Below are 57155 nucleotides of genomic sequence, written 5' to 3'. Positions count from 1 at the left end.
GGGGAGAGGGCAGCCTGCGCGCGCGGATCGCGATCCGCGACCCGCGAGGTCACGGGCGAGCGGACGTCGAGACGACGCGGGCGCTCCGATGGTGAAGCGGCCGGGCTTTCAACCGCAAGGCCGCCGGGGTGAAGAGGCTTCGCATCCCCCGTCGGCCAAACCACCGAAGAACGTAGCCAGGTCGGTCAGCACCTCGGGGCGCAGTCGGTAGTAGGTGAAGCGCCCACAGGGCTCGGTCTCCACCACGCCCGCTTCCCGGAGCACCCGGAGATGGTTCGACAGGTTCGTCTGCCGCGCACCCGTCTCCTCCACGAGGTGAGTCGTACACAGCGACTCGCGGGCCAGCAGGCACACGACGCGAAGGCGCAGGGGGTCCGCCAGGGCCCTCAGCAGTTCCGCGTTCACCGACGTCAGCATGACCCGATCGTGACACACCGAGCACAACCGGTGTCAACCACCAGATTCCTGAACGTCTTTGCACCGCAACTCGTTTGAGGAGGCAGGGCCTGCGCGGTCTTCCCCGGTGAGCACCACCTCGACGGGAAGCTCGACGCCCCGGCCGGGCAGAGGAGGAGACGGTACGCACCATCCGCGACGCCATCAGGGGCCTCGTCGAACATCTCATCGTGGAGATGGGTGCGGCACAGGCGCGTTGAAACGGAGCGGTCAGAACGGCGAGCAGTCGATGCCTCGGGGGAAGGCGTGCTTCCTGAGCTCCTGAAGAGCGTCCCAGCGGATCGAGAACCAGGCCCAGGTTCCTCGTTGTTCGCGGCGCAGCAGCCCAGCCGCGGTGAGAATCTTCAGGTGACGGCTCACCGTGGGCTGCGCCAGGTCGAGCGAATCGGTCAGATCACAGACGCAGAGCTCCCCGGCCGGCGCCTGATCGATGAGGTGGACGATCTGCAGGCGGGTCTGGTCGGCCATCGCCTTCAACTGGATGGTCAGCGTCTCGACTTCTTCGCGGTCGATCAGCAGCCCAGGAGAGCAGGGCACACAGTGCTCCTCACTCACGTCCTCGATCGGTATGCCCGCCAACGGAGTTGCCATCCGGACACCATACGAGCCGACAAGATCGCATGGCGAGCCCGACGGTGGATATCCGCCAGGCGTTTACCTTTCGTTCACCCACCCAGCCTCATCGCAGGAGGGCGGCGATCGCTCGCGCGGCTTCACGGGCGGGACGGCCGACGCCGACGAGGGTGGCCGAGGCGGGCCCGGTCCAGTCGCCGTACCCGAGCAGATGAAGTCGGGGCTCTCCGACAGCCTCCGTTCCCCGGGTGGGGATGTGTCCGCGTGGACCGCGGAGCCCGAGCGGGGCGAGATGAGCGAGAGCGGGACGGAAGCCGGTGCACCAGATGATCACGTCGGCCTCGGTGCGCGTACCGTCAGACCACTCGACACCGGTCCCCGTCACACGTGCGAACATCGGCTGCGCCTTGAGGAGGCCCGCATCGCGGGCTTCGCGTACGGGCGGTACGGCGACGATGTCACCGAGTGAAGCGACTCCCCCGCCATCGGTGCGGCCTTCGTCGAGGGCCCGACGACGAGCGGTGGCGTGGTCGAAGAGGGCGCGGCCGTCGATGTCGTCGGGAAGGAACCGCGCGGGACGCTGCGTGACCCAGGTGAGGTCGGCGTCGTACGCGAGATCGGCGGCGATCTGTGCTCCGGAGTTACCTCCTCCGACGACGATGACGCGCATTCCGGCGAACTCGCCGGGGCCGCGGTACTCGACGGTGTGGAGCTGCCGCCCCTGGAACGCGTCACGGCCGGGGACGGCGGGGAGGAACGGCCGTGACCACGTTCCGGTGGCACTGACGACGGCGCGGGCGCGCCAGGTGCCGGAGTCGGTCTCGACGCGAAGGTGCCCGCCGTCGTGGCGGACCGCCTCGACGCGAACGGGCCGGTGGACGGGGAGCTCGTATCGCTGCTCGTAGTCGGTCAGGTAGTCGACGACGTGCGTTGCGTCGGGGTACGTCTCCCCCTGCTGCGGCGGCATGAGGCGACCGGGCAGGGACGAGTAGGCGGCCGGCGAGAAGAGGTGCAGTGATTCCCACGTGTGCTGCCAGGCCCCACCCGGCGCGGGCTGAGCGTCCAGGACGGCGAAGTCGAGGCCGCCGAGGCGGCGCAGGTGGTATCCGGCGGCGAGTCCCGCCTGTCCACCGCCGATCACGACGACGTCGAGTGAGCTGCTCATCTCTCCGGCTTCCCTTCGTACCACGTCGCCTCGCCCGGTCGGGGGGCGAGGCAACGAGGAGTGGCATGGCGGGGTCACCGCTGGGCAGGGGCGAACTTCTTGCGCCAAGCCAGCGAAACGTACACAAGCGCGACCAGGACAGGCACCTCGATGAGCGGGCCGACGACTCCGGAGAGCGCTTGGCCGGAGGTGACGCCGAAGGTGGCGATGGCGACGGCGATGGCGAGCTCGAAGTTGTTGCCCGCGGCGGTGAAAGCGAGCGTCGCGGTGCGATCGTAGGCGAGGCCGATGGCCTTGCCGAGGGCGAAGGTGCCGAACCACATGACCGCGAAGTAGACCAGGAGCGGCAGCGCGATCCGCGCGACGTCCAGCGGCTGCGAGGTGATGGTCTTCCCTTGGAGGGCGAAGAGGATGACGATCGTGAACAGCAACCCGTAGAGCGCCCACGGTCCGATCTTCGGCAGGAACGTCGTCTCGTACGACTCGCGGCCCATCTTCTCCTCGCCGATCCGGCGGGTGAGGAAGCCGGCCACCAGCGGAACGCCGAGGAAGATGACGACGTTCAGGGCGATCTTCCCCATGGAGATGTCGAGCGTCTCGCCCTCGCCGAGGCCCAGCCAGCCGGGCAGCAGGTCGAGGTAGAACCAGCCCAGGACGCCGAAGGCGATGACCTGGAAGACCGAGTTCAGGGCGACGAGGACTGCGGCGGCCTCACGGTCGCCGCAGGCGAGGTCGTTCCAGATGATCACCATGGCGATGCAGCGCGCCAAGCCGACGATGATCAGGCCTGTGCGGTACTCGGGCAGGTCGGGAAGGAAGATCCAGGCGAGGGCGAACATGAGTGCCGGGCCGAGGATCCAGTTGATGACGAGCGACGAGACCATGAGCTTCTTGTCGCCGGTGACGGCGTCGAGCCTGTCGTACCGGACCTTGGCGAGCACCGGGTACATCATGATCAGCAGGCCGACGGCGATGGGCAGCGAGATGCCGCCGATCTCGACCTTGGCCAGGGCGTCGTTCAGGCTCGGGATCAGCCGCCCGAGCCCGAGGCCGAGACCCATGGCGAGGAGGATCCAGACGGCGAGGAAACGGTCGAGCGTCGACAGCTTCGCGACGACTGAGGGATCCGCCGCCGGAGCGGGCGCTTGGGTGGGGGTCACGGACAGGCCCTCTTGTTCTCGGCGGCGGCACGGGCGGACTCGGCCAGGTCGGCGAACTGGCCGGCGAGCTGGGCGATGACGTCCGGCTTCAGGCGGTAGTAGGTGAAGCGACCGCAGGGCTCTGTCTCCACCACACCGGCCTCACGCAGCACGCGGAGGTGGTTGGAGAGGTTGGTCTGCTTGGCGCCCGTCTCCTCGACGAGGTGGGTGGTGCAGAGGGTCTCGCGGGCGAGCAGGGTCACGATCTGGAGCCTGAGGGGATCGGCCAGAACCCGGATCAGATCAGTATCGACTGACGTCATCATGGACTGATACTCTCACATCACTCGCCGCTGATACCAGCCGGGGCTGACCTCTTGCCAGCAAGGAAGAACCGATGACCACCGCTCCGCTCGCCTCCGTGCTCTTCGTCTGCGTCCACAACGCGGGCCGCTCCCAGATGGCCGCCGGATTCCTCGATCACCTGGCCGGCGACCGCGTCGAGGTCCGCTCCGCCGGTTCGATCCCGGGCGACCAGGTCAACCCGGCCGCCGTCGAGGCCATGGCCGAGGTCGGCGTCGACATCTCCGACCAGAAGCCGAAGGTGCTGACCACCGAGGCCGTCCAGGCATCCGACTACGTCATCACCATGGGCTGTGGCGACGCCTGCCCGATCTTCCCCGGCAAGACGTACCTCGACTGGGCCCTGGAGGACCCGGCAGGCCAGGGTGTCGAGGCAGTCCGCCCCATCCGTGACGAGATCAAGGTCCTCATCGAGGGGCTCGTCGCCGAGATCGACGCGAAGCAGGAGGCGTGACTCCCTTGACCGACTCGACTACAGCGACCGGGGGCGACGTCCGTGAGGTCATCGTCATAGGCTCCGGCCCCGCCGGATACACCGCCGCCCTCTACACCGCCCGAGCCCAGCTCAGGCCCCTGCTCTTCGGCAGTTCGATCTTCGTCGGCGGGTCCCTCACCACGACGACAGAGGTGGAGAACTTCCCCGGCTTCCCCACCGGCATCGAAGGCCCTGACCTCATGGACAACATGCGGGCCCAGGCCGAGCGGTTCGGCGCCGAGATGATCGACGACGACATCGTCTCCGTCGACCTGACCGGCGACATCAAGGAAGTCACCGACAGCGAGGGCACGGTCCACCGCGCCAAGGCCGTGATCATCGCGACCGGCTCCGGCTACCGCAAGCTCGGCCTGCCGAACGAGGACGACCTCTCGGGCCGCGGCGTCTCGTGGTGCGCCACCTGCGACGGCTTCTTCTTCCGCGACCGCGACGTCGTCGTGGTCGGCGGCGGAGACACCGCCATGGAGGAAGCCACCTTCCTCACCCGCTTCGCACGTTCGGTCACCGTCGTCCACCGACGCTCGACCCTGCGCGCCTCCCAAGTCATGCAGAACCGCGCCTTCGCCGACGACAAGATCTCGTTCGCCTTCGACAGCGAGATCGCCGAGATCAAGTCCGAGAACGGCATGCTCGCCGGAGTCGCCCTGCGCGACACCTTCACCGGCAGGACCCGCGACCTCGACGCCACCGGTCTGTTCATCGCCATCGGCCACGACCCGCGCACCGAGCTCTTCACCGGCCAGATCGACCTCGACGACGAGGGCTACATCACGGTGGAGGCACCCTCCACCCGCACGAACCTGCCTGGTGTCTTCGCCGCCGGCGACGTCGTCGACCACACCTACCGGCAGGCCATCACCGCGGCGGGCTCCGGCTGCCAGGCCGCACTCGACGCGGAGCGCTACCTCGCCGCCCTTGCCGACAGGAGCAAGACCGGGGCCGGCGTCGCTGTCACGGCCTGAGGCCACACCGCGGCCCAGCGGTGGAGCTCCCCATGAACACCAGCTCCTGCTCGTCACGTTGGCGGACCTGACGGGCAGGAGCTGGCTCTCTCCCAGGTCAGCATCGTGAGTCGTACTCCGGCCGGTCTTCCCACCAGCTCCACGGCCACGAGACAGCACAAGGAGCCGGCAACGAGACTCGTTGCCGGCTGATCTGCTCTCAGGGCAGCGGCCGCGAGGCCTTCAGCTGGATGCCGGCTCCTGGCAGGAGTGGAGCGGGGCGCCGATGAGGATGTCGGCAGCGCTGGGAAACTCGGTGATGCAGCGGGGGTTGATGGCGTACCGCATGCTGGCACCGGCACGGCGCCGGGTCAGGAAGCGGACGGCGTAAAGGATCTTCAGGTGGTGCGAGACGGTCGACTGGTTGAGTCGAAGATGGTCGACGATCTCCCCCACCGGCACGGGCTCCAGCCGACCGCTCAGAAACCGCATGATGCGGATGCGCGTGGGGTCTGCCAGGGCTCGGAACCAGCGGGCGTACTCCTCGACGGTCTCCCGGTCGAGCGATGTTTCGGACATGGGCATCCTTGGCGGACCACGACGAGAACCGCCGCCGCGCCGGCCGGGGCGAGCCGCAGACCGGCCGTGCAATCAGGAGCTGTCGGCTGCTGCGCGCGCCGGAATCGGCACACGGCGAGCACGAGGGTGCACAACGTGGCCAGGTGTCCGCGGCCTGAGCGTCGGCTCCGCCACGGACACCTGGCTACGGGCGACATGGTCAGCAGCAGGTGCCGCCGGGCTCGCACTCCTGCGCGGCGGCGGTGCTGTCGACCGGTTTGTGGGCGCGGATGATCGCGGCGTGGAGGCCGTCGGCCGCTTCCTGGGTGAAGACGACCTCCGCGTCCTTCAGGCCTACCGCGTCGAGGAGTTCCTTGTACTCGGCGACCGAGAGAGCGCCGGCGATGCACTGGCTGTGCCCGCCGCGTTCGGCTCGTTCCTCGGGGCTGAGCCGGTCCTCGGCGACGACGTCGCTGATGCCGAGACGTCCGCCGGGAGTGAGGACGCGCGCCATCTCGGCGAACACGGCGGGCTTGTTCAACGACAGGTTGATCACACAGTTGGAGATGATCACATCGACGGTGTCGGCCGGCAGCGGGATGGACTCGATCGTCCCCTTGAGGAGGACGACATTGTCGATCTCGGCGTCCTCGACGTTGCGGGCGGCGAGAGCGAGCATCTCCTCCAGGAAGTCCAGGCCGAAAACGCGGCCGTCAGGTCCGACGCGCCGGGCGCTGAGGATGACGTCCAGGCCGCCGCCGGAGCCGAGGTCCAGGACCGTCTCGCCCTCGCGCAGTTCGGCGACGGCGCTCGGGTTGCCGCAGCCGAGGCTGGCGAGGAGGGCGGCGTCCGGGGCGGTGCCGGGGCCGATCTCGTCGTACGCGGCGGGGCCGAAGGTCTGCGGGTCGGGCGAGCAGCAGGCTCCGCTCGTCTCGGCTTCGGCGGCCTTGGCCCGGTAGTACTCCCGGACCTCTTCCTGCAGGCTGCCGGCGGTGGTGGTGTCGCTCATGACAGGTGGTCCTTCTCGGTCAGGCGCCTGCGGGGGCGAGGCGGTGCACGGGGCGCGGGTAGGAGGGCTTGAACGACACCGGGGTGGTCGCCGAGGAGGTGACGGCGGTGGCCAGGTCGGCGGCCTTGACGGCCTCGGTGACGGCCGCGTCCAGGGCGTCGGGCTCGCAGGCGACCCGGGCGTTGACGACGGCCCGCCCGGCCGGCGCGTCCGCGGCGGCGGCGCGGTCGAGCGTGGGCTGTGCGCCGGACTCCGTGAGGCTGAGCTTGGCGAAGTCCCCGTCGGCCGTCTCCACGGTGATCTTGGCGTGGCCGATCACGGCGTCGTGCTCCGCGGCCCAGACGGACAGCTCCTGAAGAACGGTGCGGGCCCACGCGGTCGCGTCGAAGCCCTCGCCGACAGCGGTGAGGTCGAGCTCCTGGTTCATCCAGGCGAGCTGGGCCTCGGCGGCCGCGTAGCGGTCGTAGTCGATGTCGAGGACGACGTCCTCGTTCGTGGCCGGCGCCTGCCAGGCGTCGAGCAGCGTGTCCAGGTGGGCACCCGTGGTGGCCGAGTAGCCGACGACGGTCGCCTTCGGGTTGTTCGTACGGAGCGAGGCGAGGAGTTCCTCGGCCCGGTCCGGCTTGATGGTGTCCAGCTTGTTCACGGCGATGACGTCGGCCTCGGTGACCTGCTGGCGGAAGAGGTACGACAGGTCCGACTCCGGCTCGCCCCGCTCGGCGGCGCGGGCGAACGCCAGGTGCCGCAGGGGGTCGACCACGGTGGTCAGCGGGGCGACGACCATGTCGTCGCCGTAGTACTGGCGCAACGGTCGTACGACGGTGGCCTGGAGGTCCGTGCAGCTGCCGACGGCCTCGGCGATCACGGTGTCGACGCTGTCGGAGGCGACCAGCGCGACGATGGCCTCGACGAGGTCCTCGAACTTGCAGCAGAAACAGCCGCCGGTGACCTCGGCGACGCTGTCGAGCTTGCTGCGCACCAGCTTGGTGTCGACCAGTTCGACGCCCTGGTCGTTGGTGATGACGGCGACCTTGCGGCCCTGCTCCTGGAGCGCGAGGGCGGCGGCGGTCATGGTGGTGGTCTTGCCCGCCCCGAGGAATCCGGTCAGGGGGATGAAGGTGATCATGTGGTCCTTCTCGTCCTTGTCGTGGAGTCGGGCGGGGTCAGCCGCAGCAGCTGTCGCCGGAGCCGCCCAGGAGGGGCAGGTTCGCGGGCTGGGCCGGGGCGGGGGACGCGGCACCGAACGCGACGCGTCTGCTGTTGCCGAAGGCGTCGAGCCAGGCGCTCGCCTGCGGCCGCAGCGCCGGGTCGGAGAGCAGCATCGACGTACGGACTTCGCGCGGGGTGCAGCCGCGCAGGGCCTTCGCCTGGTGGGCTCCGGCGCCGAACTCGACGGTGCGAAGCCCCTCGGCGTAGGCGTCGCGGACGGGCGCGTCCAGGACGAGGGCGAAGTAGATGCCGCTGCGCTCGCCGATCGCGGCGTAGTCGAAGCCGGCCCACTTCGGGAAGAGGCGGTGGTTCTTGCGGATGGTGACGCAGGTGGCGACCAGCCCGCCGTCCTTGTAGCCGAGGTAGGCGCGGACGTCCGCTCCCTCGTCGATGAGCGCGGAGAGGATGCCGATGATGTGCTCGGGCTCCTCGCCGGCCCCGTTCTTCTCCCTGTTGAGGCAGGTGAGTTCGGCGATGCGGGCGACGTAGGGCCGGATGTCGGTGCCGTCGACACGCTCGATGGTCACGCCGGCGGCCTCGGCACGGCGGACATCGCCCTTGATGCGCTGACGCTTCTTCAGCGGCAGGGCGGCGAGGTGCCCTTCCCAGTTCGGCGCGTCGAGGCTCATGAAGTCCTCGTAGCCCCAGAAGGTGGTGGACGCGCCGGCGGCGTCGAGCCCGTCGACGAGGGCGTCGTTGCCGCGGCGGCTGGGTATCCAGGGGGCGACGATGCAGCGGATGCCCGCCTCGAACGCGGCGGGCACGAGCTTCTCGACGATGGACCCCATCAGGGTGGGAGTCCAGAAGTTGTAGGCGACCTCGGTGCGGTAGCCCAGCGGGGAGCCGAGCAGGAGCGTCGGGAAGAACGGCTCGGTCCCCAGGGCGTCGACCTCGGCGCTGCGCGCGGCGTCGGTCTCGGCGCCGCAGCACACCTCTTCACCGGAGGGCGCCTGCCATCCGAGGTAGGTGCGCGGCTCGTGGTCGACGACCGGCGGGGCGGTGAGGATGTAGCCGGGGAGGAGGGCCAGCTCGCCGCGGGCGCGGTGGGCGAGGGTGTGCCAGGGCTGGACGTCGGGGAGTACCTTCTCCGTGGCGCGGAGCCAGGTGGGTCCGAGGTACGGCCACGAGTCGGTGAGGCCGGCGAGCTCGCCGGTCCAGTCCATGTCCGGGAGGGCCTGGCCGGTGGAGATGACGACGCGGGGTGATCCACCCATGTCAGTGTCCTTTTCTTGTGAGCGGGTGGGTCAGCACTTCACGCAGCAACGGATCTTGCCCGCGTCCTCGGCGTCGGTGCGGCGCTCCTGCCAGAGTTCCTCGACGCGCTTGTCGGGGTGGGTCCACTCCACCCAGAAGCCGCGGTCGACGGTGGCGATGTCCTCCATCCAGGGCGAGGAGAGCAGTGGGGAGCCCTTGAACAGCAGCAGTCGGGTCTGCAGGGCGGTGGGGTCGGTGACCCGGGCGAGGCCCGTCTCGACCAGCCAGTCCTCGAAGCCGAGGAGCTCCTCGTACTCGATCCACGGGGTGAACGGGATGAACGTCGGGTAGAGCTCGAAGCCGATCCGCTCGGCCTCGTCGACCGCCTCGCGCATGTGGTCGACGTCGATGTGCTTGTCGAAGATGCGCAGGATGCGGTTGGAGGGGAACTCGAGGGCGCAGGTGACGCGGCGCAGCCCGAGCGAGACGAGCTTCTCCAGTTCCTTGGTGTAGTCGAGGACGTGGTCGACGCGGGTGGTGAACTCGAACGTGATGGGGCCGATGGCCTCGACGAGCCGCTCGACCACACCGATGCCGATGGTGCGGGAGTTGAAGAACTCGGCGTCGATGAAGCAGAAGTGCCGGACTCCCTCTTCGGCCAGCTGCAGGGCGTCGGCAAGGACGCTGTCGGCGTCGTAGGCGGCGACACCGCCGTCGTACGCGCCGTAGACGGAGCAGTACGTGCACTTGTGGTGGCAGCCGCGGGACGCCTCGATGTTGCCCATCAGGCCGAACGGCGAGTGATGCGCCGGGTAGTGCACGAGGGAGGGGAAGAGGTCCCGGGCGGGCTTGGTGACCGAGATGCGCCGGCGCGGGGGCTTGGGCCGCATGCCCGTGCGGGTCATCAGGGCGGGCACAGCGTCGAGCGCGATGGTGCCGGCGGCGAGCTGGGCCAGCTCCTCGCTGATGAGTTCGGGCTCCTCCATGATGATGCCGTCGGCGACATCGAGGAACTCGCGGTGGTTCATCTGGGCGTACTGGCCGAAGGTCACGACCGTGGTGCCGTACGCCGCCTTCACCCTGCGCGCCAGGGCGATCCCCCGCTCGAGACCCTCGAACTGCTGGACCGAGACGAGCGTGAGGTCGAAGGGGCCTTCCGGAATGGCGTCGGGAAGCAGGTGCGCGTCCCAGCCGACGACGTCGGCGCCGTGCTGCTGTAGAGCGGCGGCCGCACAAGCGGACGTCAGGGGCTGGAGCTCCGCTTCGAACGCGGAGGCAACCAGAACACGGGGACTACTCACACTTCCCCCCAGGGAGTGATCAAGGAGCGTGACGAATCGAGTGGGGGCCGGGTCAGAGCCCAGATCGGTAACGACGCTGTCGACCGACGGCCGGAACCCTGCCAGCGTTGAGCGATGTATGTCAATAGATCGATGAATGACTGAAAGACCATCTCTCCGACCCCCCGTGGCCACAGAGCACCGCTGCCCCGATTCGCCCTCGTCTGTAGCTGGTTGCGAAGAGAGGTCACGCGCTTGAATCCGGTTGTTCACACAGCTTGAAGCTGCACGGAGCGAGAGTGTCGACCAGCAGCCCAAGCGCCTTCGGAATTCGCGGCCGACCTCCGGCAGCTCACCCGCCGCCCCGGCGGGTGACTCAAATTCAATCGCTGATCATCGATGATTTAGCCCCTCAAGATCTCGCCAGGGCGACTCGGAGGCGGTAGCGTTCGCCCACGGCATCGCGGTCCGCACCCGGGGTCAGCGGGTGAACGGGTACCGATGTCTTGATGCTTCAGCCCTGTCAATGGGGAGTGGGCCGAGCATCATCGCTCAGGTCGCCGGCGTCCTACGGCAGCCCAAGGGGCCTGAGCGAGTTCAACGGGGAACGCGGTAGGGACCGCAAGGACACCCCACTGCGTGTCACCGGCGTCACCGGCAGCCATCACTCGCATCCTCGGCGTCCCGTGCCGCACCTGCGGAGCACCTGCAGGCTCGCCTGGTGCCCGCCCGCCTCGTCCACGCGGCGGCATGCCACCGGCAGTCACGGCTGCGCCCCTTCTACGTCCCAACCCCAGACCTGCCTGTTCCGTGGGGCCCTGGCCGAGGCGATCCGCCGACGACTTGCCCCCACTTCCACTCCTTCCATCACCGCAAAGGCACCGCCATGTCTTTCACGTCCACCGACATCCGCAGCAGAGCATTGCGCCTCACCGGACTGCATGTCCGCCAGAGCGCCTCTGCCGCTTCCGCCGCCCTCCTCCTCTCAGCCGCCCTGACCGGCTGCGCCGGTTCAGCGAAGGCCGACTCGGACGCCATCCAGGCCAGCGGCTCCACCACCGTGGCTCCGGTCGCCTCCGACGCCGCCGAGGCCCTGAAGACCAAGGGCCTGAACATCACCGTCGCCACCCAGGGCGGCTCCGCCGGCGGCATCTCCCAGCTCGGGACCGGCCAGATCAACATCGCCCTCAGCTCCAAGCCCTTGTCCGAGAAGGACCAGAAGGCTTATCCCGACACGGACTTCGTCACCACACAGATCGGCGCGGACGCCGTCGGCGTCATCATCACGAAGGAAGTGGCCGACGGCGGGGTCAAGGGCCTGTCCAAGGCGCAGGTGGCGGGCCTGTTCGAGGGGAAGATCACCAACTGGAAGGAGGTCGGCGGTCCCGACCTCCAGGTCTTCGTGTACGACAAGGAGCCCGGCCGCGGCACCCGTGAGGTGCTCGACAAGTTCATCTACGGCAAGGACGAGCCGCCGGCCCCGCCCAAGTCCGCGAACTACGCCATCGTCGGCGGCAACCTGGAGACCCGCAACAAGCTGAAGTCCACCCGCGGTTCCGTCGCCCCGCTGTCGACCGGGTTCATCGACGGTCACCCCGAACTGGTCGCCGTGCCTCTGGAGGGCGTCGCCCCCACACTGGCGAACGTGGCGTCCGGCACGTACCCGATGACCCGTCCGCTGTACATGATCACCAACGGCAAGCCGAAGGGCACCGTCAAGCAGTACATCGACTACATCCTCTCGCCCGAGGGCCAGAAGCTGCTGCCCAAGCACGGCTACCTCACGCGCGAGCAGATGGGCCTCTGACCATGGGTCTCACTCTGGAGCGCCCAACCCAGGCGCCCGGACCCACCCTGCCGCGGCCCTCCTCCGGGAGCGGCCGCGGCAGCCGGGCGAGATGGGTCTGGGGCTGGGCGTACAGCGGCATACTGTCCGTGCTGCTCACCCTCGCGGTCCTGCTCGGCTACCTGGTCACGGGCATCGCAAGCGGTACCGTCGACTGGGCGGCCCTGTTCACCTCGTCCACCTGGAATCCGGGGACCCTCGCCTTCGGCGGCCTGGCCATGATCTACGGCTCGGCGGCCGTATGCGTCCTGGCACTGGTGCTCGCCGTCCCGATCGGCTGGTCGGCGGCCGTGGCCCTGTCCGAGTACCTGCCGCCCCGTCTCGCCAAGCCGCTGCGCCTGAGCATCGAACTCCTGGCAGCGGTCCCCTCCATCGTCTACGGCCTGATCGGCATCATGGTGATCCGGCCGTTCGTGGCAGACCTCGGTGACGTGCCGGGTGGCGACAGCCTCCTCGCCGCCGGCATCGTCCTCGCCGTGATGATCATGCCGACGATCGTGGCCGTCAGCGTCGACGCACTGGCCGCCGTGCCCGGCCGGTACCGGGAAGCGGCGTACTCCCTCGGCCTGACCCGCCGCGAGGTCGTCCGGTCCGCCATCCTGCCCCAGGCCCGTTCGGGCATGCGCGCCGGCGTCCTCCTCGGCCTGGCCCGCGCACTGGGTGAGGCCATCGCGGTCTTCATGGTCATCGGCCGCGCCGACGGTCGGTTGCCGGAGTCGCCGGCGGACATCTTCTCCTCCCTCGTACGCCCCGGCCAGACACTCACCACCAAGCTGGCAGGCCCCGAGCCGATGCTGGCGGGCACCTCCGGCCCATACTTCGCAGCACTGTGCGGACTGGGCGTCATCCTGCTGGCCCTGGTCGCCGTCGCCACCGTGTGGGGGACCCGCGGCTCCACGGGACGGACCGCGCGCGCCCCGCGCGCCCGTCGGTCCTCCGCATGGCTGCGCACTCCGAAGGACCGGGTCACCACGGTCGTCCGTCTCGGGGCCCTGTTGCTGCCCGGGGCCCTGCTCGTCGGCATGCTCGGCATCCTGTTGGCCCGCGGCGGCGCCGCACTCAATCCGGTCTTCTGGTTCTCACCTTCCGAGGGCGCGGCAGGTGGCGGCATCCGCGACCAGATCCTCGGTACGCTCCTGCTCCTCGCGACGACGGCGCTGATCGCCCTTCCGCTCGGCTACGGAGCGGGCATCGTGATCGGCACGCGTGCCTCCGCGAAGACCGCCCGCGTCCTGGAGACCCTGACCGTGGCGATCGGCGGGACGCCGACCATCCTGCTGGGCCTCGCGGGGTACGTCCTCTTCTGCACGACCATGGGCTGGGGCCGTTCCTGGCTGGCCGGCGCAGTGGTCCTGGTCCCCGTGGTGGTGCCGGTGGTCGCCCTCACCACCGCGGGGCGGATCCGGGGCATGCCGGCGGAGATCACCGAGGCCGCATTCGCCCTGGGCCTCACCAGCTCCCAGTACGTCCGCTCCGTGGTCATCCCCTACACCTGGCCCGCCACGCTCACCGGCCTGCTGCTCGGCCTGGCCCGCGCGGCAGGCGAGACGGCCCCCTTGATCTTCACCGCCACGGTGTTCTTCGGGGCGCCCGCCCTCCCGACCGGCGTCGTCAACGCTCCGGTCCAGGCGCTGCCCACGCACATCTTCACCCTGTCGCAGGACTCGGGCGCCCCCGAGGCGATCGCCCAGGCATGGGGCAGCGCCCTCGTCCTGGTCCTGATCACCGCGGGCCTGCTCAGCCTGGCGGTCCTCCTGCGCAACCGCTTCGAAGGAGCACGACGATGGACGACGTGACTACAGGCGCCATGACCACGGACAAGGCGGTCGACGGGGCTGTCATCGCGGTCCGTGACCTGCAGATCCTCGACGGCACCAAGCGGCTGGTCGGACCAGTGACGTTCGAGCTGGCCGCCGGATCCACCACGGGCCTGTGCGGCCCGTCGGGCGCCGGCAAGTCCACCGTGCTCCGCGCCCTGGTCGACCTGCTGCCCCACGGGCTCCGCCGTCAGGGCGAGGTCGAGGTCCTCGGGCGTCCGGTCCGCTACGGCAAGGGGGACGCCGATCTGCGCAGCACCGTCGTCCTGGTGCCCCAGACCCCCGTGGTCTTCGGCGGCAGCATCCTGGACAACGCCCTGTTCGGCCTCCGTCATCTGGTGCGGGCGTCCCGGACGGAGATGCACGACCGCGTCGAGCAGGCACTGCGCGAGGCGGGCCTGTGGGGCGAGGTCGCCGACCGGCTGGACACGCCGGCCCAGACGCTGTCGAACGGACAGCGCCAACGGCTGTGCCTGGCCCGGGCCTTGGCCCTCGAACCGGCGGCCCTGCTGCTCGACGAGCCGACAAGCGCCCTGGACGAGCGGAGCCGCGACACGGTCGAGGAGTCCGTGGCCGCCCTGCGGGGCAACCGGACGGTCCTGCTCGTCTCGCACGACCCCGCACAGGTGGAACGGCTCTGCGACCGGACGGTCCGCATCGACCTCGCGAACACCTGCGAGCCGTCCCCGGCCGCGGCCTGATCGCAGTCGAGACGCGCGCAGACGACGGGCTCCTCGTCGTCGACCCCGAGCCCACCGGCAGGGCGTAAGGCGGCCGCTGCTCAGCTGGAACTCCGCCGGGCGGGGCATGCGGGGCAGGCCGGCCGGGGACATTCGGCCGGGAGCCGTGTCGGCAGGTGGCGGCACGGTTCGACGGTTCCGCGCCGCAACAGGGTGGCGGTGGGCCACCAGAAGGGTGAGTTTCCCGAGCCAGGCGCGCACGTCATGGGGGCGCCCGGGTATCGGACAGGCACTGGCACTGCGTGAGCCGTCGCGCTGTCTGTCGATCGAGGAGATTCTGTTGGACGCCATCGTGCTGCTGCGTGAAGACCACAAGACGGTCGAGAAGCTCTTCAAGGCGTTCGAGAAGACCGACGACGAGGACACAGCCGAGCGCCGCCGGATCGCCGACGAGGTGATCGAGGAGCTCACCGTCCACGCCTGGATCGAGGAGCAGCACTTCTACCCCGCCGCCCGCGAGGCCGCCCCCGACACCAAGGACCACGTCCTGGAGAGCATCGAGGAGCACCACACGGTCGTGTGGATGCTGTCCGAGCTCAAGTCCATGGATGCCTCCGACGAGCGGTTCAAGGCCAAGATGAGCGTGCTGATGGAGCAGGTGCGCCACCATGTCGAGGAAGAGGAGCAGGACTGGTTCCCCGATGTGCGCAAGGCCATGGGCCGCAATCGTCTCCAGGAGCTCGGCGCCCAGCTGGAGGACGCCAAGGGACAGGCGCCCCGCGACCCGCTGAAGGTCCCCAGCGCGGCATCGAAGTGACCACCACGATCAGGTCGGGCGGCCCACCGTCCCGGAAGCCGGGGCCGGGCTGGCCCTCGGTGGGGGTGGTGGCTGGGGTCATCCTGGCGGTCGGTGGGTGCGGGGCACCGGGCCCCCGGCAGTCGGACGCGCTCGTGGCCGCCCGGAACTTCCAGACCGCCTTGAGCGAAGCCGGCTTCGGACGGGCCTGCGCCCTGCTGGCGCCGCAGACCCGGCAGGAGGTCGCCTCCGACGTCGGCGACTGCGCGAAGGGACTGGCGCAGGAGCAGATGCCGGTCGCCTCGGGCGATGCTGCGGCTGCCGTCGCGGAGGTGTACGGGCGCCAGGCCGTGGTGCGCCTGCGCGGTTACACCTTGTTCTTGTCGCAGTTCGACGCGGGGTGGAAGGTTGTTGCGGCCGGCTGCACGCCGCGCCCGGATATGCCGTTCGACTGCAAGGTCAAGGGAGGCTGACGTGCGCGGTCTGTTCGTCACCGTCCTGGCCGTCGTCATCGTCGGCCTGGGCTACTTCACCACGATCGGACTGCTGCAGCGATGAGCGCATCACAGGCCCGAGCGGGCGGTTTCTGGCGGGACAACAGCCTCACCCTGGCCTTCGGAGGAGCGTTCCTGGTCGTCCTGGCCTGCCAGGCAATCGCCGGGCGGGCGGAGTTCAACGCGCAGCTCGCCACCGCCGGACTGCAGCAGGTCACCTTCCCCCAGTACCTGACCTCGTCCGACTTCGCAGTCGACGTCACGGAGAACTGGCAGTCGGAGTTCCTGCAGTTCTTCCTCTACATCTTCGGCACCGTCTACCTCCTCCAGCGCGGCTCCCCCGAGTCCAAGGAGCTCCACAAAGCCGGTCCCGAGAGCGATCGCGACCAGCGCGTGGGCGAGCATGCCCGCGAGGACTCGCCCCGCTGGGCCGGCACCCGGGACTGGCGCCAGAAGTTGTACTCCCGCTCGCTGGGCATCGTGATGGCGCTGCTGTTCGTACTGTCCTGGCTGGCCCAGTCGATCTCGGGCACCGCCGCCTACAACGCCGAACAACTGCGCGACCTGTCCGAGCCGGTCAGCTGGGCGGCATATCTGGCCTCGTCGGACTTCTGGAGCCGAACCCTGCAGAACTGGCAGTCCGAACTCCTCGCGGTGGCCGCCATGGCCATCCTCTCCGTCTACCTCCGCCAGCGCGGCTCACCCGAATCCAAGCCAGTCGGCGCGCCCCATTCCGCCACGGGTGTCGAAGGCTGACCCAAGACACGTGATCAAGGCTTATGCCTGAGCCGTGGACACCCCCCGCCGTCACCGACTGATCCCTCTTCTCCCCGGGCCTGAGAGGCATGGAAACGGCGGGAGTGGAAAAGCGCCGACTATGGAACGTGCAAGGACGCCGCAACCCGAGGACGGCCGCCGGCCCGCCGAAAAGTCTGCGGGTCCGGACCGGCAGATCGAAGAGCGGGCGCCGGACCGCCTCTCCGAGCTGCCCAAGCGGTCGTGGAAGGCGGTGCTGCGCGGGACCCTCAAGGAGTTCAAGGACGACGAGCTCGCGGACCGCGCGGCCGCGCTGACCTACTACGGGGTGCTAGCCCTTTTCCCCGCGCTGCTGGTCCTGGTGTCGCTGCTCGGCATCGCGGGCGAATCCGCGACCGACCAGGTCCTGGACAACCTGCAGAAGCTCACCCCCGGCGCGGCCCGGGACGTGCTCAGCAATGCGGTGCAGCAGCTCCAGGGCAACGCCGGCATCGGCTCGCTGCTCGCGGTCGTGGGCGTGCTCGTCGCGATCTGGTCGGCCTCCGGATACGTCGCCGCGTTCATCCGCGCATCGAACGCCGTATACGACGTTCCCGAAGGCCGGCCGGTGTGGAAGGTGCTGCCGCTGCGTGTCGGTCTGACCGTGGTGCTGATGATCCTTGCCGTGGCCAGTGCGCTGATCGTGGTGCTCACCGGCAGCCTGGCCCGGCAGGCGGGCTCGGCGCTGGGAGTGGGTGATACCGCGATGACGGTGTGGTCCATCGCGAAGTGGCCGGTCCTGCTGGTCCTGGTGACGCTCATGATCGCGCTGCTGTACTGGGCGGCGCCGAACGCGAAGGGCCGCGGCGTCCGCTGGGTCACCCCGGGCAGCTTCCTGGCGTTGGTGATCTGGATGATCGCCTCGGCCGGGTTCGCGCTCTACGTCGCGAACTTCGGCTCGTACAACAAGACGTACGGCACCCTCGCGGGCGTGGTCATCTTCCTGGTGTGGTTGTGGATCACCAACCTCGCCGTCCTGCTGGGCCTGGAGTTCGACGCCGAGCTGGTCCGCCAGCGTGCGATCGCCGGTGGGCAGGCCGAGGACGAGGAGCCGTACGTCGAGCCCCGCGACACCCGGGCGTGGAGTGACGAAGACCGTCGCCAGATGGAATAAGCGGCGCTCGTGGCGCTGGGAGGAGCGGACGACGCACATGAGGGTGCTGGCGGGGCTACAGAGGCGCGATCACCAGTTGACCCGGCGCATGGCGTCCTGGAACTCCCCGGCGGCACGCGGCCTGCTGCCGGCCGTGGAGGAAGCGGCCGAGCACACCAAGCTGTGGTGGGCCGCCGCCCTGGTCATGGCCGTGACGGGAGGCCGGCGGGGCCGCAGCGCCGCAGCCTCCGGGGTGCTGGCCATGGCGGTGGCCGAGCTGTTGTCGAACGGGGTCGCCAAGCAGCTGGTCCAGCGGCGCCGGCCGCCCGCCCAGTGGATTCCGCACGGCGACGTCGATGACCGCCCCGACAGCTCGTCCTTCCCCTCCGGGCACACCGCCGCCGCCGTGGCCTTCACCGCCGCGACTGCGGCCGCGTGGCCATGGGGCGGGGCCGCGTGCGCGGTCCCGACGGTGCTGGTGGCCGTCGAGCGGGTCCACAGCGGCGCCCACTACCCCTCCGACGTGGCGGCCGGCGCCGTGATCGGCGGCGTGTCCACGGCCCTGGTCCGTCTGACGCCACGCCTCCTGCTCCGGTGTCGGCGATGACGGCGGGGGGGGGTGACCGTCGCCCGGCGGGGCCATGCGCGCCCTGGAAGTCGTAGGCGGGCGCCGCGCGGCCGCCGCCGGCGCCGGGTTGACCGCAGCACGGCGGAAACGGGCGAGCCCTTACAGCCAGCCGTTGCGGCGGAAGGCGCGGTAGAGGGCACCCGAGGCGAGGGCCATGAGCGCCACTGCCAGTGGGTAGCCGTAGGTCCAGCCGAGTTCCGGCATGTGCTCGAAGTTCATCCCGTAAACGCCGGCGACCATCGTGGGGATCGCGAAGATCGCCGCCCAGGCGGAGATGCGCCGCATGTCGTCGTTCTGCCAGGTGCCCACGCGGGCCTGTTGCGCGCCGAGGACGGAGTCAAGGAGCTCGTCCAGGGTGCGGACCTCGATGTCGGTGCGGTGCAGGTGGTCGACGACATCACGCATGTATGGGTCGATCTCCGACAAGTTGCACTTCGCGCCAAGGCCGTCCAAAAGGCCGGGGAGGACCAGGACGAGGGGCTGCACGGCGTCACGAAACTCCCGGACCTCCCGCTTAAGGGAGTAGATGCTCTGGGTGTGGTCGACGCGGGAGGTCGAGAACACCTCGTCCTCCAGCCGGTCGAGCGTGGCCCGCACCCTCCGGGCGGCGTCGCTGTACGCGTCCACGGCGACGTCGAGCACGGCATGCAGCACAGCCCAGGTGCCCAGACGCAGCGTCTGCGGAACGGCGTCCAGTCGGCGCGCGGCCTCGGTGCACGGGTCGATCGAGCCGTGGCTGACGGTGAGAACGCTGCGCGGACCCACGAAGATCATGATGTCCCCGGTCTCGACAGCCGCGTCTTCCTCCACGTATCGCAGCGACTTCAGCGCCACGGCCAGGACGTCGCCGAACCGCTCACGCTTGGGGCGCTGCCGCCCGTGGAGTGCGTCCTCGACGGCCAGCGGGTGCAGTCCGAGTTCCCCGGCGAGCTGGACCAGTTCGCTCTCCGAGGGGTCTGCCAGCCGGACCCAGGCGAACGTGCCGTCGTCCAAGTCCCGCAACCTCTTGAGTATCGAACGACAGGTGTCGTCCGGCAGCTCGCATTCCACACGCTCCGACCGGCCTGAGTCCTGCTCGTAAATGACGCATTCCATCCCTTCCACATGCTTCGGCGCCTGCGCTTCATGCCTCCGGCGTCGAAGTTCGTCCAGTTCTTTGCGTGAGGCGGAAGGCACCGGGTGTATGCGGGTGAAGCGGGTACACGCAGCTCCATGAACATGTCAGGGGAGCTGGTGAACGTGGCCAGAGTGCGGCAACTGATCGGGGGGCTGGTGCACCTCATCGAGGCGGGCGGGGCGCTGATCATCTTCGTCGGCGCCGTCTGGGCCTTCGCCCGGTTCGCCACGACCGGGCTGCGCAGGCGTTCCCTGATCGGCGAGTTCAACAAGATCCGCCTCAGCCTGGGCCGTTTCCTCGTCCTGGGGCTGGAGTTTCAGCTGGCGGGCGACGTCCTGCGTACGGCGGTCGCTCCCAGCTTCACCGAGATCGGCCAGCTGGCGGCCATCGCTGCCATTCGCACCATCCTCAACTTCTTTCTCACTCGCGAGATCGCGCAGGAACGCGCCGAGGTCGAAGGTGACCGGAAGGAGCTCCTCCCCCAGGCCTCAGCGCCCGTCGGCGTTTGATTGCGCCATCTGGCGTCACGAGCTTGCTGGGGTGATCAGCCATGACCAGATGGGGCGACGCGCGCCGCAGGCGGCGGAAGGACGGAGCAAGCAGAACCGAATGCCTGCGGCGCGCCGTGCGTGGCTGGAGTCGACAACCGCCCGGGCCCGTGGCTCTGGTGCGGCCCGTCACCGAACACGCCCCCGACGGCGCCGACCGGCTCTACCCGGACGGCGTGCGAGCGATAGAGACGCCGTCACTCCGAGCGGACCTCCTGAAAGGTGATCTCGCCGCTCGTACGCAGCTCGGCCGCCATGTTCTGCCGCATCATCCGCAGCGCCGCCTGCGCGAGCCCGGCGTCGATGTGGGCAACCGCGTCTGTGGCCACGACGACGTCGAGATGGCGGATGTGGGCGTCCAGAGCCGAATACAGCACGCACTGCTCGGTCACCTGCCCGCACAACACCACCCGCCCCACATCCAGCTGACCCAGCAGGTAGGCCAGAGGCGTCTCGTAGAAGACCGAGTGCCGGGCCTTGACGACGAACAGAGCTTCCTCGTCCGGCGCGATCGGCTCCACGAGGTCGGCGAAAGGGCCGGCGAGGGCCGCTTGAAGGATCTCACCGTGGTGGGATCGCCAGCGGCCGAAGTTGTCGTTCACGTAGACCACCGGTGCCTCCGCGGCCCGGGCCCGCTCCAGAAGGGCGTTCACACCCGGCAGCGCCGTACGGACGGAGCGCGCCAGCACCCCGGCATCATCGTGCTCGTAGGTGTTCAGCATGTCGATCACGATGAGTGCCTGACGACCCACGAGTCCGCTTCCTTCCCGTACCGTCCTGCCATCGTGCTCCAGACACGGACCGACCACGAGTCGGCGGAGGAGAAGTCGGCCGGACAGACACCGCGCACCGGGCAGCCCGCCGCATCGCAGCCCCGCTCCGGCCGGCCGCGACGGCCCCCTGGCGGGTGGGCGCTGGGCGGCACGCCGGGTGGGGGCCGGGCGGCACGCCTGGGCTCTGCAGCTGGGGCGGTCACCGCGTTCGAAACGGTGGCTGCAGTCGGTCAGGGGCGGTCGCCGGTGCCCCCACTGGTGGGGGTGGATGCCTGCTGTCGTCCACCCGGCCGCGGCGCACGTCGTGTGTCGGCGATGCTGTCCCGGGCGGCCTGGGCGACGGCCGCGGGGGTGATGCCGAACTCGTCGTAGAGGCGCTGGTACGCGGCGGAGGCGCCGTAGTGTTCCAGGCTGACGATGCGGCCGGCATCGCCGACCATCTCGCGCCAGCTCTGACCGACGGCCGCCTCGACGCTGACCCGGGCACGCACGTCGGGAGGCAGGACATGGTCCCGGTAGTCCTCGGGCTGTTCGGCGAACCACTCACGGCACGGCATCGACACCACCCGCACCGACAGGCCGTCCTCCGCAAGCAGATCGGCCGCGTCCAGGCAGATGTGCACTTCGGAGCCGGTGGCCATCAGGATGACCTCCGGTGTGGCGTCGTCGTCCGCGCCGGTCAGGACGTATCCACCGCGACGCGCCCCGGCGGCGGGTGCGTACCGGCCGCTGTCGCGGTCCAGGACGGGGAGGTTCTGCCGGGACAGGACCAGCCCGGCGGGGCGGTCCTGGTGTTCGAGAATGGCCTGCCAGCAGGCGGTGGTCTCGTTGGCGTCGGCGGGGCGTACGACGTCGAGGCCGGGGATGGCGCGCAGGGCGGCGAGATGTTCGACGGGCTGGTGGGTGGGTCCGTCCTCCCCCAGGCCGATGGAGTCGTGGGTCCAGATGTAGGTGGCGGGCAGCCGCATCAGCGCCGCCAGGCGTACTGCGGGGCGCATGTAATCGGAGAAGGTCAGGAACGTGCCGCCGTAGGGGCGGGTCAGGCTCTGCAGCGCGATGCCGTTGAGGATCGCACCCATGGCGTGCTCGCGGATGCCGAAGTGCAGGGTCCGCCCGTAGGGTCCGCCCTTCCACGTCTTGGTCTGCCGGTCGACCGGGATGAAGGAGGGCTCACCGTCCATGGTGGTGTTGTTGCTGCCGGCCAGGTCCGCCGAGCCGCCCCACAGCTCCGGTAGCACCGGGGCGAGCGCGCTGAGCACCGCGCCCGAGGCGGCGCGGGTGGCCATGCCCTTCTCGCCGTCGGCGGGGAAGGAGGGAAGTGCGTCATGCCAGCCGTGGGGCAGTTCCTGCTTCTGCAGCCGGTCGAGCAGCGCGGCCTGTTCCGGATGCTCGCGCTGCCAGGCGGTGAACTGCTCGTCCCACTCGGCGTGGGCCTGTCGCCCTCGGTCGACGGCCTGTCGGGTGTGGGCCAGTACGTGGTCCTCGACGGTGAAGTGCGCTTCGGGATCGAAGCCGAGCAGCCGCTTCGTGGCGGCTACCTCCTCCTCGCCCAGTGCGGCACCGTGCGCCTTGCCGGTGTTCTGCTTGGTCGGGGCCGGCCAGCCGATCACGGTGCGCAGCATGATGAGCGACGGCCGTCCGGTCTCCGCCCTGGCCGCCCGGGTCGCCGCCAGGAGGGCGTCGACGTCCTCGACGTACGTGCCGTCGGCTGTCCAGTCCACGGTCTGCACGTGCCAGCCGTAGGCGGCGAAGCGGGCGGGGACGTCCTCGCTGAAGGAGACGTCGGTGTCGTCCTCGATCGAGATGTTGTTGGAGTCGTAGAAGACGATGAGGTCGCCCAGTTCCTGGTGGCCGGCCAGGGACGCGGCCTCGGCGGTGACGCCCTCCATCAGATCGCCGTCGGACGCCACGACGTAGACGTGGTGGTCGAAGGGGCTGCTGCCCGGTGCGGCATCGGGGTCGAGCAGCCCGCGCTCGCGCCGTGCCGCCATGGCCATGCCGACCGCGCCGGCCAGGCCCTGTCCGAGCGGGCCGGTGGTGATCTCCACGCCGCGGGTATGCCGGTGCTCCGGGTGGCCCGGGGTGGCCGAGCCCCAGGTTCGGTACGCCTCCAGGTCGGACTTCTCCAGTCCGTACCCGGCCAGGTACAGCTGGATGTACAGGGTGAGGCTGGAGTGCCCGCAGGACAGCACGAAGCGGTCCCGGCCCAGCCACTGGTCGTCGGTCGGGTCGTACCGCATGACGTTCTGGAAGAGCAGGTACGCCAGCGGGGCCAGGCTCATGGCGGTCCCGGGATGCCCGTTACCGGCCCGCTGGACCGCATCGGCCGCCAACAGCCGCGCGGTGTCCACCGCGCGCACGTCCACGCCGTCCCACGCGGCACTCTGGGCCACCGGGTACGCCAGGGACCTGGCGCCCTGCGCTTCGCCGGACTGCTCGTTCATCATGCTGTCCCTTCGTCGTGCGCACGGACCGGGCCTACGGGCCGCCCGCTGGTGGATGATGCGCCCCCGCGGCTGAGACGTGGCGCTCTCGCGGGCCCCCTCGTTCGCGCCCTCACGCGGCATTCTCCGCTGATCCCAGCGTTCGGGCTGCCGCTGCGGCGCGCACCTCTTCCAGCGTGGCGCTCTGCTGCGCGGCGCGGGCCAGCAGCGTGTCGAGGACATCCGCGTGGAGCCGGCTGTCTGCAGAGGCCAGGGCGCGCAAGGTGCGCCAACAGGCCGCCTTGCCGTGGACGCCGGTCAGCATCGCTTCCGCCTCCAGGACGTCGCTGAGCGGGGAGCGGGAGAACAGGTGTCCGTTGGTCTTCAGGCGGCCCGCCTTCTCCGCCAGCCAGCCCGCAGCCGTCTTGGACGGGCTGGTGGACACGCCGAGGTCCGCCATGATCCGGGCCAGTGCGGTCCTGTCCTGGTCGATCTGGTCCGCGAGCCCGGCGAGCGTACGGCCGTCCTGCTCGCCCTTGCGGGCGTCCGCGGCCCGCCTGAACAGTTCCAGGCCGCCGGTGGCGGCGGCATAGTGATCGCTTAGGTAGATCGCCAGGAGGTCAGCGCTCTCGGAACCGGCGACCGCCCCATCGGGCTTCGCGCGCAACTCACGGGCCACGGACTCGCCCAGCTCGCTCCAGCTGGCCTCGAACTTGGCCAGCCCCTCGCGCTCCAGTGTGTCGGTGACGTCGCGGAAGTCGACGCCGACCCGCTCCAGTGCGGCGAAGTGATCCTTGGCGGCCGTGAAGTCTTCCACGGTGAGCGGGTGCGCGGGAACGGTTCCGTGGTCGGCGAACGCGGCCAGCGTGCCGCGGGGCATGGTGTTGACCGTGCCTGCGATCACGAGCTCGCTGACGTACATCGTGTCGGGCCGCGCCGGGTCCTTGACGCCGGTGGAGGCCCACAACGGGCGCTGGGTACGGGCACCCGCCGCGGCGAGGCGCTGCCACCTCGGGTCGACGAGGAGTTGTTCGTAAGCCTGGAACGCGAGGCGCGCGTTGGCAACCCCTGCCCTGCCCTTGAGCGCCAGGGCATCCGCCGTACCGACGGCGTCGAGTCGGCGATCGACCTCGACATCCACGCGGGAGACGAAGAACGAGGCCACCGAGTGGATGTCCGCCGGCTCGTAACCGTTGGCCTGAGCCTGCTCCAGGCCTCGCAGGTACGCGTGCGCCACGTCGCGGTAGCGGTCCAGGGAGAAGATCAGCGTGACATTGACACTGATGCCCTCGGCAGTGACCGCGGTGATCGCTTCCAGCCCCGCCCGGGTGGCGGGAATCTTGATGAACAGGTTCGGCTGGTCGACCGTCTCCCAGAGCCTGCGGGCCATGGCAACGGTGGAGTCGACGTCGTGGGCGAGACGGGGGTCGACCTCGATGGACACCCGGCCGTCGATACCCGCACTCCTTTCGTACACGGGGAGCAGTTCCTCACAGGCATCACGGACATCGTCGGTGGTCAAAGCGAAGACCGCGTCGTCGACGCTGCCTCCTGCCTGGCCCAGGCTCCGCAGCTGCTCGTCGTAGCGGTCGCCCTTCGACAGGGCCGAGGCGAAGATCGTGGGATTCGTGGTGACTCCCACGACGTGCTGGTCCGCGATCAGCTTCCTCAGCTCCCGGCCGGCGAGAAGCTCCCGGGACAGATCGTCGAGCCAGACCGACACCCCGGCTGCGGACAGGGCGGCGAGCGGGCTGGTCTGAGCGGAGACAGACATACAAGACCTCCAAAGCGGTACGGCGCCGCACCGGATCGGGGGTCGATTTCGCCTGATGGGCGGACTGCCGACGGCGGCACTCACACGGTGGTTCTCTGGTCGCCTGCCCGGATCACCCGACAACAAGCGCAATATCCCAAAGAACCGGACTTGCGCAGTACAGTCGGCCGGCCGGTCTCCGTCCCCCGCCGGACGGCGGGGGTCTGGCGAGGGACGGTGCGCGGCGCGAGGGGTCACGAAGCGGCATCGGCGCACCGGGCGGGCCTGTGCGTGCGGTCGTCTTTGCCGCTGTCTTCCGGGCCGGGGTCTAGCCGCCTCGGGGGTTCGCGCCGCGGCCTTCCTCGGCTTCGTCCGTGGAGGCTCTACCCGCGTGCGAGCGTGCCTGCAGGCAGGAACAGGACGTCGGCGCCGGCCAGGGTAAGCACCCGCATCGTTCCTTCCTGTACGCCTGTGAGCACGAGTCGGTTTCCGCCGTCTGCGAGTCGAAGGCGCTGGTGGTGGCGTCGGAGCCTTCGTGGGTGGTGAGGATCAGATCGCTCATGGTCCGTCCCTCTCATCAGGGTCGCGCCCGATGCACCCGGGCTGCGGGGTGCCAGGAGCATGACGTGAGGTCACGCACAGACCGACAAGACCACCCGAACCGCGTCCCGGCCCTCTGCTGAGAGCCTGCGCGAGCGGCTCGGGGTCTCCTACCAGACCAAGCTGGTGCCCTGCGGCCCTCCCACACCGGGAGGGAGCGATCCGCGCGCCGCACCTGAGGCTGTCACGCGCTCACGGCGATGATGTGGAGATGGGAGCGGACGTCGGCGATGAGACGGGCAGCGTCCGTAAGCAACGTCCCCTGGATAGTGGGCGCGTCCTGAGCCACCTGGGGTTGCTGAAGATGGCGCAGTTGGTCGCTGGTGACGGCGAAATGTTCCTCCAGGCGCCGGGCGTCGGTCCGTTCGGCCTGCCCTATCTCTTCCAGGACGTCGGACACACGGTGCAGGAACGCCGCGTACTCGGAGCGGAACGACGGCGGCACGGACTGGATGTGTCCGTCGGCCAGAGCGTATTCCAGGGTCCGCGTCATGGATTGCAGGTGGTCCAGTGAGCGTTGAATGATGGTCAGCGCCTCGCGGGCCCGCGGCATGGCTTCATCGCGGGGGTCGACGGTGCGACGGGGATTGAGTAGTGAGTTCTCCGTCTCCGCGTCCACCTCACCGTGCAGGCGGTCGCACGTCGATGCCAGCCGCCGCCATTCTCCCCGCAAGTGTTTCACTGCGTCCACGTCTCCGTCTCCCGTGACCGAGGCGTCGGCGAGCAAGCGCATGTCGGCGGAGACCTCCCGGCCGACGGCGGCGACCGACGCCTGATGGCGGCGGGTGTGCCGGGCGGGGGCGAGGAGAAGATGCGCGCCGATTCCACAGGCGGCTCCGATCGCCACCGATGCGGTGAGGTGGCCGATGTAGGCAAGGCGTCCTCCCCCGGCGGAGAAGGCGAAGAGCCCGACCACGGCGACCTGGGCGCCCTGACTGCCGAAGGGGCGGAATCTGCCGACGGCCAGGCCCAGCAGCACCAGAGAGGCAAACGCCCACCAGTGGATCCCGGCCAGGGCCGCCAGGCCGGCGGCCAGTACGGCGCCCGCGGCCATGGCCATCAGGTACCGGGCGCACTCGCGTACCGACCGGTAGACCGTCGCCTGCAGTACGACCAGAACGGTGAAGGGTGCGAAGGTCGTCACGGGCGCGGGCAGCAGGTGTCGGGCGAGTATCCAGGCCGACGTGGCTGCTCCCACGCTCTTCGCGCCGAGCAGCAGATCGTCCCGCTCCGGTCCGGGAGAACGCAGGCCCCTGCCCACGCGCCCCACCACAGCTGCGATCGCGTTCCCTGCTCTGTGCAGCATGTCTTCCCCCTCTCTCCCACGCCCCGTATCGCGCGGTCAGCGGCACTGTCACCCGGCCGGACTGCCCCTCCCGGCCCGCCTGGCTACCGGCCGTCCACGCGTATCGGTGCGCGCCGCGGGGCGGCGCGGCATCCGCAAGCTCCCGGACCGAGCACAGCAGAAGTGAGGAGCGGGGGCGGGAGGGCTGTCGGGCTTTCCCGGACCGCAGGCCGAACGGCCGCTCCCCATCCCGCTCGCAAGGGTGTGCGGGCCGCCACTCCTCCACTCCAGAGGCTGCCGGAGGGGGAGGTCGGCAGGCTCTGCGTCTCCAAGCGCCCCCCAGCGCTCATGACCCACATGCCCCACAACCTCTAGCCCACACTTCGGCAGCCCAGGACGTTCCAGCGAGAAGACAGCCACCGGGATAGGGCTAGGAGGAACTGCGGCCCGAAGGCTTTCGCGACCTCGGGCTCGATGCGCTGAAGAAGCACGTTGAGGAGATTTCGTGGCACCTAGAACGACAAGCGCGAAACGTGGGATGCCTTCCGCGAACTGGTCGACATGACGAACGTCAACGGGTACGTCCGTCGTCATCTTGCGCAGCGGCCCTCCGGCGCTGTGCAGGACACCGCATGGCGCCACTCCCTCATGAACTGGGGACACGACCCCTTGGCCGACTGAGACGTGTCGCGCAGACCGCGCCGGCCGGACGGCGCGGATCTGATCTGCCCCCGCTCTTCCGGTCGGCCCCCGGGTGATCCGGCCATTCAGGGGCAGAGGCCCACCATGAACGAGATGAAAGAGTGGAAACCCGGTGAGATCGTGACACAGAGTGGCATCTATGCGTGCGATTGCGGCCGGGAGCACCTGTGGAGCAAGAGCACCGATGTGCGCGGGCATCGGTTCCCTCCACTCCCCTACGACTGCACGGGTCAGGCATGGGTCCTGCGTACGCAGGCTCACCCTGACGAGGACTGAAGGTGCGGCTGCGCACGAGTGATCCCAGCAAACCGGGGTGGCGCCGTGTACGCCACGGCCGTGGGTTTCGCTATCTGGACAAGGACGGGCAGCCCCTGACCCCGGACGATCGTGACGGCGTTCGCGCCCTGGTGATTCCTCCGGCCTGGGAGGACGTCTGGGTCTGTCCTTGGCGGAACGGTCACATCCAGGCGGTGGGGACGGACGCCGCGGGCCGACGCCAGTACCTCTACCACGCCGCGTTCCGCGAGCGGCAGGACGCCGCCAAGCACGAGCACGTCCAGCGCGTCGCCCACTCGCTGCCCCGCTTGAGGCAGCAGGTGGAGAGGGACATCGCCGGGCGTGGGTTGTCTCGGTCCCGTGTTCTGGCCTGCCTGACCCGCCTCCTGGATCTGGGATTCCTCCGCGTCGGCGGAGACGGCTACGCGCGCGACAACGGCAGCTTCGGCCTGACGACCCTGCTTCGGGAACACGCAGACTGCCGAGGCGGGGAGATCCGTCTGCACTTCCCGGCCAAGTCCGGCAAGGAGGTCACGCGTGCGCTCGTGGACGATCAGGCGTACAAAGTGGTCCGTTCACTGCTGCGGCGCGGCAACCCGGACTCGAGGCTCTTCGTGTACTGGGAGCACGCCGCGTGGCACGAGCTCCACGGCGACGACCTCAACGCCTACCTGCGCGACCGGTCGGGACAGGATGTGACAGCGAAGGACTTCAGGACCTGGTACGCGACCGTTCTGGCCGCGGTCGCCCTGGCCGTGTCCGACCACACCACCGGCGCCTCCGCCGCCCGCCGCCGCAGGGTCGTCTCCCGTGCCGTGCGCGAGGTCAGCGGGTACCTGGGCAATACGCCGGCGGTGTGCAGGGCGTCCTACATCGACCCGCGCATCATCGAGCTCTACGACCAGGGAGAGACCATCGCGGCCGACCTGGGCGAGCTGGGCAGAGACGGCGTCTTCGGCCACCCGGCCACCCATGGCCGCGTCGAACGCGCTGTTCTGCGTCTTCTCGGTTCGGCGGCTCCGTGACGACGCCCGTGAGGCGGCACTCTGCGGCGTTCGGCCGAACAGTTCCGGCTGCGCACACTGATCGGCTGGTATCAGGATCTTTCAGTGGATACCAGGCAGACATCCGGGTAGCGGAAGCGCATGGACACCACTGACACCACTGCCCTGCGGGCCGTCGCACTCGTCTGCGCGCTCTCGCCTTCGCCCGGTTCTTCGAGTTCTCAGCTCCTGGCTGAACAGACCATGGCCGCCCTGGGAGAGCACGGCGTCACGGGCGGGATCATCCGTATCGCCGACCACGATGTGAAATCCGGCGTGCAGACCGACATGGGTGACGGCGACGCCTGGCCGAAGATCCGGGACGCCGTCCTCAGCGCCGACATCCTGATCGTGTCGACGCCGATCTGGCTCGGTCACCCCTCCAGCATCGCCCAGCGGGTCATGGAACGCCTCAACGCGGAACTCTCCGAGAGCGATGACCAGGGTCGCATGCTGACTTACGGCAAGGTCGCCGCGGTCTGTGTCGTCGGCAACGAGGACGGCGCGCACAAGGTCAGCGCCGACCTCTTCCAAGGTCTCAACGACGTCGGTTTCTCCCTCGCCCCCAACGCCGTCACCTACTGGGTGGGCGAGGCCATGCAGGGCACCGACTACCAGGACCTCGACAAGACGCCCGAGAAGACCGCGGCCACGACGGCCACGCTCGCCGCGAACACCGCCCACCTCGCCCGACGCCTCAAGGCAAGCCCGTACCCGCCTTCCTCCTGACCACAGTCGAACAGGACGGTCCTTCGATGACTTCCCCCGCCGAGCCCGACCCCCGTCTCGCCGATCCCGTGAGCCTCCACCCCCGCCCGCCTTTTCCCGAACAGGACCAGGACCACCCCGGTTCCACCGAGGCCATGCGGCCGCGCCCCGATCACGGAGAACAGACTTACCGGGGCCATGACCTCCTGCTCGACCGCCGGGCACTCGTCACCGGAGGGGACTCGGGAATCGGCCGGGCCGTCTGCCTGGCCTTCGCCCGCGAGGGAGCCGACGTCGTCTTCACCCATCTTCCCGAAGAAGCCGCGGAAGCCAGGGAGACGGCGCGACTGGTCCGAGAGGCAGGCCGCCGGGCGGTGTCCGTCGCCTGCGACATCCGGGACGAGGCGCAATGCACCGCCCTCGTCGCGAAGGCCGTCGGCGAGCTGGGCGGGATCGACCTCCTCGTCAACAACGCCGCCTACCAGATGTCCCAGCCGGACGGTATCGAAGCGATCACCACCGAGCAGTTCGACCGAGTGATGAAGACGAATCTGTACGGCATGTTCTGGCTCACCAAGGGCGCCCTGGCCCACATGCCGCGCGGAGGGTCGGTGATCAACACCGCCTCGGTGCAGGGCTACCAGCCCAGCCCGCATCTCCTCGACTACGCGATGACCAAGTCGGCCATCGTCTCCTTCACTCACGGACTGGCGCAGATGCTCGCCGAGCGCGGCATCCGGGTCAACGCCGTGGCACCGGGACCCGTGTGGACTCCGCTGATCCCGGCGACGATGCCCGATGCGACGAAGTTCGGAGAGCAGTCACCGCTGGGCCGGCCCGCGCAGCCGGTGGAGATGGCACCCGCCTTCGTCTTCCTCGCCTCCGACCAGGCTTCCTACATCACCGGCGAGATCGTCAACGCCACCGGCGGAACACCACTGCCGTGAACCCCGACGAAGCCCTGCGCCGGATCGCGTTCCTCCTCGAATGGCGCGGGACGTCCCCCTACCGGGTGCGAGCCTTCCACACCGCGGCCGACGCCGTCCGTGACCTGCCTCCCGGCCCGGTGGAGGCCTCCCAGGTCGTACGCCTGCGCGGCGTCGGTCCCGTCACCGCCGAGGTGATCGCCCAGGCATCGACCGGAACCGTCCCGGAGTACCTCGCACGCCTGCAGGCCGAAGCCGGCCCGGAGGCCGCGGCCGGCTGGGATCTCTGGGCCCGGAGCCGCGGGGACTGCCATCTGCACTCCGACTGGTCGGACGGCGGCAGCCCCATCGAGGACATGGCCGACGCGGCCCGCACCCTGGGCCACCGGTGGGCGGTTCTGACCGACCACTCGCCACGGCTCACCATCGCCCACGGGCTGAGCCGCGAGCGGCTCGAAAGCCAGCTGGAGGCCGTGGCGGCCGTGAACTTCGAGATGGGCTCCGGCTTCCGGCTGCTCACCGGCATCGAGTGCGACATCCTCGACGACGGCGCGCTCGACCAGAACGAGGACCTGCTGGCCCGGCTCGACATCGTCGTGGCGTCCGTGCACTCCAAGCTCCGTTCGGAGCCCCAGCCGATGACGGCCAGGATGCTGGCGGCGGTACGCAACCCGCTGGTCGACGTCCTGGGGCACTGCACGGGGCGGATCGTCACCGGCCGGGGGCGCCCGCAGTCCCGTTTCGACGCCGAGGCGGTGTTCGCCGCGTGCGCGGAGGCCGGTACCGCGGTGGAGATCAACTGCCGCCCCGAACGGCGCGACCCGCCGGACGACCTGCTGATGCTGGCCGCCTCGGCAGGATGCCGGTTCGCCGTGGACACCGACGCCCATGCCCCCGAACAGCTGCACTGGCAGAGCACCGGCTACGCCCGGGCGGCGCGGATCGGACTGGAGGCGGACCGGCTCATCACCACGTGGCCCCTCGAACGGCTGCTGGCCGGCAGAAGCAGGAGGCACGCATGAAGAGACCTGCGCGGTCCTGCTCCTTCCAGGGTGACCGTCGGGTTCGCCTGGATTGCAGCGCCATGGGGGCAGTCGCAGCGTGACAGCGGTGATCGTTCTCGGAGAATCCGATAAGAGGGGATTCGTGGCCGGTTTTCTTCGGGAGACGGGGTAGAGGCGCCAGGAGACGCAAGACTCCGCAGAGACGGCAGGCCCCTTCCGCCGCCTCCGCGCCGCCACCCAGCAAGGCGTCACGCCACTCCGCCGTGAGACACGGCGCGCCGTGGCGCCGGTAGGGAAAGACCATGAAAGCGGCAGTGTACGAAGGGCCCCGCACGGTCACGGTCAAGAACGTCCCGGACGCGAGGATCGAGCACCCGGCCGACATCCTGGTGAAGATCACCACCACCAACATCTGCGGTTCCGACCTCCACATGTACGAGGGACGGACGTCCTTCGAGACGGGCCGGACCCTCGGCCACGAGAACCTCGGCCAGGTCGTCGAAGTCGGCGATGCCGTCAGCAAGGTCGAGGTCGGCGACTGGGTCGTGCTCCCGTTCAACATCGCCTGCGGCTTCTGCAAGCAATGCGAGCAGGGTCTGACCAACTACTGCCTCACCATGCAGCCCGAGCCGGACATGGCCGGGGCCGCGTACGGCTTCGCCGAGATGGGGCCGTACCAAGGCGGCCAGGCCGAACTCCTGCGTGTCCCGTACGGCGACTTCAACGCGCTGCGGCTGGGCGAGGACGCCGCTGACCGGCAGCTCGACTACGTGATGCTGGCCGACATCTTCCCCACCGGCTACCACGCCACCGAGATGGCCGGAGTCAAGCCCGGAGACCAGACCGTCGTCTACGGCGCGGGTCCGGTGGGGCTCATGGCCGCCTACTCCGCGATCCTCAAGGGCGCGGGCAGGGTCTGGGTCGTTGATCACCAGCCGGACCGGCTGCGGATCGCAGAGGAGATCGGCGCCATCGCGATCAACACCACGGAGCAGGACCCGGCCGATGTCGTCAAGGAGGCCACCCTGGGCCTGGGCGCGGACAACGGCTGCGAGTGCGTCGGCTACCAGGCCCACGACCCGCAGGGCGAAGAGGACGCGGCGCTGACGATGAACGGCCTCATCGACACGGTCCGGTTCACCGGTGGCATCGGTGTGGTCGGCGTGTTCCTGCCCGAGGACCCCGGCGGCGCCGAAGCCCAGGGCGAGCTCGAAGCCCACGGGAAGGTACCGCTGGACTTCGGGATGCTCTGGTTCAAGGGCCAGCGGATCGGGACCGGCCAGGCACCGGTGAAGCGCTACAACCGGGCCCTGCGCGACCTGATCGCCGGTGGGAAGGCCACGCCGAGCTTCCTCGTGTCCCACGAGCTGGGCCTCGCCGAAGCCCCCTCCGCGTATGAGCACTTCGACAACCGTGACGACGGCTGGACCAAGGTGGTCCTGCACCCCGACGGCGGCAACGGCAGCCGCAGCACCGCACACTCGGCCCACCCGACCATGGCGGAACTCCGCCAGGAAGCCAGAGCTCAGGGCATCGAGGGCCGCTCGCACATGAACAAGCGGCAGCTGCAGCAGGCGCTCGGGCACTAGGCGGGCGAGCGGTGGTCGGCGGACACCGGCACCGGCAGCCCGGGCTGCCCCACCGTCGTTCTCCGTGCCGGGGCCGGCCCCGGCCAACACGTCGCACAGAGCGGACAGGCAATGAGTGACAGCGCCGAAGGCCAAACCGGATCCGACCGCTCCACGGAGGCTTCTCCGCCGGTGCGGTATCGAAGTGGCACTGTCGGCGACGGTGGTCTCACGTCGTCGCAGTCGCCGCATCCCGCCAAGCCGACGGAGGCCAGGCAGAGGTACGAACTGGCCTTCCCCGGCGAATCCGCCGCCGGTCAAGACCTCGTGGAGGTGACACGCACCGCCAGGACAGGGCCGGGAGGCCACGCTGTCTACGAGGACGTGACAGGAATCGTCCAGGCCGAGATCAGTCTCCAGGCAGAAGTGCGCATTCTGGCCACCGGCGGTGGCCAGAATGCCGTCCGTGGCGTCGTGGCACGCCCTCTGCCTTGACCTGCCTCTCCGCGTCCACAATGCCCCCCTCACGGCCGGCGCAGCATTTCTACGCCGGCGTCCTGGGCTGGGAACTTCGCCCCAGCAGCCTCGGCGAGGCATTCTCCGTCGCTCTCCATGGCCGTGGGCCCCCTCGCCTTCGGCACCGGTCGGGCCGGACTGGCCTCCGACCCTTGCGGGAGCGGTGTTCGGTTTCTGGCAGGGCGCCGTCGTCCCGGACTGGTCGGTAGGCCGTGGCAGTGCCCCGGCCTGGCTGTACGACTTGTGGGTCTCGGCGAGAGCGCTGGGTGATGACCCCTCCCAGGCCGGTCGCGGCCTCCATCGCCTCTTCCAGGTCCGGTACGGGGAAGTGGACGTGCCAGCGCGGGCGGATCGACGGGTCCGGAGACGCGTCGACCGCTCCGCCGTTGATGCGCGCGACGGTGTCGTGGCCGTGGCGCAGGACGACGTGGCCGTGCTCGCGGGACGCCACGCAGGGGCACACGGCGCATTCGCCGACCCAGTAGGTGACGGCGTTCGACGCCAGGGAGCGGCCGACCTCGTTGAGCCCCGGGAGCAAGCGGGTAGGGCCCTGCTCGCGCCGATGCCCCGGGCGGCGTCGGTGACCACGGCGACGCGGCCCTGGAGGGGAGCTGGACGCGAGGCCGTGCTGGAAGTGCCGTCCCCTTCCGACTGCCGAGACCGGGCCGGCCCCATTTCGCCGGGGGCGGCTCCCGCGAGAGGGCATCAGGGGTGGAAGAGCACCTTAACAACGTTGTCCCGCTTCTTCTGGAAGTCGGCGTACGCCTGCGGTGCCTGGTCCAGGGGCAGGTGGTGGGTGGCGAAGCGCTCGACACCCAAAGGGTCGCCGTCGGTCACCAGGGGCATGAGGTCGTCGACCCAGCGTCGGACGTTGGCCTGTCCCATGCGCAGCTGGATCTGCTTGTCGAACATCGTCAGCAGCGGGAGCGGGTCGGCGGCTCCGCCGTAGACGCCGGACAGCGAGATCGTGCCGCCGCGGCGGACGAGCTCGATGGCCAGCGTGAGAGCGGCAAGCCTGTCGACGCCGGCCTTCTTCATCAGTACGGAGGCCAGGGCATCGGGGAGGAATCCGGTCGCGGTCTGGGCGGCCTTCGCCGCGGTGCTGCCGTGAGCCTCCATGCCGACAGCGTCGATCACGGCGTCCGGGCCGCGTCCGCCGGTCGCGTCCCGGACCGCGTCGACGAGCTCATTGCCGTACTGGAGAAGGTCGAAGACCTGCACTCCGTGCTCGGCGGCGCGGGTCAGGCGTTCGGGCACCAGGTCGATTCCGATGACCGTGCCGGCGCCGCGTTGGGCGGCGATGCGGGTACACATGTCACCGATGGGCCCCAGTCCCAGGACTGCGACACTGCCGTCGGGCGGGACGTCGGCGTAGGCGACCGCCTGCCAGGCGGTCGGCAGAACGTCGGAGAGGTACACGAACCGGTCGTCCGGCGGTCCTTCGGGGACCTTGATGGGAAGGGTGTCGGCGAAGGGGACTCGCAGGTACTCGGCCTGCCCGCCGGGGACCTGCCCGTAGAGCTTCGTGTAGCCGAACAGACTGGCGCCGGTGCCGTGCTCGTGAACCTGGGTCGTCTCGCACTGCGAATGCAGACCTTGCCTGCACATGAAACAGGTCCCGCACGAGACATTGAACGGCACCACGACCCGGTCGCCGACCTTCAGGTCCCTGACCTCGGAGCCGACCGCTGCCACGACGCCCATGGGTTCGTGTCCGAGGATGTCCCCGGGGTCGAGGAACGGGCCGAGGACTTCGTAGAGGTGCAGATCGGAACCGCACAGCCCGGTCGTCGTCACTTCGATCACGCAGTCGGTGGGATCGACGATCTGCGGGTCGGGAACATCTACTACTTCGATCTTGCGACGGCCTTGCCAGGTCACTGCTTTCATCACGCCTCCAAGGTGACGAGGGCGCCCTTCACGCGCGCCCGTGTCGGCGGTTTCAGCTGGACAGGACTTCCAGGAGTTCGCCGACCTGGGGGTCGGCCAGGGAGCGGGCGACGTCGGCCTGGGCGATGACGCCGACGAGGGTGTGTCCGTCGATGACGGGCAGGCGGCGGACCTTGTGCGCGGCCATGGTCCTCATGACGTCCTCGGCGTCGTCGTCGGCACCGATGGTGACCGCCTCGCCTTGGGCGAGTTCGCCTGCCGTGCAGGTGGAAGGGTCCTTCCCTGCGCCCAGGACCTTCACCACGATGTCGCGGTCGGTGAGCATGCCCTTCAGCCGCTCGTCGCTGCCGCAGATCGGCAGCGCACCCACGCCGAGGGCCGTCAGCTTCTTCGCGGCATCCAGGATGCTGTCGTCGGCGCCGAGGCAGGTGACGTCCGGTGTCTTGATCTCGCGCGCGGTGGTCACGGCGGACTCCCGAGCTCTACTTGGCCACACGAGCCAGTCTCGGTGGCCTGTATTCACGCACCTGCCCGTCCCCGGCCCCTGCACGCATCCCTGCGCCCTTTTCATTCATGGACCGGCCGCTTTGCCGACTTTGGACAACGAAAACATGGTTTCGCCCGACATGCGGACAAGGGGTCGGGGGCGGCGTGCGGATAGACCTCAACTCGGCGGGTATACGCGAATCATCAGAAAAGCCCACATTGAGATGTCGCTTCGGAAGGAGATGTTGGTCATGGAAGGCCAGGCACGATCCCAGCCGGCCATCAGCCGTGTACCGCTCGAGGAACGGATCCGCACGTGCCGTCCTGCCATCGTGCGTCAGCCACGGTCCGAACACGAGTCGGCGGAGGAGAAGGCGGCCGGACAGGATGGGAACATCATCCGCGGCGAGGACTGACGCGCTCCAGTGACCTGCCGCAGCCGCAGCGCCTGTGAGAAGGATTGCAGGAACGACTTATGGGCGTTGTAGACGGTCTGGAAGGAACCGGCATGGAGGAGGCCATGGATGAGGTGATCAACATCCGGCCCGCGCCTCTGCGGCCATGGGCCGCAGGAGCCGTACTGCCAGGTGATCCGTGGAGCGTAAGTCCAAGGACACCGCGGATCACACAACCGGGTTGCCGTGGGGGCCGTGCCAGTCCAGGCACAGGACGGTGGCGTCGTCCTTGGGCGGACGGCCTTCGTAGGCGTCGGATACGGCACCGACCAAGGCGCGCACGACCTCACGGGGGTGGTCGTCAGCGGTCTTGCGGAGCAGTCCGGGCAAGTCGACGGTCTCGGCGTCGCGTTCCTGCATCCCGTCGGTGTGCAGGAGCAGGCGGTCGCCGGGGCGAAGGTCGAGCTCTTGGGCCTGGTAGCCGCCTTGGTCGGTGATGCCGAACGGCAGGTCGACCGCCAGGGAAAGTTCGGTGACTGCGCCGTCGCGTAGCCGGTAGGGCCAGGGGTGGCCGGCGTTGATGAGCTGGGCGCTGGTGCCGTCGAGGGCGACGCGCAGGAGTTGGCCGGTGGCGATGCTGCGGTGGCCGTGATCGAGGAGGGCCCGGTGGAGCTGGCGAGCTTGTTCGGTGAGGTCGTCACCGGCGCGGCGGGCGCCGCGGGAGGCGTTGACCAGGAGGGTGGCCATCAGCGACGCGCTGACGTCGTGGCCCATGGCGTCGGTGATCGACAGATGCAGGGTGTGCTGGTCGAGGCTGTAGTCGTAGGTGTCGCCGGCGATGTCGGAGGCCGGGACCAGTGCGCCGGCGAGCGTGAACTGCGGTGCTTCACAGGAGGAGGCGGCGGGCAGGAGCTGTCGTTGGATCTCCGCGGACAGGCTGACGGTCGTGGTGCGGTTGCCCCAGTGGTAGAGGTCGGTGAAGCGGCGGTCGGTGACGATGATGTACGCAAGCGCGTGCGCGGCTTCCTGAATCTGCTCCAGGATGTCCGCGGTGGTGATGTCGGGGAGGAAGACCTCCAGGACGCCGACGGCGTCCCCGCGGTTGGTCACCGCGCAGCAGACGTCGGCCGACAACATCGACGAACAGGAACGACACGTAGGCGGCACCGAACCGTTCCCGAAGGTTGCGCGCCACGACGTCGAGGGAGTCCACCGGTGCTGCGGCCTCCGCTGCCGCCAGCACCTGCGCCAGCCCGATCCGATCATCCGCCACATCAGCCTCCGGAGTCCGCGAGCTCTCTCCTTCCCTCGAACGACGAGTTCACGAAGGAGACGTTGCGAAGTCAACCTGAACCGAACAGGACATGGGGCGCGCCACACCCGGACGACCACGACCCGTAACGCAGCCGTGGACACAGGGACTGCTCCCGAAGGCTGGCGGACGTGCACGAGAGCACTTCTTGGAGCACGCCTTTGAGAGCCGCGTTCTGGCCCTGTGTCTCCCCGCTGATCTCCACGTCACCGGCCGGTCTCCCGCCGTGCAGCGCGCCGGGCGGAACAGGCGGCTCGCCCTGGTCGGCTCTGTACCGAACCGGCTGCGCCGACTCCTCGACCTCACCGGCACCACTCCCCTGTTCCCCGTCGAGACCTGAGGCGGAGACCGCCGGATCCGACGTGGTGCCGACGTGCCTCTCACCTCTCCGGCGGTCACGACATCGGATGCACCGGAGTCGGCGTCCACCCTCGTAGCGCCTGAGGAGAACCGCTCAGGTGGCGGGCGGAAACCTGTCCCAGGCCCGGTGTTCGGACAGAGACGCCTCGACGGATGCTACGACGGTCGCACTGTCCTGGCCGCATGCGATACCAGGGCCGTCCGCCCCGATGCCTACCGTCTCGAGGACCTGCTCGGTGGTGTTCCAGCCACCGATGGCCTTGCCATGCCGGTAGGCCTCGGCAAGCAGCAGCGCGATGCGGGGATCGAGCCCCTGCGGTGCGGGGGTGCCGGCTTTGGCGTCCCTGGCGCCGTAGGCGTCGGAACTGCGGCCCGGCAGGCCGGCGAGGACGACGGCGTCGAATTCGACGGAGCGAGCTGTTGCGAACGTCCGCTGAACCGTGATCGGGTCGCCGTCGGGGTCGAGCATTCCGCCGGTCGGCGCGACGACGAGGGGGACCATGCCCGCGTCCAGGATGCTCCGGCGTGCGGCGCGCACGCCGTCCAGGTCGGAGGCGGCATCGGCGATGATGCCGATCACTCGCCCGTCGACTGGCCAGCGCTGTCCCAGCTGGGAAAGTGCCGGGCTGGGCTCGGCCTCGACGAGAGGAACCGTGGCCTCCGGAGCCGGCAGGACCAGCCCTTCGGCGACCTTCTCGCAGAGCTCTTGGTCGATGTTGGCGAGCACGGTGAGGGCGCGTTCCTTGATGGCCTGTTCGTAGCACTTGCCGAGTTCGAAGGTGTACGCGGCGATGACGTGTTCGCGTTCGGACGGGGTCAGGCTGAGCCAGAACAGCCGGGGCTGGGTGAAGTGGTCCGAGAAGGATGCAGGTGCCGCGCGGACCTTGCTCGCTTCGGGGACCGTCACGGGTGCTTCGAGGAAGGCGCCCGTATCGGCTCCCGCAAGGAAGGGACAACCGCCGTCGAGACTGTTGGGCCGGTAGGGGGCCACCCCGGTGTGCACGGCGGTCTGGTGCATGCCGTCGCGCAGCATGTCGTTGACGGGGGCGTACGGGCGGTTGACGGGCAGCTGGCCGAAGTTCGGGCCGCCGAGACGGCTGATCTGCGTGTCGAGGTAGGAGAAGAGCCGTCCGGCGAGCAGGGGGTCATCGGTGACGTCGATGCCGGGGACCAGGTGGCCTGGGTGGAAGGCGACCTGCTCGGTCTCGGCGAAGTAGTTCTTCGTGTTGGCGTTCAGAGTCATCAGTCCGATGGGCTGGACCGGTGCGAGCTCCTCCGGGACGATCTTGGTGGGGTCGAGGAGATCGATCCCCTCGAACGTCTGCTCAGGGGTGTCGGGGAAGACCTGGATGCCCAGCTCCCATTGCGGGAACGCGCCGGATTCGATGGCGTCGAAGAGGTCGCGCCGATGGAAGTCGGGGTCCATCCCGTTGATCAGCTGCGCTTCCTCCCACAACAGGGAGTGCACACCCAGTTTCGGTTTCCAGTGGAATTTCACCAGAGAGGTGGCACCGTCGGCGGCGACCAGGCGGAAGGTGTGGACTCCGAAGCCTTCCATCATGCGGTACGAGCGGGGAATGCCCCGGTCGGACATGTTCCACAGGGTGTGGTGGGTGGCTTCCGTGTGCAGGGAGACGAAGTCCCAGAACGTGTCGTGCGCGGACTGAGCCTGCGGGATCTCGCGGTCAGGGTGGGGTTTGCCGGCGTGGATGATGTCAGGGAACTTGATCGCGTCCTGGATGAAGAAGACGGGGATGTTGTTCCCGACCAAGTCGTAAGTGCCCTCGTCGGTGTAGAACTTCGTCGCGAAGCCCCGGGTGTCGCGGACCGTGTCCGCTGATCCACGTGAGCCCAGGACGGTGGAGAACCTCACGAACACAGGTGTCTCGACGTCCTTGGCCAGGAAGGCTGCTTTCGTCACGTTGCTCGCGGTGCCGTACCCCTGGAACACGCCGTGAGCAGCCGCGCCACGCGCGTGGACCACACGCTCCGGGATCCGCTCGTGGTCGAAGTGCGTGATCTTCTCGCGCAGGTGGTGGTCCTGGATCAGAACCGGTCCCCGGTCGCCCGCCTTGAGGGAGTGGTCGGTGTCGTGCAGCCGGGCTCCCTGCGCAGTGGTGAGGTATGCGCCGCTCTGCGCCGCACGCGCCTGATCTGCGCCGGTCGCCTGACCGGTCGCCGAGACGGTTTCGGGCCCCCGCTGGTCGGGCTTCGGCGGGAGCGGTTGAGACGGTCGGGTCGGCTCTTCCCGGGGCGGAGAAACCGGGCCGGGCTTGCCCGGGACCCCGTCGCCTGCCGGCTCTGAACCCTCGGGTGTGCGCTGCGAGGTCATGGTCTCTCCAAAAGATCGTCCGCTGGTTGCCTTAGCCATGACCGGCGCGCAGCTGCCCGCAAACGGAACCCGCGGCTTCTCACTCACCTCAGCGGAGTTCCTGGCATCTGCGCGCCCGACATGCGCTCGTATGCCCGCATTGACGGATGTAACCCGGACTTTCCTCGCCCATTTCCAAGACACGTACTCCCGATTGAGCCGCCTCAACCGGGGCAGTGGCCTCATGTGGATGCGGTCCCGCCGGGAGTGCCGCGTCCGATTGCACGGGACCTCCGGCGACCGAGGGGAAGCAGAACGAGGCACCCCGAGGTCGAAAAGCCGGAAAGGCTGTAGTACCTGCCACGCCTCCCGGGACCTCTCTCCTGCCACCCGGGAGGCGGTCGGCGATCCGTCCAAAGCCGCGAGGCCGCACCGGTCCCGTAACCACCACGCACCGAGCCGGTCCCAGCCCGCTGACCTGCCCCCCTCAGCCATCGAGGTGTGCGTCTGGGACGGCGCCCCTGCGCCCCCGTCCGTCCTGGCGCCCGACCCGGCCCATCGGCCGGCACGGGCTGGAGATCGTGATGGCGGTCAGCGAGGGCTTCGCCATGGAGATCACGTCTTAGGCGGCGGCAATCAGGCCGTGGGGGTCGATGATGAACTTCTCGGACACGCCCGCGTCGAAAGTCGCGTAGGCGTCGGGGGCGTCGTCGAGGCTGATCACCTTCGTGTTGAGCATGGCGCTCAAGTAGGGCATGCGGTCCCACAGGATCGCCATCATCAGCTCACGGTTGTAGTGCATGATCGGTGCCTGCCCGGCGGCGATCCGTGGCGACTTGATCCAGGCCTTGCCGAAGTCGATCGGATACGTTCCCTCTTGCTCGGCCTTCGACTTCGCGAGCGGGTCGGGGCCGTAGACGCCGATGACTCCGGTAGCTCCACCCGCGCGGGTGGCGTCGATCACCTGGTTGAGGGCGTAGGCCGGATCCATGTCCTCGGCCTCGCGGCCGATGCCGTGCGCCTCGGTGCCGACGTAGTCGACTGCGCAGTCCACCATGGGTTCGCCCAGGATGGCCTCGATCTGGTCGGTGAGCGCTGCGTCCTGGCTCAGATCGATCGTCTCGCAGCCGTTCTTCTTCATCAGGTCCAGGCGGTCCTTGTGGTAGTCGCCGACGATGATGCAAGACGCTCCGAGGAGACGCGCCGCTGCTGCGCCACAGCGGCCGACCGGGCCGGCGCCGGCGAGATAGACGGTCGAGCCCGGCTTGGCACCGGCCTCCATGAGACCGTGGAACGCGGTGGGCAGGATGTCCGAGAGCAGCGCCAGGTCGCGGATCTTCGCCATGGCCTGGTCCCTGTCCGGGAAGCGCAGGAGCTGGAAGTCGGCGTAGGGGACGAACAGGTACTCGGCCTGGCCGCCGGTCCAGTCGCCCAGATTGAAGCCGTACGCTCCGCAGGCCACCTTGGGGTTCGTGGTCTCGCAGACGTCGGTCCGGCGCGCCCTGCAGTTGCGGCATCGGCCGCAGGCGACGTTGAACGGGACGGAGACGAGGTCGCCCTCACTGAGGAACTCGACGTCGGGGCCGAGCTCGATGACCTCGCCGGTCATCTCGTGCCCCATCACCATGCCCTGGGGCACCGGGAAGGACCCGCGGTAGATGTGCAGGTCGCTCCCGCAGATGTTGGTGGCGACGATCCTGAGAATGACTCCGTGCGGGGCCTTCCTCCCGTTCGGCATCTGAAGCTTCGGGAAATCCAGGGACTCGACGCGCATGTCTTTCGGGTTCTGGAAGGTGACGGCGCGGTTGCTGTTCGCCATGACTATGTCCTCTGTTGATCCACGGGGACCCGGCCGTGGGAGTGCGGGTCATTTCGGTGGTTCGGGACTTCTCCCGATCAGGCGGGTTGCACTGCAGCGGCGAAGCGTTCGACGATCGCCTTGCAGAAGGCGGGGAGGTCCTGCGGGCTGCGGCTGGAGATCAGCTGACCGTCGATCACGACCTCTTCGTCGACGACCTCGGCGCCGGCGTTGCGCAGGTCAGTCCGTATGCTGGGCCACGAGGTGAGGCGGCGACCGTGCAGCACGCCGGCCTCCGCCAGTATCCAAGGTCCGTGGCAGATGGTGGCAACGGGCTTCCCGGTCTCCACGAAGTCCCTCACGAAGGCGACGGCGTCGGGGTCGGTGCGCAGCTGGTCGGGATTCATGGTGCCGCCGGGCAGCAGGAGCGCGTCGTAGTCACCCACGTGGGCGTCAGCGACCTTCTTGTCCACGGCAAGGGTTCCGGCCGGGTCGATGTCCATCTGACGCGCGTTGATCTCGCCGGTATGGAGGGAGAGGAGCTCGGCCTGCGCTCCAGCGCCGAGCAGTGCGCCGAGAGGCTCTTCGAGCTCGACGCGCTCGACGCCGTCCGTGGCAAGGATTGCGACCTTCCTGCCGTGCAGTTCGTTGGTCATGGTGCGTGGTTCCTTCCGGTTGTCGGCAGGGGGACCGGTTTCACAGCCGCCGATCGAAGAAGCCGGCAGGCCGCCCCGGAACGTGCCGAGCCCCGCCCGCGACGTCGATGACGGTCTTGTGGCGCGATAACGGGATCAGGCGTGCGCAGCCGGCGGTCCCGGCGTCTCTGTCCATCCCGTGCTTTGCGTATCCGGTTGCGGTGGGCGGCGATGGCGGGGAAAGAGACGGCGAGCACAGGGGGCCGGTCGCGTCAGAAGGCCGTCGCCGCCGCTTCGGCCACGGCCTGGTCCTGCTCACCGCTGCCGCCGCTGACGCCCACGGCGCCGACGATCCGGCCGCCGTGCCGCAGCGGGACACCGCCCGCGAAGATCATGACGCGTCCGTTGTTGGATGCGTTGATCCCGAAGAACTGTCCGCCGGGACCCGCGTTGGCAGCCAGGTCGGCGGTACTGACGTCGAAGGCCCGCGACGTGAAGGCCTTGCTGATGGAGATGTCGACGCTACCGATCCACGCCTCGTCCATCCGGATGTGCGCGACGAGGTTGCCGCCGACGTCGACGACAGCGATGTTGCTCGGCGAGCCGATCTCGTCGGCCTTGGCCTCCCCCGCAGCGACGACTCTCCGGGCGTCCTCCAGGGACACGGACTCCGTCTTGATGGTCATGGCAAGATCCTGGTCCTCTCTGCGACGGGTACACGGTTGTCTGCCCACAGCCTGGTGCGTTCCGCCCCCGCACGCCTCCGCCTACCAAGTCGAACCTCGCGTGCTCCCTTGCGCACTGCGGGCCCACCCTCAAGATCGCCCCCGAGCGCATGTGGCTGCGAAACGGACCCCGACCCCGGGCAGCCGGGCAGGACCCCGGGAGACGAGCTACCGGTCCGCACCCTGCGTGAGCAGTTGTCAAGCGGCCTTCGCACCCGAGGGGAGGTGCCAAGGCCGCAGGCGGCTACGAGTACGGCGGGTTCGAACAGGGAGCACCCTCGACGTCAGGCCGACCCTTCACGCGTCCGGCCGGGAGCAGTCCGCCCCGCGGGGGGCGGACAACGCGGTGCGGCCCTCAGGGGAGTTTGTGGGCGAGGACGTCGAGTTGCTCGACGGAAGGAGGCTGGGCGAACAGTTCACCGGCTCGTTCCGCCAGGGCGCTGCCCAGGCGCCCGGCGAGGTGGGCCTGGCGGGCCTCGTCGTGGGGGAAGGCGTCGAAGATGGCGAAAGTGGACGGGCTCAGACGTACGGCGAACCAGGCGACGGTGCCGGGCTCCTCTTGCACGATGGCAAGGCCCTCCCGGAGAAAGGCGGCGACCTCTTCCTCCTTGCCGGGCTGAGCCTCGACCTGTACGTGCAGCGCGACGTTGATGTCAGCCATGAGGGGACTCCTTTCCGGTGCTCGGCCGCCCAGGAGCGGCTGGGCACTGCCGTGACCGGTCGGCGCCGAACAGGTCTCCCGTACGGCCGCACCGATACCTCACACTACCCCTTTTGTCACTTCTTACGTTCCTTAGGAGCTTTATGCGTAGCTCTTCTCAGACCGTGTCCCTCTGGCGAGGGCGGACCGGATCGGGACCGGCCAGGCACCGGTGAAGCGCTACAACCGGGGCCTGCGTGAAGCTCTCGCAACTCCGGTCGGGGCACGTCGCGGTCGTCTAGCAGATCCCGAACGGACGGCCGAAGCGTACAGACACTCCTTGCGAGTACAGCAGGCTCGCCGGTGAGGACGCGGCCACCGACAGCCCCGTGGCGGCATGCACCAGTTCATCCTCCAGCAGGAGAAGCGCCGCGTCCTTGAAGGACCACGGCTCGTGGTACACCGGCCAGTAGAACGTCCGCCCCCAGGCCCGGGCGTGAAGACCCCATCTGGCGGTCAAGAAGCTCTCCAACGCGTCCGGACTGCGCTGCTCGCCCTCGACCGCAACCCAGAGGCGGGAGCGAGGACGTTGCCGGCCCTTACGTCGAACGGCGTAGAGGATCCTCTCCTCGAAGCGGTCGCAGCGGGCAGACGCCCACCGGTAGGGAAGCCCGAACACTCCGTTCGCGGCGATGACGGGAAGCAGACGGTTGCAGTCCAGGCTCAGGAAGACCACCCCACGCCGGCCGGCGGCATCCACGCTGTAGAGGCGTACGTTGACCTCCTCGAACCGGCCCGCGAAGGGCAGGACGGGACCGCGCGACAGACGGAGGTCCCTCATGCCGAAGAGAACGAGGCCCACGTAGGTCTTCCCGTCGAGTACGTCCGGCCGCGTTCCCGGGGGAAACAGACCGGCCACGGCGTCAGGTGACACCGCCCAGTGGACGAACACCAGGTCGGTCCACCGCTGGCGGAAGACGCTGCCGGACGACGTCGGGGGACGGGCCGCCGGCACCGGTCGCGGCGCGGCGTCACGCTCGTCCCGGGGCGCGGAAGGATCCTCGGAACCGCGGCAGGACGTCGCCATGACCTACTTCTCCTCTCGACCCGAAGACGCGGACGGAACCCGGTGCCGGGTGCGGGCACCTCGTCCCACGCACCAGCGTTCGGCACGCACGGTGCGCCGCCAAGTCGCATCGGTCGTGCATGGAAGTCGCCGTGGTTCCCCTGACCACGTGCCGGGTCCGGCAGGCGGTTCAGGCCGTGACGGCGTAGGACGGGGTGGCCGGTGAGGTACGCGCGGCATCGCCCGCCGGTCGTCCGGCCAGGACACGGGCGACCGGTGGGAGCTCTTCCGCCGTGCCCGATCGGCCGGGCGTCGCCGCGCGACACGAAGGCCTCCGGTGCGGTGAGGCAAGGGCACCTTCACCGCACCGGAGGTCTTCGCCGTGATCAAGACCAGTCGGCGTTCACCACGCTGGTGATCAGGACACCTCAGCCTCGCAGGTGGCGGCGAACGTCGCGCGGGTCACCACGTCCGACGCCGCGGCCGTGGTGTCCACCCAGACGGCGCGCTGTCCGTCACCGAGGGAGGGCGCCATCTGCGTACCGGAGGAGCAGGAGACGCGCTGGTACGCGGCGGTGCCGTTCACGACGTCGGCGGTCGGCGCGACCTTGATCTTCCAGGGGCCGGTCCAGCTGCCGAAGCCGCCCCAGAAGTCGGTCGTCGAGTACGCGAAGTAGTCGTCGGTGACCGAGAACTGGCCGATGTACATGGACGTCGGCGCCTTCAGCTTCTTGGTCCGTGTCAGGTCTGCGACCGGCGCCGTCTCGACCGAGTCGCTGCGGAAGATGAACGCCTGGGTGTTGCGCCAGAAGATCCGGTCCGAGGTGAGCTGGACGTCGGTGATCTGGCCGAACAGGAAGCCCGCCATGCGCTTGGCCTGCGTCTTGCCGGTGGCGATGTCGTAGACCGTCCCGTAGGTTCCGTCGGCGCCGCCGGCCCATGCGATCGTGCCGTGCTTCATGGCCAGACGGGCGGCTCGGGTGCCAGGCTCGGGCGTCACGTTCACCGTGGTTCCGTCGGCCTCGCGGAGCATGACGTCCTGCTCCCCGTCGGCGGTGGTGGAGATGTAGGCCAGGGCTCCGGCCTCGGTGACGGGCTCGGTCTCGTCGGCGCCGGGGGTGTCGACGATCTTCTTGATCTCGCCCTGGCCCTTGTCGGCCGCGCCGTAGATGCCGACGCCGTCGGCGGCGACCCGGGTGAAGACGATCCGGTCCTTGTCGAGTGACGGGTCGAGCAGATAGGCGTCGTCTTGGGCGAGATCGTGGTCGGACTTTCCGTCCTGCTTGCCGAACCGGCCGACGGTTATGCCGAAGGCGGCCGATCCGCGGTCCCAGGCGACGGCGTCGCCGTGGGCGATGGCGTAGACGTCTCCGCTGATCTGAGCGGCCTGTTCGTCGACGCCGCCGTAGACCTCGTAGGCGGGGAGGATGTCGGCGGCGAGGGTGGTGCCGTCGTGTGTGCCGCCCTTGCGCTCCCAGCCCTCCTCGATGCCGTGCGCGTCGAAGGCGGCGGCGATCTTCGCCTGGTCGTCATCGGAGATCTTCAGGGACTTGGCGGCCAACGTGATCGCGGTGCGCATCTCCGTGAAGCCGGACAACGGGGTGAGGTAGTTCTGCGCCGCGCGGTAGACGATCTGGTCGGCGAGCTTGGTGTCGATCGACTTGCGCATGTCCCACAGGGCACCGCCGACGATGGTGGAGTTGTAGTGGACCCCGCCGTTGTCGATGTCCAGCGGAATCGGCTCGTAGTCCTTCTGGGCGTTGCGGCCGTCATTGAGGTCGCGCAGGGCGCATTCGTCCAGCGGCTTGGTGCCGTTGCACAGGTACTCGCCGATCAGCCCGGAGGTGGGGTCGTCCATGGCGACGCCCTTGTCGGCGGTCTCCATGGCGTTGCCGAAGTAGTCGGAGATCGCCTCGTTGAGGGCACCTGACTGGTTGAGGTAGACCAGGCCCGCGCTGTGCTCGGTGACGCCGTGCGTCATCTCGTGGCCGACGACGTCCAGGCCCACGGACAGCGGTACGCCGTTCATGTGGCCGTACACCATCTTGGTCCCGTCCCAGAAGGCGTTGGCGTAGTCCTTGCCGTTGTTGGCGACGTTGACGACGGAGTAGATCGTGCCGCCCTTGCCGTCGACGCCGTCGCGGCCGATCTCGTTCTTGAAGAAGTCGTAGACCTTGGCGGCGTTGAGGTGGGCGTCCACGGCTCCGGAGGTGGTGTTCGCGCCGTCGAACCGGTCGGTTGCGGACCGCACCAGCGGGACGTCGTCGGTGACCGGGCCGCCGGCGACATCGAGGTAGCCCTTGCGCTGGGCGTCGTAGGTGCGGATCTGGCCACCGGTGACGGTGTACATGGCTCGTGTGGAGTCGACGAGTGTGTACGAGCCGTCGGCCGACTCGTCGGCCTCCAGCCGCGTCTCGTGGCCGTCGACGCGGACACCGGTGGCCTGCGCCGGCGCGGCGTCGGCGGCGTCGATGTTGTTGTAGGAGAGGGCGAGGCCGCCGACGCGGGCGTCGATGTACCCCTCCTGACGGACCGGGCTCCCGTCCTTCTTGACGCCCGTGACGGTGAAGTGCCAGGCCAGTCGGCCGCCTCGGGCGTCGGGCAGCACGGTCAGGCCCCGTGCGGCGGTCCTGGTGCCCTCGACACCGCGGAGGCTCGCGTCGAGCAGGAACAGGCGGCGCTGGGCGGTGTCCTGGTCGACCTGGGGGGTGGTGGGGACAGTGAGGCCGGTGTAAAGGGTGCCGGTCGCGGAGGTGATCCGACTGCCGTCGTCGGCCGGCTGTGTCTGCACCGCGTACTCGGCGCCGAACACCGGCACCCCGTGGTGCTCTTGGCGGAACCGGACGGTGGATTGGTCTCCGTCCTCGGTGATGCGGACGGTCTTCAGATCGGAGACGGGCACCTTGTAGGTGTCCTCGTGGTCCGCGATGTGGGCGCGGGCGGCCTGGGCGGGCGTTCCGCTCCGGACCCTGTCGTCCAGGCCTTGGGTCATCAGCGGTGCCACCGGGACCGGCGTGCCGGTCGTCGCGATGGTTCCGGGCACCTCGTCGGCGGCCCGGGCGGGCCCCGTCAGCAGCGCGGAACCGGTGGCGGCGGCCACCACTGACGCAGCCAGGACCCGGCGTATCGGTCTCATTGCCACAACGTCCTCCCCAACACATGCAGAAACGTGGAGCTCTGGAGTTCCACGTGATCGGTGGGTCGATGGTTCGCCACGCGAGGTGCCGGCTACAAGGCATCACTGGTGGCGCAAAGTGGCCCAGGCGTACTTACGTCTCCGCGGAGCGCTCATCGAGCCAACCGGCCGCCGCGGCGTACCCGCCGAGCTGGAACCGCGTGGCCGCGTTCGCCCGTGCCATCAGAGCCCGGATCCTGCGCTGCACGGTGCGGTGTCCGAGGCCCAGTTGGCGGGCTATGGTCACGTCGGTGAGGCCGACGTGGAGCAGCGCGAGAATGTCGACGTCGACTTTGTCGAGGAGCGCGTCCGCACGGTGCACCTCTGCCAGGCCCATCCGTAGTGGAGTGGCCTGGGCATAGCACTGGTCGAAGAGGGACTGGAGCGCGGTGAGCAGGCCGCTGCGGTGCACGACGAGCGCAATCGGTTCGGTTTCCTCGCGGTCGGGGTCGAGCGGCAGCATCGCCGTACGCCGGTCCGCGATGATCATCTTGATCGGCACCCGGTCGGTGACGGTGACACTCTGCCCCTGTTCTGCGAGCAGGCCGACGGCTGCGGCGGTCTCCGGCCGGTCGAACCAGCCTCGCTCCAGGACCGAGCGCAGCAGCACGCCGCGTGCCATGGAGTCGCGCTCGACCTCGTCGAGGCCCTCCTCTGCGGAGAGCGCGACGGGCGCCGTGCGGGTGGGAATCAGTGAGCAGACCTCGTGCTGCGCCTCCCGCCCCATCGCGAGCAGTCGGCGCCGGATCGCGGCGGCGCCCGACAGCACCTCGACGGGAGCGCCGGAGGCGCGGGCCTGGGCCACCCGGTGCCGTTCGGACAGCTCGGCGACCAGGTCCTCGACCTGGTGGAGGGTGCCGCGGCGGGCGTCGACGAGCGGGCCGAGAGCGAGGAGCGGGGAGGCCGCGCGGTAGCGCGGTCCGGTCGGCCCGATGCGGGCGCTGGCGAGGCCCCGTTCCACGAGCATGTCGAGCGCGCGGACGACCTCGTGCGGAGTCAGCGGCCCGGCGAAAGCCGCGGGCTCGCTGTCCGGCCGGTCGACGAGCAATCGGTAGACGGCGTCTTCCTCGGGGCAGAGACCGAGCAGCGCGAGCAGGGAGACGTCCGCCAGGCCCGAGGAGGTGTGTCCCCGCCTGGACGGACGCGGTTCGTCGTTCAGCTTTCAGGCCTTCCGTCAGCAGGCGGGCGAAGAGATGGCGCGGCCTGCCGTCGTCGCGTGGGGCGGTGCAACCGGGCCGACGACCACGAAGCCGTCGGCACGAGGCCGCGAGCCGTCGGGCCGGGGCCGGAGCCGGCGCTGGGGCCGGGGCGGTAGGGCCGACCGGTGCGGCGGGATCGGCGCCGTGCGCGGGGGCACAGTCTGTCCCTGCGCTTTCTGCGTGGTGGAGGGGCGTTCTCCCGCGGACGACAGGGCTCGCCGAGCGGGCTCCCGCGAGGTGCGAAGACGGTTCGCGGGAGCCCCGGGCCCTCAGGAGGTGATCCCCCATTCGGATCCGAAGCCGCTGTCCGAAAGGACCTTTCCCACCAGCAGTTCGGCGCCGGGAGCGACCCCCTTGTCGACCCCGCCCGAGGCCGCGCCGGAACCGAGGACGGTGGAGGCGACATGGGTGCCGCGCCCGTGCCGGTCGGTCACCTCTTCATCCGGGAGGAAACTCTTCGTGCCGACGATCCGGTCCTTGACGTCCGGATGCGTCGCATCGATTCCGCTGTCCAGGACGGCGACCGTGGTGATGGCGTCCCAGAAGACGCGGGCCCGGCCCTTGTCCGTCCTGAGGGCCGTCGCCGTGGAGAGAGGGAGCAGCAGCCCGCCGCCCATAGCGACGGCGAGAGCGGTCGCCGTCAGCGCCGACCGGCGTCTGGGTATCGGTGTCATGGCGATGATCCAAACGGGAATCCACTCCTCCGGTAAGTGCTGGAGCGGGCGGCAAGCCGCCATGGCGTCAAACCGCCACGCACGGACGGCCTGCCGGCGACCGCGCCCCTGCCCACCCGTCGAGGCGCCGGTCCGGACCGAGGCCCACACCCCGCGCGACCGCCGCAGGGAGCTCTATTGCCGTGGCAATGGATCTCGGTATGCGGAACGTCATGGTCCATCACTCGGACGATGCTTGCACGCTCCGGAGCCGTCCCGACAGGATGCGGCCATGGCCCCCGTACTCGTATCGCGTCGTCACGTAGATCTGCTGCGTGTGTCGACCATGCTGTGTCGGGCCGATTCCTCGCGTGCGCACGGCTGTTGATCCGCGGGTCCGCTGAGGACCACGCGCCCCGCCGCTCCTGATCCCACACGGAACAACCGCGCACCCCTTCGCTCGCCCTCCCGCCTTCCCCTCTGCTCGCGTATACGTGGCGCCTCCCCCTCGGTGGTGGCGCGTGCCGTGCTGCTGCTTCGACGAGGTCTCCTCATGCCCGACAACCCCCTCCTGCTCCACTGGTTCCTGCCTACCGGCGGGGACGGCCGCGATCCCGGCGGTGTCACAGCCGTCCAGGGCCGTACCGGATCCGCCACCCGGCGGTCCGCGGACATCCCGTACCTGGCCCAGGTGGCCCGAGCCGCCGAGCAGGCCGGGTTCCACTCTCTGCTCACGCCCGTGGGGCTGGGTTGCGCGGACCCCTGGATCCTCACCGCCGCGCTCGCGCAGCACACCACCCGGATCGGGTTCCTGGTGGCGTTCCGCGCAGGATTCGCCAGTCCGACCCTGCTGGCGCAGCAGGCAGACGCGTTCCGCCGGTTCGCGGGAGGCAGACTCGCGCTCAACGTGGTGACCGGGGGCGATCCCGCCGAACAGCGGGCGTACGGCGACTGGTTGGAGCACGACGCACGGTACGCCCGGACCGAGGAGGTGATGACGGTCCTGCGCGACCTGCTGGACGGCAAGACGGTCGACCACCACGGCGCCCACGTGCGGATCGCGGGCGCCCGGATCACCGACCCGGACCTGCGCCATCCCGTGCCCCTGTACTTCGGTGGGGCCTCTCCCGCCGCCGAGGAGGTGGCCGCGCGGCAGGCCGACGTACAACTGCTGTGGGGCGAGCCGCCCGCGGCCGTCGCCGCACGCATCACCCGGCTGCGGGAGCGGTCCCGGGCGGCTGGCCGCACCGTCCGGCTCGGGCTGCGGCTGCACGTCATCAGCCGGGACACCGCCGCCGAGGCCTGGTCCGAGGCGGACCGGATCCTCGCCGGATTCGACCAGGAGGCCGTACGGGCGAGCCAGGAGCGTTTCGCCGGCATGGACTCCACCGGACAGGCCCGGATGACCGCGCTGCACGGCGGGGTCGTGGACGCCGCCCGCCTCACGGTGGCGCCGAATCTGTGGGCCGGCATCGGCCTGGTCCGCGAGGGCGCCGGGACCGCGCTGGTCGGCTCGCACGACGAGGTGGCCGGACGGCTCGCCGAGTACCGCGCCCTGGGCATCGACGAGTTCGTCCTCTCCGGCTACCCGCACCTCGAAGAGGCGTACCGGGTCGGCGAGGAAGTGGCCCCGCGGCTGCGCGCCCTGACCGGGGCGGATGCCCCGTGAGCGCTCCCGCGACGACGACGGCGGCGTCCGGGCCGGACCGGCTGCCGCAACCCGCCCCCGAATCGTCGGGTACCGGAGCCGGGGCCGACTCCTCCCGGCGGGACCGCCTGCGTGAAGCCGTCCGGTGGGGCGGGCTGCGGCTCGTCGCCCTCGCCGTGCTCCTCGGCGCCTGGCAGGCGGTGGTCTCCGCCGAGGTGTGGCCGCGGGTCCTCGTTCCCTCGCCCGGCGATGTGTGGCGGCAGTTCGTCCTCGCCTCCACGGTGCACGACGGAGTGCGCGGCTACGGCGGCCATCTGCTGATCGAGCACCTGGGCGTCAGCCTGGGCAGGATCGGCACCGGCTCCGCGTACGCCGTGCTGGCCGGGGTGCCACTGGGGCTGCTGATCGGTACGGTCCGGCCGCTGGCCGTCGTGCTGGAGCCCGCGGTCACGTTCCTGAGGACGCTGCCGCCGCTGGCGTACCTCTCGCTGCTCGTCATCTGGTTCGGCATCGACGAGGCCCCGAAGATCTGGCTGCTGGTCATCGCGGCCCTGCCACCGATCGCCGCGGCCACCGCGGCGGCCGTGCGCACGGTACCAGGACAGCTCGTCGAGGCCGCCCGGGCGCTGGGATCGGGGCCGACGGCGCTGCTGCTGTCCGTGCGACTGCCCTCCGCGCTGCCCGAGATCCTCACCGGCGTCCGCATCGCCGTCGGTGTCGCCTACACCTCCGTGGTCGCGGCGGAGACCATCAACGGTGTGCCCGGCATCGGCGGCATGATCCGCGATGCGCAGCGCTACAACCAGACCGCGCTGGTGATCGCGGGCATTCTCGCCATCGGCCTGTCCGGGATCGTGCTGGACGCGCTGTTGCGGCTCGTCGAGCGGATCGCCGTGCCATGGCGGGGCCGCGCCTGATTCCCGCCGCTTCCTCCCGTTCCCTTCCGCCCTCGTGCCCTTCTTCCCGCGTTCCCACGTCGTCCGACCTCAGACCGGAGATCGTCCATGCCCGCACGTCTGTCCCGCCGCACCCTCCTGCTCACCGCGGCCGTCGCCCTGACGGCCTCCGTCACCACCGCCTGCGCAGGTGGCGGCGACGCGGCCGACGGATCCTCGGGGCGGACCACCGTACGGATCGCCTACCAGGCGATACCCAACGCCGACCTGGTGGTGAAGAACCAGCGGCTGCTGGAGCAGGCCCTTCCCGAAGTCGAGGTGAAGTGGGTGAAGTTCGAGTCCGGTGGCGACGTCAACACAGCCGTCATCGCCGGGGCGGTCGACCTGGGTCTGGCCGGGTCGAGCCCCGTCACCAAGGGGCTCTCCGCTCCGCTGAACATCCCGTACAAGGTGGTATGGATCCATGACCTGATCGGGGACAACGAGGCGCTCGTCGCCAAGCCCGGGATCGGTTCGGTGAAGGACCTGGTGGGCAAGAAGGTCGCCGCTCCCTTCGGGTCGACGGCCCACTATTCACTGCTCGCCGCGCTGACGACGGCCGGTGTCGACCCGTCGTCCGTGCAGACCATCGACCTCCAGCCGCAGGACGCGCTCGCCGCCTGGAAGCGCGGGGACATCGACGCCGCCTACGTGTGGACGCCGACGCTGAGCGAACTGACCAAGGACGGCAATGTACTCGTGACCAGCCGTGAACTGGCCGAGCAGGGAAAGCCCACGGCCGACCTGGGCGTGGTGACGAACGCGTTCGCGGCCAAGCACCCTGACGTGGTCACGGCCTGGATCAAGGCGCAGGACACAGCCGTCGCACAGGCGCGTACCGCACCGGACCGGGCCGCGAAGTCCATCGGGGCGGAGCTCGGGCTGCCGACCGAGGAGGCGAAGCGGCAGTTGTCCGAACTGGTGCTGCTCAGCGCGAAGGAGCAGACCGGACCCGACTACCTGGGCACTCCGGGCGCCCCCGGCAGGCTCGCGGCGAACCTGCACGACGCCGCCGTGTTCCTGAAGGGGCAGAAGGCCGTCGACTCAGTGCCGGACGAAGCGGCCTTCGGGCGGGCGCTCGCGGTGGAGGAGCTCGGCCGTGCCGCGAACTGACGCGCCGGACACGCGGACCGCGATCGTCGAGCTGGCGGGGGTGTCGGTCCGGTACGGCTCGGCGAAGGCGCCGGTGGCGGCGCTCGACGGCGTGGACGTACGCATCCACGCCGGCGAGTTCGTCGTCCTGGTCGGGCCCTCCGGCTGCGGCAAGACGAGCCTGCTGCGGGTGGTGGCGGGCTTCGAGCGGCCCGCCGCGGGCCGAGCCCGGGTCCGGGGCGCGCTACCCCGGCCGGGCAGGGGAGCCGCGGTGGTGTTCCAGCAGCCGCGGCTGTTCCCTTGGCGCACGGTGGGCGGGAACCTCGCCTTCGCGCTGGCCCGGCTGGGCGTGCCGCGATCCGACCGGCCCGGCCGGATCGCCGACCTTCTGGAGCGGGTGGGACTGCCCGGGATGGCGGGCCGGCGCACGTGGGAGCTGTCGGGCGGTCAGCAGCAGCGGGTGGCGCTGGCCAGGGCACTGGCCGCGGAGCCCGAACTCCTGCTCATGGACGAGCCGTTCGCCGCGCTCGACGCTCTGACGCGGGAGCGGCTCCAGGAGGAGGTGCGGGCCCTGGCCGGGCGGCTCGGCACGACGGTGCTGTTCGTGACGCACTCGGCGGAGGAGGCGGTGCTGCTGGGCTCCCGGGTGCTGGTCATGGCCGCGGGGCCCGGCCGGGTGGTGGCGGAGCTGCCGGTGCACCTGGCGAGGGGGCCCGGCACGGACGTGTCCGCGCTGCGGGCCTCACCCGAGTTCGCACAGCTGCGCGGCCGGCTCGCCGGGATCATGCGCGGCGGAGCCGTTCCCGGCCCCTGACGGCTGATCGCGACACCGGCGGAGGTGCGTGCGGCCCCGTCGTGGGCTGCCCGCGTGCCACGGGAACGTGAGCTGCGTGAACAAGCTGTGGCATACCGCCACGGCAGGTCCGAACCGTGGGGGCGGCGGAGAGCGGCCGTTCCGTTCCTGGGCAACCGCCGCACACGGAAGCAGGGACGGAGCCGCGCCACCGGCATCAGCCCCCTCGGCCGTTCCCATCGCGCCGGCCGTCTCCGGGTGCCGCGGCACCCGGAGACGGCCGCCGGATCCTTGCCCCCGCAGCCGTTCCCTCCCCCTCCGGTCACGAGGCCCCTGATGCCCGGTGGTGCGGAACAACCCGGTGAAGTCCGCCGCTCCGCCCCGGCTCTCCCCGGCCGCCGGCAGGATCTGCACCGTCTCCGTGACCGGGCCGACGGGCAGCGCCGGGCTCAACGCGTTCGCCCAGCACCACTCCGTCGTCGATCCGGCCGACGGCGCCCAGCTCACCGGCTCCTCCCTGGGCATCGGCCCGCCGAGGGCCGGGAGGCACTTCCCGTATCAGGAGGCGCGGTACTCCCCTCCCCTTCGCCTGAGCCGTCACGCGCCCCGTTGGGCGAGTCCTGCTCCGTCGCCTTCCTCCATCGCGGCCGCCCGCACCCGCCGCTCCTCGCGAGCAGAGCCGATGTCCCGTTCCAGGGGTGTACGGCTCACGGCCGTAGCGAGGTCCTCCAAGGCCCGCTTCTGCAGTTCCGCACCGCGCCGCATCACGGAGTTCCGGTCCGTAGCGGCGACCGGCCACTCGTGGAGCGCCTCCTCCACGCGCTCCCACTCCGGATTCCTGTGCTCGCGCACATCGACCGCCGCCTGCGCGGTGTCCGCCTCCAGTGCCTCGGCGAACCGCTCCGCCTCCGGGGCCGACGGGCTGCCGGCCCGCGGCACAACGCTCTCCATGAGGATCGCCGCTCTGTCGAACCCTTTGAGCGCCTCCTGCGCCTCCTCCGCCTCGCGTGATGTCAGACCCCTCGCGGGGATCGGTTCCTGTCTTGCCTGGTCGTACGCCTCCTGCCAGGCGGCACGTGCTTCCCTGCTCGCCAGTTGGGCCCTGCGCATGTCGGCGCGACGCTCCCTGGTCGGTTCCGCCCGGCTGCGGAGCACCGCGGCCGCGTAGCGGCCGTTCGCGGCGAGCCAGTCCGCGAGCCTTCCCGGCAGCCGGGGCGTCTCCCACGCGGGAAACACCGCGTACGCCAGCATGGCCAGGGCCCCGCCCAGCAGAGTGAGCACCACCCGCTCCGGGACCGTCTGCTCCCATGCCTGGCCGCCCATGGCGAGCAGGAACACGACGTACGTGGCGGTGAAGCACTGGGAATAGGCGTAGCCGGTACGGATCAGCGTGTAGGACAGGCCTGCCGAGACCACTGCCAGCACGCCGAACAGCTGGGCGTCCGGTCCCAGGGCCCGCGCCATCCCGGTGGCGAGTGCGACCCCCGCCAGGGTCCCGGCGAGACGGGCGACCGCACGCGCGTACGTCTGGTGGAAGTCCGGCCGCATCACCATGACCGCGGCGATGGGCGCCCAGTAGCCGTGGCCCAGGGGCAGCGGGGCGGCGATGAGACAGCCGAGCACGGATGCCGCCGCCAGGCGGACCGCGTGCCGGAACACGGGCGAGTCCCGGCGGAGCTCCCGGTGAACCGCCCGCACGACCACCGGGACCAGACGCAGCATCGTCGGGCGCACCAGTAACGGGGCGCTCGCAGGGCCGTCCGAGGTGGGTGTCCTCCCACGTGTGCTGCCGCTCCCGGCGATCTCGAGCGCCTCGCCGAGCAGTTTCACGAGCCGCTCGGCGGCCTGCCGCGCGGGGCCCTCCAGCACCTCGTGCTCCTCGTCCACGCGCAGGACGTCGGCGCTCGCGGGCGGCACCTCCGCTGGAGTGCCACGGCGGATCGAACGGGCTGCCGCGTCCAACACGTCGGCGGCCGCGCCGAGCAACTCCCGCGCGCGGTCCCGCCCCGCTCCCTCCGCGGGGGCGCCGACGTCCGGGTCCGCGAGTGCGGTGACGGCCGGGAGAATGCGCTCGGCCAGTCCCCGCGGGCCGTGGAGGACGGTGGGACGGGTGCGGGCCTGTGACGGCGTCACGGCGGCCGCGTCCCGGGCCGTCATCAACGGCTCCGGGTCGAACGCAGCGGTCGGGTCGTGCCGCAGCCGACGGGCGTAGTCCGCTACGGCGGCCAGGGCATCGGCCAGGGCGTCACGATGCGCCCCCCATCGACG

General features: G+C 69.9%; 49 protein-coding genes and 3 pseudogenes. 24 read left to right on the top strand and 28 right to left on the bottom strand.

Annotated elements, in window-relative coordinates; all coding sequences use genetic code 11:
• Nucleotides 1–108 precede the first annotated feature (108 nt).
• The 5 genes from AMK27_RS04055 to AMK27_RS04035 form a co-directional block, all read right to left on the bottom strand.
• A complete protein-coding gene (locus tag AMK27_RS04055; protein ID WP_073903917.1) occupies nucleotides 109–417 on the bottom strand; it encodes an ArsR/SmtB family transcription factor in 309 nt (102 codons plus the stop codon).
• A 249-nt stretch (nucleotides 418–666) separates the two neighbouring features.
• The gene (locus AMK27_RS04050) at nucleotides 667–1047 is read right to left on the bottom strand and encodes an ArsR/SmtB family transcription factor (protein WP_079188179.1); all 381 of its coding nucleotides are present in this window, start codon (nucleotides 1045–1047) and stop codon (nucleotides 667–669) included.
• Nucleotides 1048–1135: 88 nt separating this feature from the next.
• The gene (locus AMK27_RS04045) at nucleotides 1136–2194 is read right to left on the bottom strand and encodes an ArsO family NAD(P)H-dependent flavin-containing monooxygenase (protein ID WP_073902610.1); all 1059 of its coding nucleotides are present in this window, start codon (nucleotides 2192–2194) and stop codon (nucleotides 1136–1138) included.
• Between the two features lie 74 nt (nucleotides 2195–2268).
• On the bottom strand, nucleotides 2269–3354 hold the full coding sequence (gene arsB, locus AMK27_RS04040) for an ACR3 family arsenite efflux transporter (protein WP_073902609.1): 1086 nt from the start codon (nucleotides 3352–3354) through the stop codon (nucleotides 2269–2271).
• Nucleotides 3351–3659, bottom strand: coding sequence for an ArsR/SmtB family transcription factor (locus AMK27_RS04035; protein WP_073902608.1), 309 nt, complete (start codon nucleotides 3657–3659; stop codon nucleotides 3351–3353). The genes arsB and AMK27_RS04035 overlap by 4 nt, the downstream gene beginning before the upstream one ends.
• A gap of 71 nt (nucleotides 3660–3730) precedes the next feature.
• Here AMK27_RS04035 and AMK27_RS04030 point away from each other — a divergent pair, with 71 nt between their 5' ends.
• Nucleotides 3731–4150: an arsenate reductase ArsC gene (locus AMK27_RS04030; protein WP_073902607.1), complete on the top strand. Its 420-nt coding sequence runs from the start codon at nucleotides 3731–3733 to the stop codon at nucleotides 4148–4150.
• Nucleotides 4151–4155: 5 nt separating this feature from the next.
• A complete protein-coding gene (trxB, locus tag AMK27_RS04025; RefSeq protein ID WP_073902606.1) occupies nucleotides 4156–5154 on the top strand; it encodes a thioredoxin-disulfide reductase in 999 nt (332 codons plus the stop codon).
• 222 nt (nucleotides 5155–5376) lie between these two features.
• Here trxB and AMK27_RS04020 read toward each other — a convergent pair whose 3' ends face one another.
• The 5 genes from AMK27_RS04020 to arsL all read right to left on the bottom strand — a co-directional run bounded on the left by AMK27_RS04020 (nucleotide 5377) and on the right by arsL (nucleotide 10404).
• Complete coding sequence (locus AMK27_RS04020) at nucleotides 5377–5712, bottom strand: ArsR/SmtB family transcription factor (protein ID WP_073902605.1); 336 nt, start codon at nucleotides 5710–5712, stop codon at nucleotides 5377–5379.
• A 199-nt stretch (nucleotides 5713–5911) separates the two neighbouring features.
• Nucleotides 5912–6700 (bottom strand): methyltransferase domain-containing protein, encoded by a 789-nt coding sequence (locus AMK27_RS04015; RefSeq protein WP_073902604.1) that lies wholly within the window; start codon nucleotides 6698–6700, stop codon nucleotides 5912–5914.
• A 19-nt stretch (nucleotides 6701–6719) separates the two neighbouring features.
• A complete protein-coding gene (locus tag AMK27_RS04010; protein WP_073902603.1) occupies nucleotides 6720–7826 on the bottom strand; it encodes a GTP-binding protein in 1107 nt (368 codons plus the stop codon).
• A gap of 37 nt (nucleotides 7827–7863) precedes the next feature.
• The gene (locus tag AMK27_RS04005) at nucleotides 7864–9123 is read right to left on the bottom strand and encodes a GNAT family N-acetyltransferase (RefSeq protein ID WP_073902602.1); all 1260 of its coding nucleotides are present in this window, start codon (nucleotides 9121–9123) and stop codon (nucleotides 7864–7866) included.
• A gap of 30 nt (nucleotides 9124–9153) precedes the next feature.
• Entirely contained in the window at nucleotides 9154–10404 is a 1251-nt protein-coding gene (gene arsL, locus AMK27_RS04000) for an arsinothricin biosynthesis radical SAM protein ArsL (protein ID WP_073902601.1), read from the bottom strand.
• An 865-nt stretch (nucleotides 10405–11269) separates the two neighbouring features.
• Here arsL and AMK27_RS03995 point away from each other — a divergent pair.
• The 8 genes from AMK27_RS03995 (at nucleotide 11270) to AMK27_RS03960 (ending at nucleotide 18511) form a co-directional block, all read left to right on the top strand.
• Nucleotides 11270–12190, top strand: coding sequence for a phosphate ABC transporter substrate-binding protein (locus AMK27_RS03995; protein ID WP_073902600.1), 921 nt, complete (start codon nucleotides 11270–11272; stop codon nucleotides 12188–12190).
• Nucleotides 12191–12192: 2 nt separating this feature from the next.
• Nucleotides 12193–14025 (top strand): phosphate ABC transporter permease subunit PstC, encoded by a 1833-nt coding sequence (pstC, locus tag AMK27_RS03990; RefSeq protein WP_079188178.1) that lies wholly within the window; start codon nucleotides 12193–12195, stop codon nucleotides 14023–14025.
• Nucleotides 14013–14747 (top strand): ATP-binding cassette domain-containing protein, encoded by a 735-nt coding sequence (locus AMK27_RS03985; RefSeq protein ID WP_338014281.1) that lies wholly within the window; start codon nucleotides 14013–14015, stop codon nucleotides 14745–14747. Before pstC ends, AMK27_RS03985 begins: the two co-directional genes overlap by 13 nt.
• 319 nt (nucleotides 14748–15066) lie before the next feature.
• Nucleotides 15067–15543 (top strand): hemerythrin domain-containing protein, encoded by a 477-nt coding sequence (locus AMK27_RS03980; protein WP_073902598.1) that lies wholly within the window; start codon nucleotides 15067–15069, stop codon nucleotides 15541–15543.
• 134 nt (nucleotides 15544–15677) lie between these two features.
• Complete coding sequence (locus tag AMK27_RS03975) at nucleotides 15678–15995, top strand: hypothetical protein (RefSeq protein ID WP_079188263.1); 318 nt, start codon at nucleotides 15678–15680, stop codon at nucleotides 15993–15995.
• Between the two features lie 81 nt (nucleotides 15996–16076).
• Nucleotides 16077–16772, top strand: coding sequence for a DUF6766 family protein (locus AMK27_RS03970; protein ID WP_073902597.1), 696 nt, complete (start codon nucleotides 16077–16079; stop codon nucleotides 16770–16772).
• A 121-nt stretch (nucleotides 16773–16893) separates the two neighbouring features.
• A complete protein-coding gene (locus AMK27_RS03965; protein ID WP_073902596.1) occupies nucleotides 16894–17925 on the top strand; it encodes a YihY/virulence factor BrkB family protein in 1032 nt (343 codons plus the stop codon).
• Nucleotides 17926–18013: 88 nt separating this feature from the next.
• A complete protein-coding gene (locus AMK27_RS03960; RefSeq protein WP_079188177.1) occupies nucleotides 18014–18511 on the top strand; it encodes a phosphatase PAP2 family protein in 498 nt (165 codons plus the stop codon).
• Between the two features lie 120 nt (nucleotides 18512–18631).
• Here AMK27_RS03960 and AMK27_RS03955 read toward each other — a convergent pair whose 3' ends face one another.
• Nucleotides 18632–19525, bottom strand: coding sequence for a magnesium and cobalt transport protein CorA (locus AMK27_RS03955; RefSeq protein ID WP_241847293.1), 894 nt, complete (start codon nucleotides 19523–19525; stop codon nucleotides 18632–18634).
• A gap of 225 nt (nucleotides 19526–19750) precedes the next feature.
• Between AMK27_RS03955 and AMK27_RS03950 the strand changes: the two genes are divergently transcribed.
• Complete coding sequence (locus AMK27_RS03950) at nucleotides 19751–20158, top strand: DUF1622 domain-containing protein (protein WP_073902593.1); 408 nt, start codon at nucleotides 19751–19753, stop codon at nucleotides 20156–20158.
• A 236-nt stretch (nucleotides 20159–20394) separates the two neighbouring features.
• On the opposite strand, the gene AMK27_RS03945 is transcribed toward AMK27_RS03950, so the two are convergent.
• From AMK27_RS03945 to AMK27_RS03930, 4 genes are all read right to left on the bottom strand, one after another.
• On the bottom strand, nucleotides 20395–20949 hold the full coding sequence (locus tag AMK27_RS03945) for a cysteine hydrolase family protein (RefSeq protein ID WP_073902592.1): 555 nt from the start codon (nucleotides 20947–20949) through the stop codon (nucleotides 20395–20397).
• Between the two features lie 251 nt (nucleotides 20950–21200).
• The gene (gene tkt, locus AMK27_RS03940) at nucleotides 21201–23417 is read right to left on the bottom strand and encodes a transketolase (RefSeq protein WP_073902591.1); all 2217 of its coding nucleotides are present in this window, start codon (nucleotides 23415–23417) and stop codon (nucleotides 21201–21203) included.
• A gap of 109 nt (nucleotides 23418–23526) precedes the next feature.
• On the bottom strand, nucleotides 23527–25167 hold the full coding sequence (gene tal, locus AMK27_RS03935) for a transaldolase (protein ID WP_073902590.1): 1641 nt from the start codon (nucleotides 25165–25167) through the stop codon (nucleotides 23527–23529).
• Nucleotides 25168–25930: 763 nt separating this feature from the next.
• Nucleotides 25931–27052: a hypothetical protein gene (locus AMK27_RS03930; protein ID WP_073902589.1), complete on the bottom strand. Its 1122-nt coding sequence runs from the start codon at nucleotides 27050–27052 to the stop codon at nucleotides 25931–25933.
• Between the two features lie 540 nt (nucleotides 27053–27592).
• Here AMK27_RS03930 and AMK27_RS03925 point away from each other — a divergent pair.
• From AMK27_RS03925 to AMK27_RS44305, 7 genes and pseudogenes are all read left to right on the top strand, one after another.
• A pseudogene (locus AMK27_RS03925) lies at nucleotides 27593–27712 on the top strand (DUF3140 domain-containing protein); the annotation flags it as partial.
• A 299-nt stretch (nucleotides 27713–28011) separates the two neighbouring features.
• Nucleotides 28012–29034 carry a DNA topoisomerase IB gene (locus AMK27_RS03915; RefSeq protein WP_073902587.1) on the top strand — a complete coding sequence of 341 codons (1023 nt, stop codon included), beginning with the start codon at nucleotides 28012–28014 and terminating at the stop codon, nucleotides 29032–29034.
• 120 nt (nucleotides 29035–29154) lie between these two features.
• Nucleotides 29155–29781, top strand: coding sequence for a flavodoxin family protein (locus AMK27_RS03910; protein WP_073902586.1), 627 nt, complete (start codon nucleotides 29155–29157; stop codon nucleotides 29779–29781).
• Between the two features lie 26 nt (nucleotides 29782–29807).
• Nucleotides 29808–30707 (top strand): SDR family oxidoreductase, encoded by a 900-nt coding sequence (locus AMK27_RS03905; RefSeq protein WP_073902585.1) that lies wholly within the window; start codon nucleotides 29808–29810, stop codon nucleotides 30705–30707.
• Entirely contained in the window at nucleotides 30704–31708 is a 1005-nt protein-coding gene (locus tag AMK27_RS03900) for a PHP domain-containing protein (protein WP_073902584.1), read from the top strand. The genes AMK27_RS03905 and AMK27_RS03900 overlap by 4 nt, the downstream gene beginning before the upstream one ends.
• A 284-nt stretch (nucleotides 31709–31992) precedes the next feature.
• The gene (locus AMK27_RS03895) at nucleotides 31993–33279 is read left to right on the top strand and encodes a glutathione-independent formaldehyde dehydrogenase (protein ID WP_073902583.1); all 1287 of its coding nucleotides are present in this window, start codon (nucleotides 31993–31995) and stop codon (nucleotides 33277–33279) included.
• 111 nt (nucleotides 33280–33390) lie between these two features.
• Entirely contained in the window at nucleotides 33391–33753 is a 363-nt protein-coding gene (locus AMK27_RS44305) for a DUF6296 family protein (protein ID WP_338014280.1), read from the top strand.
• Nucleotides 33754–34479: 726 nt separating this feature from the next.
• Here AMK27_RS44305 and AMK27_RS03880 read toward each other — a convergent pair.
• Both AMK27_RS03880 and AMK27_RS03875 read right to left on the bottom strand, forming a co-directional pair.
• Nucleotides 34480–35664: an alcohol dehydrogenase catalytic domain-containing protein gene (locus AMK27_RS03880; protein ID WP_073902582.1), complete on the bottom strand. Its 1185-nt coding sequence runs from the start codon at nucleotides 35662–35664 to the stop codon at nucleotides 34480–34482.
• Nucleotides 35665–35716: 52 nt separating this feature from the next.
• Entirely contained in the window at nucleotides 35717–36130 is a 414-nt protein-coding gene (locus AMK27_RS03875) for a CBS domain-containing protein (RefSeq protein WP_073902581.1), read from the bottom strand.
• A 271-nt stretch (nucleotides 36131–36401) separates the two neighbouring features.
• Between AMK27_RS03875 and AMK27_RS42615 the strand changes: the two genes are divergently transcribed.
• Nucleotides 36402–36566 (top strand): hypothetical protein, encoded by a 165-nt coding sequence (locus AMK27_RS42615; RefSeq protein ID WP_158076893.1) that lies wholly within the window; start codon nucleotides 36402–36404, stop codon nucleotides 36564–36566.
• 207 nt (nucleotides 36567–36773) lie between these two features.
• Here the strand turns inward: AMK27_RS42615 and AMK27_RS03870 are convergent.
• Nucleotides 36774–37818 (bottom strand): annotated as a pseudogene (locus AMK27_RS03870) (PP2C family protein-serine/threonine phosphatase).
• Nucleotides 37819–38005: 187 nt separating this feature from the next.
• Here AMK27_RS03870 and AMK27_RS42270 point away from each other — a divergent pair.
• Nucleotides 38006–38197 (top strand): hypothetical protein, encoded by a 192-nt coding sequence (locus tag AMK27_RS42270; RefSeq protein ID WP_143204807.1) that lies wholly within the window; start codon nucleotides 38006–38008, stop codon nucleotides 38195–38197.
• Between the two features lie 114 nt (nucleotides 38198–38311).
• Here the strand turns inward: AMK27_RS42270 and AMK27_RS03865 are convergent, their stop codons facing one another.
• From AMK27_RS03865 to AMK27_RS43380, 9 genes and pseudogenes are all read right to left on the bottom strand, one after another.
• Entirely contained in the window at nucleotides 38312–40549 is a 2238-nt protein-coding gene (locus AMK27_RS03865) for a catalase (protein ID WP_073902580.1), read from the bottom strand.
• Nucleotides 40550–41150: 601 nt separating this feature from the next.
• Nucleotides 41151–42347: an alcohol dehydrogenase catalytic domain-containing protein gene (locus AMK27_RS03860; RefSeq protein ID WP_073902579.1), complete on the bottom strand. Its 1197-nt coding sequence runs from the start codon at nucleotides 42345–42347 to the stop codon at nucleotides 41151–41153.
• 77 nt (nucleotides 42348–42424) lie between these two features.
• Nucleotides 42425–42982: a type 1 glutamine amidotransferase domain-containing protein gene (locus AMK27_RS03855; protein WP_073902578.1), complete on the bottom strand. Its 558-nt coding sequence runs from the start codon at nucleotides 42980–42982 to the stop codon at nucleotides 42425–42427.
• A gap of 251 nt (nucleotides 42983–43233) precedes the next feature.
• Complete coding sequence (locus AMK27_RS03850; RefSeq protein ID WP_073902577.1) at nucleotides 43234–43647, bottom strand: GlcG/HbpS family heme-binding protein; 414 nt, start codon at nucleotides 43645–43647, stop codon at nucleotides 43234–43236.
• Between the two features lie 394 nt (nucleotides 43648–44041).
• Nucleotides 44042–44347 carry a putative quinol monooxygenase gene (locus AMK27_RS03845; protein ID WP_073902576.1) on the bottom strand — a complete coding sequence of 102 codons (306 nt, stop codon included), beginning with the start codon at nucleotides 44345–44347 and terminating at the stop codon, nucleotides 44042–44044.
• Between the two features lie 277 nt (nucleotides 44348–44624).
• Complete coding sequence (locus AMK27_RS03840; RefSeq protein ID WP_079188175.1) at nucleotides 44625–45413, bottom strand: YqjF family protein; 789 nt, start codon at nucleotides 45411–45413, stop codon at nucleotides 44625–44627.
• Between the two features lie 397 nt (nucleotides 45414–45810).
• Entirely contained in the window at nucleotides 45811–48528 is a 2718-nt protein-coding gene (locus tag AMK27_RS03835) for a M4 family metallopeptidase (protein WP_079188174.1), read from the bottom strand.
• Nucleotides 48529–48661: 133 nt separating this feature from the next.
• Nucleotides 48662–49615: a hypothetical protein gene (locus AMK27_RS03830; protein WP_079188173.1), complete on the bottom strand. Its 954-nt coding sequence runs from the start codon at nucleotides 49613–49615 to the stop codon at nucleotides 48662–48664.
• Nucleotides 49616–50044: 429 nt separating this feature from the next.
• Nucleotides 50045–50296: pseudogene (locus AMK27_RS43380) on the bottom strand (S8 family serine peptidase); the annotation flags it as partial.
• 676 nt (nucleotides 50297–50972) lie between these two features.
• Here AMK27_RS43380 and AMK27_RS03820 point away from each other — a divergent pair.
• The 4 genes from AMK27_RS03820 (at nucleotide 50973) to AMK27_RS03805 (ending at nucleotide 54908) form a co-directional block, all read left to right on the top strand.
• Nucleotides 50973–52088: an LLM class flavin-dependent oxidoreductase gene (locus AMK27_RS03820; RefSeq protein WP_073902573.1), complete on the top strand. Its 1116-nt coding sequence runs from the start codon at nucleotides 50973–50975 to the stop codon at nucleotides 52086–52088.
• A complete protein-coding gene (locus tag AMK27_RS03815; protein WP_073902572.1) occupies nucleotides 52085–52984 on the top strand; it encodes an ABC transporter permease in 900 nt (299 codons plus the stop codon). Before AMK27_RS03820 ends, AMK27_RS03815 begins: the two co-directional genes overlap by 4 nt.
• A gap of 87 nt (nucleotides 52985–53071) precedes the next feature.
• Nucleotides 53072–54115, top strand: a complete 1044-nt coding sequence (locus tag AMK27_RS03810; RefSeq protein WP_073902571.1) for a taurine ABC transporter substrate-binding protein — start codon at nucleotides 53072–53074, stop codon at nucleotides 54113–54115.
• Complete coding sequence (locus AMK27_RS03805) at nucleotides 54102–54908, top strand: ABC transporter ATP-binding protein (RefSeq protein WP_073902570.1); 807 nt, start codon at nucleotides 54102–54104, stop codon at nucleotides 54906–54908. The genes AMK27_RS03810 and AMK27_RS03805 overlap by 14 nt, the downstream gene beginning before the upstream one ends.
• A 576-nt stretch (nucleotides 54909–55484) precedes the next feature.
• On the opposite strand, the gene AMK27_RS03800 is transcribed toward AMK27_RS03805, so the two are convergent.
• Nucleotides 55485–57155: FUSC family protein (locus AMK27_RS03800; RefSeq protein ID WP_241847292.1), on the bottom strand; the 1671-nt coding region annotated here is incomplete at its 5' end.

The organism is Streptomyces sp. CB02009 (genome assembly GCF_001905825.1).
Taxonomy (GTDB): Bacteria; Actinomycetota; Actinomycetes; order Streptomycetales; family Streptomycetaceae; genus Streptomyces.
The sequence above is the reverse complement of the archived record's forward strand: the minus strand, read 5'-3'. Positions and strand labels throughout refer to the sequence as shown.

Excerpts from the sequence above, each read along its gene's own strand:
- AMK27_RS04055 (WP_073903917.1), bottom strand. The coding sequence starts at position 417 with ATGCTGACGTCGGTGAACGCGGAACTGCTGAGGGCCCTGGCGGACCCC.
- AMK27_RS04050 (WP_079188179.1), bottom strand. The coding sequence starts at position 1,047 with ATGGCAACTCCGTTGGCGGGCATACCGATCGAGGACGTGAGTGAGGAG.
- AMK27_RS04045 (WP_073902610.1), bottom strand. The coding sequence starts at position 2,194 with ATGAGCAGCTCACTCGACGTCGTCGTGATCGGCGGTGGACAGGCGGGA.
- AMK27_RS04035 (WP_073902608.1), bottom strand. The coding sequence starts at position 3,659 with ATGATGACGTCAGTCGATACTGATCTGATCCGGGTTCTGGCCGATCCC.
- AMK27_RS04030 (WP_073902607.1), top strand. The coding sequence starts at position 3,731 with ATGACCACCGCTCCGCTCGCCTCCGTGCTCTTCGTCTGCGTCCACAAC.
- AMK27_RS04020 (WP_073902605.1), bottom strand. The coding sequence starts at position 5,712 with ATGTCCGAAACATCGCTCGACCGGGAGACCGTCGAGGAGTACGCCCGC.
- AMK27_RS04015 (WP_073902604.1), bottom strand. The coding sequence starts at position 6,700 with ATGAGCGACACCACCACCGCCGGCAGCCTGCAGGAAGAGGTCCGGGAG.
- AMK27_RS04010 (WP_073902603.1), bottom strand. The coding sequence starts at position 7,826 with ATGATCACCTTCATCCCCCTGACCGGATTCCTCGGGGCGGGCAAGACC.
- AMK27_RS04005 (WP_073902602.1), bottom strand. The coding sequence starts at position 9,123 with ATGGGTGGATCACCCCGCGTCGTCATCTCCACCGGCCAGGCCCTCCCG.
- AMK27_RS03995 (WP_073902600.1), top strand. The coding sequence starts at position 11,270 with ATGTCTTTCACGTCCACCGACATCCGCAGCAGAGCATTGCGCCTCACC.
- pstC (WP_079188178.1), top strand. The coding sequence starts at position 12,193 with ATGGGTCTCACTCTGGAGCGCCCAACCCAGGCGCCCGGACCCACCCTG.
- AMK27_RS03985 (WP_338014281.1), top strand. The coding sequence starts at position 14,013 with ATGGACGACGTGACTACAGGCGCCATGACCACGGACAAGGCGGTCGAC.
- AMK27_RS03970 (WP_073902597.1), top strand. The coding sequence starts at position 16,077 with ATGAGCGCATCACAGGCCCGAGCGGGCGGTTTCTGGCGGGACAACAGC.
- AMK27_RS03965 (WP_073902596.1), top strand. The coding sequence starts at position 16,894 with ATGGAACGTGCAAGGACGCCGCAACCCGAGGACGGCCGCCGGCCCGCC.
- AMK27_RS03960 (WP_079188177.1), top strand. The coding sequence starts at position 18,014 with ATGGCGTCCTGGAACTCCCCGGCGGCACGCGGCCTGCTGCCGGCCGTG.
- AMK27_RS03950 (WP_073902593.1), top strand. The coding sequence starts at position 19,751 with ATGTCAGGGGAGCTGGTGAACGTGGCCAGAGTGCGGCAACTGATCGGG.
- tkt (WP_073902591.1), bottom strand. The coding sequence starts at position 23,417 with ATGATGAACGAGCAGTCCGGCGAAGCGCAGGGCGCCAGGTCCCTGGCG.
- tal (WP_073902590.1), bottom strand. The coding sequence starts at position 25,167 with ATGTCTGTCTCCGCTCAGACCAGCCCGCTCGCCGCCCTGTCCGCAGCC.
- AMK27_RS03930 (WP_073902589.1), bottom strand. The coding sequence starts at position 27,052 with ATGCTGCACAGAGCAGGGAACGCGATCGCAGCTGTGGTGGGGCGCGTG.
- AMK27_RS03910 (WP_073902586.1), top strand. The coding sequence starts at position 29,155 with ATGGACACCACTGACACCACTGCCCTGCGGGCCGTCGCACTCGTCTGC.
- AMK27_RS03905 (WP_073902585.1), top strand. The coding sequence starts at position 29,808 with ATGACTTCCCCCGCCGAGCCCGACCCCCGTCTCGCCGATCCCGTGAGC.
- AMK27_RS03895 (WP_073902583.1), top strand. The coding sequence starts at position 31,993 with ATGAAAGCGGCAGTGTACGAAGGGCCCCGCACGGTCACGGTCAAGAAC.
- AMK27_RS44305 (WP_338014280.1), top strand. The coding sequence starts at position 33,391 with ATGAGTGACAGCGCCGAAGGCCAAACCGGATCCGACCGCTCCACGGAG.
- AMK27_RS03880 (WP_073902582.1), bottom strand. The coding sequence starts at position 35,664 with ATGAAAGCAGTGACCTGGCAAGGCCGTCGCAAGATCGAAGTAGTAGAT.
- AMK27_RS42615 (WP_158076893.1), top strand. The coding sequence starts at position 36,402 with ATGGAAGGCCAGGCACGATCCCAGCCGGCCATCAGCCGTGTACCGCTC.
- AMK27_RS03865 (WP_073902580.1), bottom strand. The coding sequence starts at position 40,549 with ATGACCTCGCAGCGCACACCCGAGGGTTCAGAGCCGGCAGGCGACGGG.
- AMK27_RS03860 (WP_073902579.1), bottom strand. The coding sequence starts at position 42,347 with ATGGCGAACAGCAACCGCGCCGTCACCTTCCAGAACCCGAAAGACATG.
- AMK27_RS03855 (WP_073902578.1), bottom strand. The coding sequence starts at position 42,982 with ATGACCAACGAACTGCACGGCAGGAAGGTCGCAATCCTTGCCACGGAC.
- AMK27_RS03850 (WP_073902577.1), bottom strand. The coding sequence starts at position 43,647 with ATGACCATCAAGACGGAGTCCGTGTCCCTGGAGGACGCCCGGAGAGTC.
- AMK27_RS03845 (WP_073902576.1), bottom strand. The coding sequence starts at position 44,347 with ATGGCTGACATCAACGTCGCGCTGCACGTACAGGTCGAGGCTCAGCCC.
- AMK27_RS03840 (WP_079188175.1), bottom strand. The coding sequence starts at position 45,413 with ATGGCGACGTCCTGCCGCGGTTCCGAGGATCCTTCCGCGCCCCGGGAC.
- AMK27_RS03835 (WP_079188174.1), bottom strand. The coding sequence starts at position 48,528 with ATGAGACCGATACGCCGGGTCCTGGCTGCGTCAGTGGTGGCCGCCGCC.
- AMK27_RS03820 (WP_073902573.1), top strand. The coding sequence starts at position 50,973 with ATGCCCGACAACCCCCTCCTGCTCCACTGGTTCCTGCCTACCGGCGGG.
- AMK27_RS03810 (WP_073902571.1), top strand. The coding sequence starts at position 53,072 with ATGCCCGCACGTCTGTCCCGCCGCACCCTCCTGCTCACCGCGGCCGTC.